Below are 57,671 nucleotides of genomic sequence, written 5' to 3' on the forward strand. Positions count from 1 at the left end.
AGGATGAGCGAAAAACGAGAGGGAAAAAATGTCCCTCTCGTTTTTCACTACAGACTGACCTTTTGAGACAGCCTCTTAATTAAAAGATACAGTAATTTTTCTCTTAACTCGGTTCCATTCTACAAGTACTTGGATTTTCCTCAACAACTGCTTGCAGGGTCGGCTGCCACAGAGTATGCCCGATAGGCCATTCAATATAATTCACCTTGACTGTCAGCAGCGGGCTTTAGCCAACAAAGGTCTTTCTTTTCCTGAAAATTAACAAAGGGGCTACTCTCGTCTCCCAAGCGAACAGCCCGTTCTGCAAAAAGCTGCCATTCTCTTGCAGTCAACTTTCCAGGTCCGCAGTGACCAATATAGATCAGTTGATCGTTCGTGTTATAAAGACCCAGCAGAATTGAATGGACGCTGCCCTCTCGATAAGAGAGACCCCCAACGACCGCAACAACATCTTTATAATTTTTTATCTTTCGCCAGTTCGCATTTTGATGCCCGATCCAATAGGAACTGTCGATTTTTTTCGCGACAATTCCCCCCATATCCAATTGTCGAATCTTGTTGAACAGTTCACGACCCTTGGCGTAATTAGGAGTCAGCTGTATATTCTCTGATGGAGTGAGAATGTCTCTAAGTATATCCAAACGACTTTTTAAAGGAAGGTCAGTCACCCAATTCCCGTTGTAGTAAAGAAGATCAAAGACCCTGTAGTAGACCGGTACGTTCTCCTTAGTTAAACTTATCCGATTCGCTTTGCGAATACTATCCCGTTTCATGATTTCATAAAATGAGGGCCGTCCTTTTTGAGCGCAATGGCCTCCCCGTCCAGAATGAATAATTGGGCCTATACAGATTTTCTACTCGTGACAATCTCTGGAAAAGAAGCTGTTCTTTCATTTTTCCGTTGATTGAACAGACGTACATCCTTCTCATTGTTATACCATTTCCCCTAATACACTCATTTCTCAAGAATAAGATTACGTATTCTCGAGTTTTGAATTCCGTCACAAATTTCGCTAGATAAAAAAGGATCGGATCCAATTCTGTCGAATTATAGATTTGTAGTTCTTTTTTATCAGCTGAATCGTTTCAAGGAGGTGGTCGTTCTTTTCTTCGATTTTCTTCCGTTTTCCTCTCGTTTGGCCCTCTTTTTCCGTTTCCATTGCTTCTCTCATGTCTCACTGCCGTTGTTTTTATCTGTTCACTTCCGCTTTTTCACCCGCTTTTTGACCCCACTTCAAAGGAGTTCTTCGCATGCTTAAAACTTTCCGTAAACTCGTTTATGCTTCAGAACGTGCCTTTACTCTGATTGAAATGATGATCGTGCTAATGATCATATCGATTCTTCTGCTGATCGCCGTGCCGAATATGATGAAATCTCATCAGGTTGTTAAGGACAAGAGCGGCGAAGCCACCGTCAAGCTGGTGCAGAGCCAGGTTGCGGCCTATCAGATGGAGAAGGGAACGCTGCCGGCGGATCTTCAGGTACTCGTCGACGAGGGCTATGTGGACAGCATTGAGACTCCGGACGGCGGAACTCTGACCATGGATGCGGAGGGAAAGGTCAGTGCGCCGTAACAGCCTTCTTCGTCCGGAATGCGGGTTCACTGTTCTCGAGCTGCTCATTGTTGTTTCGATCGCCTGCATCCTTGCACCTGTCTCATTTCTAACGTTCTCCCGTTTATCGGACGCACAGTCGATGAGGCAGTTTGTCGAGGATGTCAGGGACACGATCAGTGAAGCGCAAATGGAAGCGATCGCGGAGTCGACGCCGATCACTATCATCTTTAATACGGATCAGCACTTTTTTCTGGTGTCCAAACGGAATGAGACCCTTAAAAAGGCAATGGATCCAAGAATCCGGTTGTACAGCAATGTCAACAAAAGTTATATTCTGATCAGCCGGATCGGAAGTTTCTCACAGCCGGGTACTTATACTTTTACGATGAATACAATTCGGTACAATCTTGTTTTGCTTTTAGGACAGGGGCGATTTTACATTGACAAGGCGAAATGGTGAGCGGGGAATTTTCCTTTCTGAGGCCGTTATTTCCGTCTTTATCCTAACCACGGTTATGCTTCTCGCTTTCCCGGTGCTTATCCACACTTATTCCGAACGACGTATCCTGCAGCAGAAGCAGGAAGCCATCGATGTTCTGCGCGATCAGCTGACCGCGTGGGAAAGCGGAAATCCAGCCGCCGCGGACTCCGGCGGAACACGCACCGAATTCAGATTGCACTGGGACCGAAAAACGGAGCATGAGTCGAAGCTGCGTGTCTCCTGGTCATACGGGGGACGGACCCATGAGTTAAGCAGCGAGGCAAGAAAATGAAAAATCAGGATGGATTTACGCTGCTGTCGATGATGCTCGCACTCAGCGTTCTGGCTGTTGCTTTATTCCTTGCCGTCTCAGTCCTTTCCGGCATGGCGAAACGATTTGAAGATCAGGCCGGCAGTTTTCGTAAAGACGTCAGGCTTTTCTTCTCCCAGACTTCCAGGGAACTTCATTTATCGCAGACGGTCAGCTGCTCGCCAGATCACCGGCAGCTTATTTTGAATAAGAATTCTGAACAGGTTGTTTACCAGCCGGATGATCCTCAGAGGATCATCCGGCGCGTCGGCGGCCAGGGCTATGAGATTGTCCTGCAGCATGTGAAGAACGTTCAGTTTCAATGCAGCGGCACGCTCGTTTCGATTAAAGTGACCGACACTCTGGACAGGTCCTATTCCTGGAGTGACCGGCTTTATATCGAAAAAGGAGGCTGACATGTCTGAAAACAACCATCAGAAGGGATTCATGCTCCCGCTGGCGATGATTCTGGCGCTGATCCTGACTGCGTTTGTTCTGCACGCCGTGCTCCTTCTGGACAGCGACCGGAACTTCTTTCAGGCATCTTATTCCGCTTTTCAGCTGCAGCAGCTTCGTGAATGCGCCCTGGCCGATATCAACGAACAAATTCAGAAAAAAACATTGCCGGAAAAAGGGTCTTTCGTATATGATAAAGGGACAATAAACTTTAGAACGAATCAAGTCGGAGACAACCTTGAAATCCTGTTTACCATCATTTCAGATCAAGGCAAAGAAACCGATCAAATCGTTTACAGCCTGTCCAGCGGTCGCCCTGTTGGCTGGCTTGAAAGGACAGACCCATGATCTACATTACCGGATTTATGGGCGCGGGAAAAACAACCATCGGTGCCGCGCTTAGCAAAAAACTGAATGTTGCTGTTTATGATACGGATCTGATGGTGGAAAGAGAGCAGAACAAATCCGTTCAGGAGATATTCCGCGATGAAGGAGAAGCTTTCTTCAGAACATGCGAAACCCGCGTTCTGGAAAAACTGGCCGTGCAGCAAAAGAACGCTGCTGCCGTTGTGACGACCGGCGGCGGAATTGTGATGAATCCGGCCAACCGGGCACTCATGAAATCCAATGGTTCAATCATCTTTCTCTATTGCGACATCCATACCATCAGAAAGAGGCTCATTAATGACAAAACCCGGCCCCTCGTTCAAAAGTATCAGGGCCCGGAACTGGAAGTCCTTTACAAAAAAAGAATGGCTGCTTATTTAGATGCGACCCATGTCATCCATGTCACGGCCAAATCCGTAGAGGCGATTGCAGTTGAAATCCTTTCACTGATGTATCAAACAGCTCCCGAATGGGTATCCTGATTGATAATCAGATCAATCGAAGGGATTCCTGCATATGAAGTCGGATGAATATGTGAAGTTCCTGACAGAACAGTTTGTCCGCTACATGGAAACTCCGCGGGCAGAGCGGAAGCGGGCAAAAATGGAACAGAGGGCCCTGCGCCCGCCTCTGCGCAATCAGCTTTTCGGACAGATACCGAATGCCGTCGAGAACTATGTTTTACAGTTTAAAGACTTTTTCGGCAAAATAAATAGAAAGTCGCGCTAGAATCCCCTCCGGACGGCAGATACACTCACTTTATCTGCTTAAACCAAAGGGGATCCTTTTCTTTAAAGCGTCTCTTGTTTTTCAGCCTGATAAATACGATATGAAAGAATATCTTTATAGGTCAGCATGATCTGCAGGTGGGAAAGCCAGACATCGAGGGCTTCCTCGTCGATTTCTTCCGTCAGTCGGTAGGAAGGCAGTTCGACTGCGGCCGCTTTTTGTGAAAAGTCGCTGTCTTTCCATGCCTTTATATCGGAAAATCCCGCCTTTTCCCAGATTTTCTTCCAATCGTCTTCCGTCAGCAGTCCCGCAACACCGTACAGGGATTGAATCATTTTCCTTTCCGGGAGCGAGAGCCGCTCTTCAATGGTCATTTCGATAGCAATCAGCTTGCCGCCCGGCCTGAGAACGCGGAAATACTCCCGGGCCGATTGAGCCATCCGAGTAAAAGCAGTGACCGACTCCGAAAGCACCCAGTCGAACGTTTCATCGCCGAAGGGCAGCTGCTCCGCCGATCCCGCGACAACCTGAAAGGGCGTTGAAGCTGCAGCGGACCGTTTCTGGGCCAGTTCAACCATTTTCGGATGAATATCGAGGCCGGTCACTCCGGCTCCCGTTTTTTCCGCAAGAAAAGCCGATGTGGCGCCCGTCCCGCAACCGGCATCCAGAATCCTGTCTCCCGCTTTTATTGATGCCTCGCTTATAATCGCTTCCGTTAACTGCCGCCCGCCCGGATGTGCGCTGTCAATCGCCAGTTTCGCCAGAAAATCAATGTATCGATGGTTGTTCAAAGCAACCTCCCCTTTTGTCTTTCATCACGCCCATTGTATGAAAGAAGGAAGCATGCCGTGAATAACCGACCCGGATCAGATCAGAAAAGGATTCGTTTCGGCTTCTTTTCCGATGGTTGTCGAGAATCCGTGCCCCGGTAAGACGACGGTTTTCTCCGGAAGAGTCAGCAGTTTTTCTCTGATAGAGTTTAAGAGCTGTGGACCGTCGGCTCCGTATCCGTCAGACCGGCCGATGCTCCCGCTGAAAAGAGCGTCTCCGCAAAATACGGCCTGATCATGGGCAAAGTAAAAAGAAACGCCGCCCGGAGAGTGGCCCGGAGTTTCAAGCACGTCAAACGAAAAGGGGCCGATCGTCAATTCTGTTTCCCCATTAATCAGTTTTTCCGCCGGTCTTGTACGGACCTCCTTCGACATCGAAAAAAAGGCCGAGCCGTTCTTTCTCGGATCATCCGGCCAGTCCGACTCGTTTTTATGCAGATAGGCGGGGATATGCCAGCGATCGCGTGCCGAATCAAGCGCCCCGATATGATCAAAGTGAGCATGTGTCAGTAAGATAGCCAGCGGAGAAAGTTCCTTATTTTTCACAACGGCGAGTATCTTTTCAAGCTCGCTCCCCGGATCAATGATCAAAGCCTCTTTCGTCTTTTCGTCTTCAAGGATATAGCAATTGGCCTGAATCGGGCCTATCGGACATACTGTCCACTTCATCAAATCACCCCATTTGCATGAATTTATTCCGCCGGGCATCAAAGACCGTCACGGAAGGAACCCGGTCGTACGGCGAAACGCATCAATGACAGTCCGCCGCTCCGTTATAAGGCCCCGGTGCGCCTATTCAGACAGTCCGTATCCGGCCGATCTTTGTCTTGGCAAGCCAGGCGCCGCCGATCACACCGGCGTCGTTCCCAAGCCTGGCAACATCAATTGTACAGGATTCAAAGGCTCTGGGGAGTGAAAACTTTTTAAAATATTTCGTCAGCGGCAGGAGCAGCGTATTTCCCGCATGAGAAACACCGCCTCCAATAATGATTTTTTCAGGATTGACCACCATTGAGATCGCTCCAAGTGTGTAGCCGAGATAATAGGCCGCTTTTTCGGCAACAACCAAAGACAGCGGATCTTTCTTCTCCGCACAGTCGAATACATCTTCGGCGCTGATGTCTCCCTTATCTTCAAAGATATCCCGCAGGATGCTGTCCGAGTCGTTATAATCGAGGGCTTCAAGCGCGAGCCGGCGAATGCCCGTAGCCGATGAAACCGTTTCAAGACAGCCGCTTTTTCCGCAGTTGCAGGGTGCACCGTTTTTCGGAAGCACCGTGATATGGCCGATCTCCCCGGCCATGCCGCTGACCCCGTGCAGGATTTCTCCGTCGCAGATAATGCCGCCTCCCACTCCCGTACCGAGCGTAATACAGACAATGTTCCGGGCACCCTGTCCGGCACCGAGCCACATCTCGCCGAGCGCGGCCAGATTGGCATCATTTTCAATAATTGCAGGCATTCCGGTCAGCTTTTCCAGTTCGTCTTTCAGAGGATAGTTCTCCCAGCCGATGTTGACCGCTTTATACACGAAACCCGTGGCCATATCAATGAATCCGGGAGCCCCCATGCCGATGCCGCTGATTTCCGAGCGGTCGATCTGAAGCTGACCAAGTTTCCTGACAATACTTGCGCCGATATCCGAAGCTATATGGCTTCCGTTGTCTATCGTATTGGTAGCGATTGCCCACTTGTCAATCATCTTTCCCGATTCATCAATCAAGGCCATTTTCGTCGTCGTTCCGCCCAGATCCACACCGACATGCATCAATTCAGACATGACATACACCCACCTTATGGATTATCTCTGTTCTTTTATTCTCTCGTAAAAACCGTAAAATGCCAATGGACAATCGCTAACGTTTACATGAAAAGTGACCGCAGCAAACACGGAGGCCTTTTCGCGGATTTTACACCGCGGCCTCCCGTGCCTGAATCATGAATCGGCGTGTCGGTGAATAAGCTGTCTTAAGCAGCCTTGTCCCGGAGGTACGTCCGATGCGAAAAAAAAGAATGTTTATCATTTTGCTTGCAGCATGCACCGCTTGCGTTCTGTCTTTCGTTTATCCGTTCATTTTTTCAGTCCGCCCCAGCATTACCTTCTTTCCTGAGGGCGGAGGCGTTCATTATCAAACGGCAGCGACCGGGCTTGAACTCATTCCGGAAGCCGCCGCAATCAACTGGACCGTTGAGTCGGCAGTCGATCACCGGGCTTATCTCATGCAGGATTTTTCTTTATTATATAAAAACAACCGTCTGATCGCCATGATTAATCACTGGGCAAGAAATGAAACCGGGCTGCGGCAAGAGAAACGGCTTCAGGCATCGCCGGGCTTCTATCAGGGCCTTTCGATTCATGAAGCAGAAGTGCATTCCGGCAATCATATCTATGGAAAAGCCGAACTGTCGCAAGATCAATTATTTGTCGGCCGGAGCCGCACACATTTTGTATCTTTTAAAACAGCCGCCGCAAAAAAGGAAAAGGAGCTCAGTGCCCGCTACAAAAATCAGATCGCTCTTGCGCGCGCAGAACTGCTGCGCAGAGCCGCAGATAAATACGAATTCAATCCGGCAGTCTACCGGATTTTTCCGCTTTCCGAACTCACTCCCGCTTCAGTCGGGACACTTTTCCCGTTCAGTCCGGATAAAGCCCGGCGTATCACCGTCCAATTATGGGAAGGCATTTATAAGACTTTTCTTCAGGGTTTCGAAACATCGCCGGGCCGGTTCGAACCGGCTGCGGGCAGCAGCATGCCTCTCCTGCTGATTGCCGGAGACCATCTGCTCATTGTCATTGAGACTTCCCGCGGCGATATTGTTCTTCTGAAGCAGGTTTTTAACTGATGAGTTCTCTCAAAAAAAACGCCGCCGCCTGCGCACGCCTCGTGTCCGGGCCATTCCCCTCAGAAGATAGCTGCTGCCGAGAAACACGGCGGCCAGTTCAAGAATGCCCCAGCGCCTTCTGTAGAGGTAATAAATCACTGCCGTTAAAAGAAAAGCCTGTACTTTCCACGGTCTTCGCATGAAAAAACGCTCCTTGTCAAGAGATAATGCGTTTAGTCTGACTCATCATCCTTATTTTCATGCACCACCCGATCCTTCACACGGATACATTCATTTTCAGTGATCAGCATGTCCACCCTTTGATCATGGCCTTCTTCGGGCAGACGGTCAAACAGCTGGATTTCGAGCAAAAGCGAGACTGTCTCTCCGGAAAAATTTTGTAAGAAGCGATCATAGTAGCCGCCTCCGTAGCCGATGCGATATCCTCTCCGGTCAAAAACAACACCCGGAACAATCACCAAATCCAAACTTTTTTTGTCCATTTTTATCACTTTTCCCGGTTCCGGTTCCATCAGTCCGAAATAACCGATCTTTAGCTGATCGAATGATTCCAGTCTGTAAAAAGTCAGCTGTTTCGCGGACGGTTCACACTTGGGCACCGCCACACACTTCTTTTGCGACCAGGCCTTCAGGATGATCGCCTTTGTCTCGATCTCGCGGCCAACGGAAAGGGTCACTGCAACGGTCTTCGCCCGGTGCCACGGCCGGCAGGCAAACAGCCGTTCTCCGACTTCCAGACATTTTTCATGAAAAAGCCGCTCGTCGATCTTCTGCAAACTATGGAGTACCTGACGGCGCAGTTCTTTTTTTGTCACTTTCATTCGGTCCCTCCAAAAATGAAGCCGCAAAGAACCTTCTCAGGTTTTTGCGGCTTCATCCCCCGGAAAATACTTATTTTGTTTCACGGTGAAGCGTGTATCTTCTCAGTCTCGGGCTGTATTTTCTCAGTTCAAGACGCTCCGGATGCTTCTGCTTATTCTTCGTTGTGATATAGTTACGGTCGCCTGTTTCCGTACATTCAAGAATGACCTTAACGCGCAAGTTTTATCCCTCCATTACTCGCTGATTCTTTCGTTTTCACAAAACATACACTTAATAATAACAAAAAAAACTGTTTACTTCAACTGTGTTTCTTTCTTTGACAGCCGGATTCCCGGCGGCTTATTTTACATTTTTCTTTCTTTTTCAGCAATGTTCTTCCGTAGCGGATAGAGTTATGCTATAAATATCAATAGGATGTTTTAAAAATAGGTAGTGAATGATTCTGTTCCGTTTCCGCTTCGTGTATCCGCGGGAACCCGCAGCTGCCGGATAGCTTCCGATCCTGTCTGTTTCAGCAGCGATTCGCATTTTTGCCTGTTTTTTAACACGCACTTCAAAAAAGTGGCGGGGGGTAAATTATGGGTTTTATTATTCTGATCCTTGTGGTCATTGGACTGGCTGCGCTCGCCTTGTCTTATTATAAACAGGACAGCGTCAAACAAGTGGAAAGTCAGCTGGAAGAAAATTCAATCACAATGATGCAGGAACTTTACAAAGTCAAGAAAAAAATTCGGGTGCTCGAAGAAGAAGTGATGCTCGGGGACCGGAATAAATTTAAAGGGTGAAGTGTGTTGACAAGAAACGGAATACGCGGTTTTTCGGCAGGCGTCCTGATTACATGCGCTGTTTTTGCTTTTTTCTATTACGTTGTTTTTAATAATGGAAATCAGACGGCAGCAAAAAGTGTCGTCAGGCAGACGCCGCTGACCGATGCGACCGTCACCCAGTACTTAACGGACCATCATCGCAAGGCGATCGATGTCGACGTTTATAATCAGTGGATGGCCAGTGCCGGTGCGGCGGCAAAAAAGACTCAGGCAAAACCGGCGGCAAGCAGTAAGCCTCAGCAGAATCAGCCGGTATCTTACAATCTGCAAATCAAGAGCGGCATGACGCCAAGCGACATCTCGGCTCAGCTGGTTAATGCGAAAATTCTTCCGGCAAACCAGAAGGTTAGTTTTGATCAGTATCTGCACAACAGCAAGCTTGATCAATTTGTGCAGCTTGGCACGTTTAAGGTATCAAGCAACATGTCGATTCAAAAAATCGCACAAGTCATCACAAATCATTAATAACAATAACGGACCATTAAATGCCGGACGGGCGATCAAACCCGTCCGGCATTTTGATTTTCTCTGTTCCCCTTTTTATTCTTAGCCGCATGCCAAATACATGCGTATGTACCATGATTCCTCGTCTAAATTTTGGGGGAGAATTGGGATCAATGTGCCTGCTTTTTTCTTTCTTGAGAAATTATACAATTGTTTGAGAACGTTACCGAATAAATCGGTTTATATTTTCATGAGCATCCCCGATTTATAGCACACTGTGCCTTGAATCCATGTCGTGATCTATACACTATCATTTCCGGGACCGATAAATTTCCATAGACCGCCGATATTCTCCTTTAGCCGCCGCTTTCGCACGAACTGCAGTTTACCTTGAGCTAACGGGATAATCAGTTATATGTTTTTCTTGAATGATCTGCGTTCGGGCTAAATGCGTATTTCGGACAAACAAGTGAAAAATCGAGCGTCGCAAGAAAACCATCATCCACCGTCGTGCCGGAGACCACTCCTTTCGTCTGTAAATTAAAAGAGCCATTTTAACGGCTCTTTTACTATTCCAGTCAAAAGTTCTAGGCTGCTGAAATTATTAATTTGTTCTTTGAATGCAGGTCTTTCCTGCTCTTATTGAGTAATCTCTGCGATAGCGGGATGTGGATTCCAGGCTGGAGAACCGTGCAGATATGCCATTAGCCCAGCAGCAACAGTGCCTTAGAGACGACCCAAGAGGAACCAAACTTTGAAACACTTTCTCAGACTCCTGAAAAAGCCAGCCATTATTCCCCGTCACCAGTCAAAATGACCCCATACCACCTGAAATCGGCGAATCAATGGAAGCAGGAACGGAACAACACAAAAAACAAAATCATTAATAAAAGAACACCGGCCGACTGTGAGGAAACAGTATAAACCGGAAGTACGATAACTTTCAGCACTTTTTCTTCTCACTTACCGTCAAGAGAGAATGTCATGAATTCCTGTCAAAAGTTATCCTTTTATATTTTCACGGAGAATCTTTCGCGCTCCAGTCATTTGACAGGTATTATTCCGTTTGTATTTTATCGGCAGGTCGATTTATTTTCTTCAATTATTCAGCGGGTAATTCTTTTTGTATTCTGGCCAATCCTTCGGGCGCTAAATGATCCATCTTTTCCGGATATCCGAAATAAGAGATGCTGGCAATTGTATCTTCCTCTTCATTGAAATTCATCTTCCGTAATTGATCGAAGAGTGAGTCAAAGTCGACCTCACCTTCGCCAATACCCAAATGCTGATGAACCGTTGCATGATGAGTGGGCTGGATTGTCGGCGGGTTTAAAATATAACGACAGTCTTTCATTGGATTCATCGTATCCGCAACAATAATATGTTTTAGATCCCTTCCTGCATAGGCTAACATTTTGCGCACATCGCCCTTCCCCTCATCGTAGAAGAAAGTATGCGGTACAGCATACAAATAAGTGACGCGGTCACTTCTTAAAGATTTAACAAGGTCCGCGGCTTCATAACCATTTTCAATAAAATCATATGGGTGGGCCTGAATATCTACTCTAATGCCCTCCCGCTCAAAAATCGGCAATAGCTCTTCGATAGAACGGTACCACATGGCTTCACATTTCTCCGATTGATGCGGATCTCCCGATAATTCCGTGTTCATCACATTTACATCCATCTCTACGGCAAGCTGGATTGCCCGCTTCCAATTCACTACCGCGGCTTTCCTCGTTTCTTCATCGGGTCCGGACCACCTGTAGACGGGTAATAGCGATGAAAGTTTTAATCCGCTATTCTTCAATGCGCTCTTATATTCCGCCACAGTTTCACGGCTGGCTTTGGGATGTTTATAAAAAGGAAGGAGACGGTCATATGGAGATTGTTCAATGTACTTAAAGCCCCATTCAGCTATCTTATTTACGACCTGTGTAATGGATAATCCCTGTTTAAATAAGACATCCGGATCACATGCAATTTTCATTAGATATGTCCTCCCATTTTTAATTTTTCTTTGTAAACGATTCCATTTTTATTTAATCCTCACTGAAAAATCTGGATCAGGCCATATTATTGATCCATTTTCATTGACTGAGATAGACTCGCGTTATATTAATTGGCCGGATCATTTAAATATACAAAACAAGTTCATGACTGGATCTTCGATTACCAAAAACATAATTAGAATACCTTTTTATTTGATAAATCACTTATGGATGTCCACATAAATGACATCCGGTCTACGGATGATTCTTCAAATGCAGAAGCAAAAAACACTTTTCTTTCTCTGATGCTAAAGGTCTCTTTTTTTACGGAAACTTTTAGAATCGGAAATGACATTATATCCTTCTTCTAGTTCTTTAAATATTCAATTAATGCAAGGCATCCTATTGAAATTTAGCCTTGTATTTTTTCAAAGGGACTCCCCACTTTTTCCATGTATGCTTTAATCTCGTCAACGGTAGGAAGTGATTCGGAACTCGAATGACTGCCGATATTAATAGCCGCCGATGCACTGGCAAAATGAAGGGCCTTCTCAATACCGTAGTTCTCCAGCAAACAATAAATCATTGCAGAACCGTGAGCGTCACCGCCCCCAAAGGACTTAAGAACCTTGGCCGGATACGCCGGCACCTTTACTTTTTTGTGATTTTTCGTGAATGCGGAAGAGCCTTCCTTCCCATGTTTGATAACAACAATTTCATTCGGCCCTTCGTTCATCCAATAACTTGCAATTTCCTCATCGCTAAGTTCGGTGTGACCCAACAAACCGCCTGTAAGATCAAATTCTTCCCGCGAACCGATCATCAGCGAACTTTGACGGGCCACTAAGCTGTAATAAATAGCGGTTTCTTCATCATTGCGCCATGTATAGTTCCGATAATCAAGATCGAAAATAATTTTCACCTGATGTTTCTTTGCGAATTCAATGGCCTTGAATACAGCTTCCCGTGAAGGAGAGGCAGCCAGTGCAGTTCCTGACACAAGCAATATCTTTGCTTTTGAAATGTAAGCTTCATCTATCTCCGACACATTAAGTTTCAGATCGGAGGCTTCACTTCGATACATTAAAATGCTGCTTTCAGTGGGCGACTTCATTTCTGTAAAAGTGAGGCCTAAAGTATCATTTCCCGTCGAAGTAACGACATGGGAAGTATCGACCCCTTCGTGTTCAAATACCTTTTTGACATAACGGCCAAACTGATCATTTGAAACCTTGCCAATAAAGCCGGCTTTTTTCCCCAGACGTGACAAACCGATGACTACATTGGCCGGGGAACCGCCCAAATACTTACTGAAAGTACGGCTTTCATCCAATGGCCGGTTAATTTCATTGGGGTTAAAATCAATAGTTACACGGCCGATAGCAATAACATCGATTTTCCTGTCCTTGTTTATCGAGAATTCTGTCACTGATAGCCCCTCCTCTTTGTTTTCGAATTCTATTCCTTTTTACGTTTCATTACTAATTTTCTTATGAAAATATTCCAGATGTTTTCCAACATCCTCCCCCTATCAAGGATTATATGCCCCCTAACGCTTTTTCTAAGTCTGATTCAATAAAGGTTTTGTTAATGGCAGATCGTCACTCTCCTTCGATATCCTGGCATATAAAATATACCATGTATTGATTACTTAATCAATATGTAATGAGCATTTATCAACAAATATCAGCTTAATATTACCAATATATTATCAAAATAATAATCTTTTATCTTGCCCTTATCTGTTCGATTTATAGGAGAGTATATCGTCAAGGGGATTGCGTCTCCAGTCATGGATACTGAGACCTGCTGATACTATTTTGAGTTGCTTGTATTCCTTTAATTCATTGCTTTCAAACGTTTTTTGTGATTCCCGGCAGATTGATGGCGCCTTTCAATTGCAAGCGCCTTTCATTTATCCCGGAGGCTTTCTGCTTAGGGGGCGAATGACAAAAAAGCTATTCATGGTGATATGTTGTCGGAAAAAATTATATTTTTGTGAATAAACGGGTACAATTTGGTGAGCAAATTATGGTAAAGTCATTATTTCGTGTTATTCTAGTTATTGAAATTGAAATAAATATGGGGAGATGAAATGCAGTGCCTCTTGTACGTTTTGATTTGATTGAAGGGCGCAGTGAAAAAGAAATAAGGAAGTTGTTGGATGTTGCTCATCATGCGACAGTCGAAGCTCTCGGCATACCAGAAAATGATCGTTATCAGATTGTTTACCAGCATCCGGAAAATGAAATGATCATTGATGATACAGGCCTGGGGTTGAACCGGACAAAAAACAAGGTCGTGATCAGCTACACAAGCAAATCCAGAACAAATGAGCAAAAGCAAAAACTTTACAAATTGCTTATGAAAGAGCTTGGGGAAGAATGCGGCATTGCACCTGATGATATTATGATCTCTATTACCAGCAATGACGATGCAGATTGGAGTTTTGGCAGAGGAGAGGCGCAGTACCTGACTGGCGCGCTTTAATTTGCCGCCTGCCGATATTAAAAGACAGAATCAGTAAGTCTTGTCGTTTTCTATCCGACTTTTCTACCGCTTTTTTATTTGCAGCGTTCCCGGAACCGACTGACGCATTGGCGAACCGCAGTATTTGGATAGGAAATCCGCGCACGAAATGAAGCGGAGAACAAAGTTAAACACATCTCCGGATTAGGCGCCTGCCTTTTTATCCTCAGGAAACTGATTCGAAAACGATCTTTCTCTGTCATCTAACTTGCATCAAGGTGCACCGTGCTCCTTGGACCCTTTTTTCGATCCTCTCCGCTCCTGAATATCAAATGAAACCCTAATTGTTGAAGAGGCTGTCACAAAAGGTCAGACGGCAGCAAAAAACGAGAGCGGTATTTTTCTCCTTTCGTTTTTCGTTATTTCCTGAGAAATCGCAGAAAAAATCGCCGGTTTCTTTATCATAAAATTGCCTCGGATCTCATGAGAAGAAGGCAATTTTTTTGATTCTCTTTAAAATCAGCCCACCCTACCAAAGGATTGGAGTAACCGATCCCCCAAGAAAAAAAATATGAAAACAGCCGCTGTCCGCGGCGAGCGAAACAGCGGCTTCAGGACAGATCCGGACACGGCCTTCCAGTAATGAAAGAAGACCCCATGAAGAACGATCAAGTTCAAACCAGGATACAATGTACAGATGAAAACGGAGAAGGGATTACGCCGATTTCATTCGCAAGGACCGGCCAAGATCTTGATCGAATTTGGCCTGTTTTTGTTGGCCATTCCCAATGAAGAAGGCACGGAAGGATTTTATCCGGAAAAGAGATCTCCATTTTTACACAAAGAAGAACCGGTGGAAATTTTTTTAGAAATCTCTCACCGGTTCCAGTTTTCAGAGGCTTTGCGGAGCACCCCTTTCAACATTTTGCCATTACATTATTTGATCCGAATTCACGTATCTTTGTGCGTACAGCCTCTTTAATCGCCTGCCTGGAAGGTGACAACAGGGCCTTCGGATCAAAGATATCCGGATCTTCCTTCAGCGTACGCTTCAGAGAATCAGCAAAGGCCACATTTAATTCTGTATTAATATTGATCTTCGCATGCCCTTTGTGAATCGCTTTTTTCACAAGTTCATCGGGTATTCCGCTCGCGCCGTGAAGCACCAATGGTGCAGAAACCCTTTCGCTGATCTCTTCCATCTCTTTAAAACCTAATTTTGGTTTCCCTACATATTTGCCGTGAACGGATCCCAGCGCTGCTGCCAAGGCATCAATATGCGCTTCACGGACAATACGTTCACATTCACTTAGTTTTGCATACTGAATACCGCCAATAACCCCGTCCTCATTACCGCCGACGGTTCCTACTTCTCCCTCGACCGAAACACCATGGGCATGCGCGTAGTCAGCAATAATTTTAGTGTCAGCCACATTTTTTTCGATCGGATTATGACTCCCATCGAACATGACTGAACTGTATCCCGCATCGACCGCTTTCTTACAGCGTTCAATCGTTTGACCGTGATCTAGATGCAGAACGACAGGAACAGTTATTTTTAACTTATCCATAAGGTTTGTCACTATTGAATAAATCATTTCAAATCCACCCAAAAAGTCAACCATTCGATCAGAAGAAGCTACGATAACAGGCGATCGCTCTTCCTGAGCCGCTTCCAGAATCGCTTGAACCCACAGCAGGCCGTTTATATTGAAGTGACCCACTGCATATTTCCCCCTCTTTGCCTGGGGAAGTACGTCATTTAATGTCACAAAATTCATAGCGCCCACCAAGCACGGATATTTAATTCCATGCGATTCCTTTCTTTATTGATTTTAACGTGCCTTTACCAGGCCAATCCGGACAGGCAAAGGCAGCTTCATCGCAAATTGTTACGTCATGCTTTAAACCATACGACCATTCACCTCGTCTCCACCAACAATTTAACGCTGGTGAATGGTCACTTTGCACCAAAGAGATCAATGATTTAACGTAAGCCGAGCGTCCCTTTTTGATTTAAAATATCGGTAATCAGGACACAAGCAAACGAGCTGCTTTATAGATCCTTCTCCACTAACCGTGCAGTGGCACCCGCCCCTGTAATGAGATGGATCATGATGCACGTTTCATAATGCTATACACCCGGTAAATTCCATTAATATTTTTTAGCATCTTCCAATACAGCTTCACGGCTTTCGCTGGCCTTCAGCACACCTTGTTTCCCTGATACTTTAGATACGCCGACATTCCACCAGCTTCCGTCGTAGCCATCGGTCATCGTCTTCGGCAATACTTTTATATCAAATAACGTCGAAAGTTTTTGTTGTTTCGCATCTTTAATCGCTGATTTCAATTCTTGTAAAGTATGAACGTGGTAAGCTTTTGCCCCATATCCTTCAGCGACTTTAGCATAATCGATCGTCATAATCTGATTGTCATACGTACGCAATTCTGTACCCCGACTGGCACCGCCGTTATCCATCTGCAAATTGTTGATACATCCATAACCAGAATTATCGAACAGGATGATATTGATTTTCTTGCCATACTGAAGTGCTGTGACAAGTTCCGTATGAAGCATCAGAAAGCTGCCATCGCCCACGAGTGCATAAACTTCCTGGTCGGGAGCTGCCGCCAAACGGACACCCAGAGAACCGGCAATTTCATAGCCCATACATGAATAGCCATACTCCAGATGGTAGGTATTGGGGACAGTGGGATCCCACAGCCGCTGCATATCTCCCGGAAGAGATCCGGCTGACGATACAACAATAGCATTCTTATCCACCGCTTCATTCAGCGCAAGAAAGACTTCTGTTTGCGATAAATCTGTATTTAGGACTTCCGAATACTTGTTCATCGTCTCTTGTGAAAAATGCCCCTTGATTTCGGGATCAAAATTTTCATGGTTGAAATGAACGTGTGCCAGCCGATTCCGCTCTTGATGCCATTCTTTTTTGAGTGACGCAGGAATATCGCCGAATTCGCTCGTATAATTTTTCAAAAGCGGTTTGAGTCCCTGCAATGAGGCTTTCGCATCTCCAATAACCTGAAACGCATCAAACTTGTTCGCCTGCACACGGCTCACATTGATATTTAAGAAACAGGTTTCATCAAAACTAAATAAAGTTTTCGAAGCCGTTGTAAAATCCGTGTAACGCGTGCCGATCCCGATAATTAAATCAGACATCTGTACCGCTTTATTGGCGGAAGACGTGCCGAGAATACCGTTGCCGCCAAGATTATTGGGAAAAGTACATTCGACGGTCGATTTCCCTGCATGTGTTTCAACCAGCGGAATGTTATGTTCTTTCGAAATTTCGATCAACTCATCGCGGGCCCCTGAATATTTACAGCCGCCACCGACTAAAATAACGGGTTTTTTGCTGCCTTTTATAAGTTCGGCAGCGCCTTCCAGTTCCCGCTTCGTTGGTACGGTCCGGTTGACGTAATGAATTCGCTTATTAAAAAATTCCTTCGGATAGTCGTATGCTTCACCCTCAGTATCCTGTGGTAGACAAATGGTAACAGGGCCAGCCATCTCAGGATTCGTCAGTACTTCAAAAGCGCGTATCAACGCAGTCATAAGCTGTTCCGGACGCTGCACACGATCCCAATAACGGGAAACGGCCTTAAAAGCATCATTGGTCGTTGTCGCGTTGCTTGAATATTGCTCAACCTGCTGTAAAACAGGATCAGGCTGTCTTGTGGCAAATGTATCGGCAGGCAGCAACAGCACGGGAATATTGTTCGCAAGAGCCGTACCTGCTGCCGTAACCATGTTCGCTGCACCCGGACCAACCGAAGTCGATACTGCAAAAATTTTTCTGCGTAAAGATTGACGGGCAAAAGCCACAGCCGCATGGGCCATTCCCTGCTCATTTTTCCCACTGAATAATTTCAAATGGCCTGGATCTTCCTCCAAAGCTTCGCCTATTCCAAGTACGTTCCCATGTCCAAAAATATGGAAGATTCCTTCAACAAAGGGTGATTCTTCTCCGTCTACACTGATATATTGTTGATTCAGAAATTTAATTAACGCTTGTGCTGTCGTTAATCGAATGGTTTTTCTCATAGTTATTTCTCCTTCAAAATAGATGATATGGAGAGCGATTTTTTATTTCACTTACGATCCAGGATCCATTCATGATCCGGATCATTATGAAACTTCCAGATTCTTGTCGGCCCCGCCATCACATTCAAATAATATGAAGTATACCCGTCCGGAACACCTACAGGATGATAGCCTCTAGGCACTACAACGACATCGCCGTTCTCAACGCTCATCGTTTCATCAAGGCTGCGATCATCCGTATAAACTCTCTGAAAAACAAAGCCCTGTTTGGGATCAATCTCATGATAGTAACTTTCTTCCAGAAGCGATTCTTGGGGCAGATTGTCCTGATCATGTTTATGGGGCGGATAACTGGAAAAATTGCCGCCTTCCGTGTAAACCTCCACGACCAATAAACTGTTGGCCGATTTATCATTATCTGGCAAAATGTTATGAACGAGACGTTTGTTCTGATATTTGCCCCGATGCTCAATCGAATTATCCTCAGCTTTTATCAGTCTGGTTGGCAATTGTTGTTCCGATAATGAATAGCATAGGACGATACGGCTGTCCGTATCCGCAGATACAGTATAGCTTTTGTCATTTGAAATATAGACACTGTCTGTCGGTTTTTTTTCAAATACAGATTGACGCGTACCTATTTCAGAAAAAGTCTGCTCACCGTCGCTGACCGTCGCTTTTCCTGTCAGAACGACAACACACACTTCTTTTTTCCCCAATGTTTCTTTATAGGCTGCTCCTTTTTGTAAAGAAATAATTTTCAGAGACACATACCGAAGTTCAGAATTGCTTTCATTTATGTTCTGAACAAGCGTAACCCCGGGCGCCAGTTTTTCAGATATCGGTTTATACTGCAAGGAACCGCTCATATGAAACACTCCTCTTTTAATAACTTTTAACTTAAACATCCACGAAAAAAGTTCCTATTTTGCTCAGATCAATTTCTAAACAGTCAAAAGCTCTTTTTATTATTCCATTAATGGATGAAATGTGGATCATCGATGAGATCCATACCGATTAACCCTTTTTAAAAACAAGAAATAAGGGAAAACTTTACTCGGTTAATCAGCTTTGCGCCGCAGAGCTGGCACTCTTTTTCAGAAGCAGCTGCTTAATTTCTTCCTTGTTCAATTGAATAATGTTATTGATATAGTTATTAGCCTGAATCGTCCGTTCCGCAACCGTGTCAAGATCGGATAAAGGAACATTAATTTCTTCCAAAGTTGTCCGTAAACCAATGTTCTTTTTCACCTCATTTAAACGGACGGCCACCGCTTCGGCATCTTTAAAGCCGATCGTTTGCACCATCTGATTCAATTCGGGACGTGCCTTGGAATTAACTCTGAACCATTCATCTTCCGTAAATGCAGTCGCCTCACCATGAACGACGCGGTATTTAGAGGTTAGGTAATAGGAGCAGGCGTGAGAACCGGTTGTTCCTGTCTGAGAAAAAGCCAGACCTGCGATTAAACTGGCCAGCATCATATTGTCAAGAGCTTTTTTATCCTGATCATTGACTGCTTTTTCCAGATTGTCGAAGGCAATCTTCGCCCCATTCAATGCATGGCGATCGGATATTGGCGTATGTTTGACGCTGGTCAACGCATCAAGGCAGTGAGTAATCACGTCAACACCGGGTGTGGCTATAACCCGCTTAGGGGCCGAATAAACCAGTCGCGGATCATCAATGGCTATGGCCGCATAGAGCAGTGGGCTGGATAGCGGATATTTGATATCCTTTTCTTTCCAGCTGATGATCGCGACCGGTGTGACTTCGCTACCGGTCCCTGCTGTAGTCGGAATGCAGATCAATGGCATGGCCGCCGTGATTTTACTTCCTGTAACCAGCTTTTCAGCGGTTAATTGTGAAGCATACCCGGCGGATGCCGCTTTAGAACAGTCCAATACAGAACCGCCGCCGAAACCAATCACAGCATCGACTTTGAATTCCTGAATTTTTTTAATTGCTGCATCGACATTCTGAACCGTTGGATTGGGATCTACCTTATCGAAAACACCAACAATAATACCATCAGAATGATCGACCAGTCTCTGAGCCGCACCTGACTGCACCATAAAAGGATCAGCGATCAGCAGAACTTGCTTATAACCAGCCTCACTCAGATGCTTACCGATATTGTCTGTTTCTCCCGCTCCAAAAATAACTTTTGTTGGTTGATATTGTGTCCAAAAAGTCATCATCTTCAATCCTTTCTATATTTTATTCTTTCATTTCTTAGCAGACCTCTTTGTTTGTGCAATTACTCTTTTCAAAAGTTGACTCAAAAGTGTTGAAAATAAAAACATTTACCAATAGTATTGGCGTCCTTATATAAAAAGCAGCGAAAGATCAAGAGAAAGCGTCATTTCATCATCTCTTTTTTATCCAAAATTATTATTCAAAAATAATTCCATAGTAGAAAGAATACAAACGTTTCATTTCAGATCAAAAAGTAGATAAAAGATAGGCAAGATAGAATGGTAGATTATTGTACCTCCCCAAATCAATTATTATATTTTTATAATATATTGATTATATTTTGATCACATTTATATCGTATAATAAATTCCAAAAAAAATCAAGATGTTTATTTAGCTATCAGTACGTGATATACTACTTATTAAGTTATTGTGCTGTCGGAGGACAGCCGATGAAAAAGTTTACCTGAAAGGCATCAACAAGTGAGCAACATAAATCACTGGAACGAATCTGAAAATGCTTTTGTCTGGGCATAGCCGGTTTTTCCTGTTTATGTAGCTTCGGGAATTCTCGTGTCCGTCCGACGGAGCATGTCAGGACGATTCGTTTGTTCAAATGGATCATTGGAACTGCTTATTTAGGCACAAAAAAATAATCGACCACGATTTATTTTTTTTACACTTTCCATTTGAAATGGATCTTTTCTGTTGGAAATAATTATCGATTTATCAAATAGTCCATACTGAAAAGTGCAAAATCATTGGTCCCTTTTTGAACTATTTATACACACAGAACATATGTTGGATATGTTTTCTAACAGCATGCCGGTAAATGCAGAAATTTAATTCATATTATCATTTTGACTCATATTATATTTAGGTATCAGATGAATCTGACGCGCGATGGGGAGAGAAAATAAATGAAGACCAAACGTTTGCAGGATATTGAAAATTATATCATCAGTCATGAAATTGTCTCACTAGACGAATTATGCAAGAAATTTAATGTATCCAAAAATACAATCCGCAGAGATATAAACACAATATTGGGAACAGGAACGATTAAGAAAGTGTACGGGGGCGTTACCGTTGCAGATCCGGTACTGATCCCTTTTTCCAAGCGCGATACAAGCAATCAGGCGGAGAAAATAGCCATTTCAAAATGTGCGGCCCAATTTATTAAAGAAGATGATATCGTTTTTATCGATTCCGGAACAACGACGCGCTATATTGTGGATTTTATTCCGGCTACGCTTTCTGCAACCATTGTAACTAATAATCTGGATGTCATAAACAGTGCGGCATCGCTGCCCAATATTCGTATCGTCATTGTCGGCAATGTTTATAAAAGAGAGACAAATTCCTTCATCAGTTTGGATAATCAAAATACATTTGATAAATTCAATATAGATAAGGCGTTTATGGCGACGACCGGCTTATCTCTGACACATGGCCTGACAAATTCCGATTTTCTTGAATTTCCGATTAAGAAAGAAATTGTCGCTAAGTCGAATAAACTGTTTGTTTTGGTAGATCATTCAAAGTTTGATCATTATACGCTGCTCACCTACTTGAATCTTGATCGCATCGATGTTTTAATTACGGATGAAAAGCTCAAAAATGAATATGAAATTTATTGTAAGGAGCATGAGATTAAAGTTTATCAAACATCTGAGGAAAATTCACTCGATAACCATACGGAGAGCGGATATAAGCAATCTCATAAATGAACGAACAATTAGGCGGAATATGACGATTCTCTGGATCCCTTGTGCCTGGAACCATAATTCACACAAAGGAAGTTCAAAATCCAAGAGCAGATTAATTAATCGAAGTCCCGCTGATGACATCTAAGACACATAAGCTGAATTAACCGGAAGAGCAAGTAACTTCATTAAGAAAGGCGCTGATGAAACCAGCAGAATGATTCAAAAACAATCTGTACATGGAAATAACTGAAGCATTCCCCGTATCATTGCCATTACAGAGCTAAATTAAAATGAGGTTAGGGCCTCTTATATTAATTTTACTTACGAAACGATTTACCTGGGTTATGCCTCCGTTTTCAAAAACATGGTCCGAGTGCCTGTCTCCACTCTTCTCACTTCTTAAACTGCTGCGAACAGACATCATTGGATCCACCTTGGCGTTTAATAAGCGGACAAGTTTTTGTTGGCGAAAAAGGAGGACCACCGCGCTTCTTAATCTATTGACAAATTGCTGTTATCACATCCATCTGCTTAACTGTTCATCCTCCCATTATGAAAAAACATGGAAAAAAAGGACATGAAAGCCCCCACAGCCATCCTTCATACCCTATTCTCTGACTATTATCAGAAAAAGCGCACAATTAATGTTTTTCAATTGGACACGCCGAGCCACTTGACAAAAGCAGCAAAATGCAGATGTGACCTCTACTCACGGGAGCAGGAGGAAGCAGTTTCTGTGATCACTTTTTTGAAACCGTTTTCAGTATATTTTTATTTCTAACTACGCTTTCCTTAAGTTTATCCTTTATCCTGTTGCTATGCGCCCGTCCAAGCAATTACCAAAACATCGCTGCTGATCGCTCTGTACAGCTTTACAAAGCCTGTCCCTGTTCTTCTTCGATTTTTTTCAGAGATTTCCCTCCTGTGTTCGGCATAAAGACAAGACCAACCACCATGGAGATCAGCGTGAATATCGTCATCAGCAGGCCCAAAAGATGAAAACCGATTGTCGCCAGAATCGGAACAAACATGCTCCAAAAACCAAGTGAAATACGGATGACGGCCCACATAAAGCCCTGCGCTGTCGCACGAAATCGCGTAGGGAAAAGCTCGCTTGCCCAAATCTGATAAAATTGCTGCTCGCCGCAACCATTGCCATAGCCCCAAAAAAGGATGAAAAGGATCGCGATACCGGTATTCAATGGGAAAAAAGCGAACAGCGACATGGCCAGAACGCAGAGCCCCGACCCGGAGAGGAACAGCCATCTCCGTGCCTTGGGATTATCAGCAAAGTTCATAAAAATAAATGTGCAGGCAAGAAACGTCACCGCATATTCGGCCAGCTGAAAAACAAGGCTGGTTGCCTGTGTCTGATTGCCAAAATTCTTGAGCAGATATGGGAGAAAGAAACCGTTCGTACCTGCCGCAAAGTTCCAGATGCCAAATAATACAATCAGGAAAATGAGGGCTTTCAGGTTTTTGCCTTTAAAGAGACTGGACAGCTTAACCTTGTTTACATTGGTGACCAAGCCCTCTTTAATTCTTTGGCGTTCTTCAAACCACGTCTTGGATTCCGGCATGTCGACGCGCATCAACCACGTCGCAAAGGCGACGAGAGCCAGATGAAGGAATACGATTCGCACGCCCCACATCTGTAACGAAGCTGTAAAGAACGCTATCGCAAGCGTGACCATTACGCCCACCGCCCAAAGAGACTGCGCCACCCCGCCATGTCTGCTTCGATTTTTAGTCTGCGCATTCTCGGCGATGATTGTCCAGGAAGCCGGTATGTCGGCACCCACAGACAGCCCCATGATAATATATCCAAGAATAAGCACCCATGATGAGGGAGCGCTTACAAGAATGATGATGCCGACAATATAGCAAAGAAGATCATATTCATAAATCTTCTTTCTGCCGACTTTGTCGCAAAGCCACCCGCCGATCAGCGCGCCGATGCCGGCCGAAATCGCGTTCGAGCTGAAAGCGCTGAGCACACCCACGGCCAAGTCGCTTAAATTAAAGTGACCCTGCCATACAGCTAAAGCCGCACCGCCGGCCACAATCGATCCGGAATCAATATAATTAGCGAGGGAAGCGCCAAATGTCCAACGCCAATGTTTCCTTTCCAAGCTTTTCTGCTCTTGCATTTCCGTTTCCACCACTATAACCCCCCTTGTATACGTGAAAATTTCCTGAAAGCACCGGAAACCGGTTCATTTCCCTGCAAGCAAAAAAACATTCCCTTCGTTAAAATTAGCGGAAGACAGGAAGAATTTCTGCGTTTTTCCTTTTAAAAGCTTTAAAAGTAGTTTTTTAGCAAAATCTCCGTCGTTTTCCCATTTTCTTCAATCGAAAGTTTATAATATTCCGACCGAGAAATATCCATTATATAAACACGTTCACTCGTGGGAAACCCATCTTTTCGTGTGGATACAAGCCGCGTGTGTCAAATAGCCCTCCGGCTAAAGCCTGCGGTCATCTGTATAGGCGCATCGGCCGCCTAGCCTGCATCCAACTCTGAATAATTCCACTCCCCGAACACCCGTTACCATTGTTTGCTGTCTTACATACAGTTCAAGACTTACACTCTGCTAGGCTCAGCTAAAAAACGATTAGCCGAAGTAGGGCGAAAAAGTGTCAGAGACCCTGGGATAAATTATTTCTCTTTTTCAAATTTCATTCTTTCAGGTTTCATGGGCACGTAATCGTGAAAATCCTGTTCGAGTTCTTCAAGCGAACGCCCCCTTGTTTCCGGCACGAACTTTAAGACGAACAACAGCGCTACCAGTCCTAAAATAACGAAAGAGAAGAAGGTCAACGACATGCCGATCGCTCCCAGTACGACTGGGAAAAACAAGCCGATCAGGAAGTTTGAGAACCAGAGGAAGAATACGCTAAATCCCATGCCCATGCCGCGCAGCTTGAGCGGGAATATTTCAGAAAGTATCACCCACGAAACAGGAGAAACGGCTCCCTGCTGAAAGGCCAGGAAAGTGACGATTAAGGCCAGAATGATGAATGGCAATGCACTGGTGCCCCTCAATACTGCGGAAAATATACCAAATAACAAAAGTGCTGAAGTGGTTCCGATCACGCCAGTTAGAAACAACGGCCGGCGGTTGACCCTGTTGACCACCCACATGCCAAAAGCTGTCGCCACAACAGCAATCACACCATTCGCGATATTAGCAATGATCGCCACATTCGTCGAAAATCCGGCTGTCTGTAAAATGTGTGTCCCATAGTACATCATGACGTTGACACCGGTAATCTGCTGGATTATGGCGATGCCTATGCCAATCAGCATGATGTGCCGGATCCATGGCGTACTGAGATCTTTCAGTGAGGCCTTTTCTTTATTAATTTTTGCTTGACGGTCAATTGTTTTTTTAATTTCTCCCAATTCCCTTTGAGCGTGTTCAGACGTCGTGCGTATTTTATTTAGCACGCCCAATGCCGAGCCCATTTTCCCTTTTGAGGCATACCATCTTGGGCTTTCCGGAACGAGCCACATGCCGATCCAGAGAATAACCGCCGGCAACGTGCCCACGACGAACATGTAATGCCAGGAACTGTGCATTCCCCCGCTTAAACTATTAATCAGGGCATTGATGATGTAGGCCAATAATTGGCCGCTGACAATCATCATTTCGTTTTGCATGACAACTCGGCCCCTGATTCTGGCGGGAGACATCTCTGAGAGAAAAACAGGTACAGTGGCCGATGCTCCGCCGACGGCAAGGCCAAGTAAAAATTGAAAGAAAATCAGAACCCCTGCATTCGGGGAAAACGTATCTCCAAGTATCATCACGAAGAAAATGACCGCCAGCCATTTGATGGTTCTTCGGCGGCCTTTCAGGTCGGCTAACCATCCGGCGCACAAAGCACCAAATGCAGCCCCCAGGGGCACGGCACTGGTTACCATGCCCTGAGCGAAGTTATTAAGATTTAACTGGTCGGGCAGGCTCATATAAATCAATGAACCATTGATAACACCTGTGTCATAACCAAACAGAAGTCCACCAAATGTTGAAATGATTGTAATGAAACGAAAAAATCTTTTCACACTGTGCTTTGATTTATTCGATCGATTTATACTCACAGTTTCCGGACTTGAAAATTGTGTCATTGTGATTTCATCCCCTAATTTTTCAAAATCCCCGACTAGGCCGAAAGGGACTAATGACTCACGGTGGTATGCTTTAGAGCATCTAAAGCATCGACAGAGGCCTTCATTTCCCTGTTTTCAATAGAGAAAGCCCTTTCAACTATTGGGAACCTGACTTGCATTAAACCGTGACAACGTTCCACGTCCGATTGATCAGAAATAATTAAATGGGTCGCCTCTATGGTTGCTTCTGTATTCTGATCTTCAACACAGGACAGCCCTTTTATCTGGCAAATAAACAATTCAGGTACTCGGTCAATCTCAGCCTCGCCCATACCCAAATGCTGATGGGACCTTGCATAATGAGCAGGCTGAATCCGCCAGGTTCAGAATATAACGGCAGTCTTTCATTGGATTTATTGTATCTGCAACAATAATATATTTTAGATTCTTGTCCGTATAAATTAACGGCCCATAAACATTCTCTCCGCAAAAGTCAGCAGCAATTCCCCATGTAACCGCTTTCGAAGCATCCAGGATTTCGCCTCCTAAGCTTGTCATAATCCTGTTGATGTGCTCCTGTCTAACTGGTGTATCCAAGACGCCACTGCGGTTGGTTAGAAACTAAAAAGGTCACCCGTGATGTTTGTTTCTGTACGCTCATGTCCAACACCGGGTGGCCTTTTATCTGACAGATAATTTACACTTTCAGGGACTGGGCAGAACCTCAGACTAACGAATTCTGATTCTGCAGCGTCAATCCACATTTTCCCTGAAGATATTTTTGTGCTTTTAACGCGTATTCAAAGGGATTGGCTTTCGCAGGATCCTGCTCAGCTTCAACCACCAGCCAGCCATTATAATTTGATTCCCGAATCGCCTGGATAATCGGTACAAAATCAATCACGCCGTCACCGGGAACCGTAAAGGCTCCCTCTTTCACCGCATTTAAAAAGCTGATGTCATTCTGGATAACCCAGTCTCTCTTTCCCGGCCGGATGTCCTTTAAATGAATATGTTTAATACGATCCTTATAGCGATTAAAGATTTTTAGCGGGTCTTCTCCCGAAAAGACAAGATGCCCCGTATCAAATAGCAGATAAACTAAGTCCGGATCCGTTTCGGACATTAACCGGTCGATTTCTTCTGTGGTCTGAACACCAGTACCCATATGATGATGATAAACAACCTTCATATCCTTTTCCTTGGCCAGAGCTCCAAGCCGGTTCAAGCCTTCTTCTAAGCGTTTCCATTCCTCTTCGGTATAAATTGCCTTATTTTTGAAAAGAGGGGTGTCAATCTGGCCCTGCACACTGTGGCCCTGTTCCGCAACGACAATGACTTTGGCGCCCATCGCATTCAGAAAATCTCTATGTTTAATAAAAGCTTTCTCAGTCTCTTCATAGGGTTTTGTTGTCAGAAACGCACTAAACCAAGCACTTGCTACCTGCAAATGACGCAAATCAAGATAATGTTTCAGCACTTCCGGATCTTTAGGATATTTATTACCGATTTCGGTCCCACTAAAACCGGCCAATGCCATTTCACTGATGCACTGTTCAAATGTGTTCTCTCGACCCAATGCCGGCATATCATCATTCGTCCAGGCAATCGGAGCAATACCTAGCTTGAGATTATCAGTCATTCTGGTTTCTCTCCTTTGTAGCTTTTGTTGAATTATTTCGCTCCTGCTGCGGTGTTATGGCTGCGGTCCCGCCATCCCATGCTGTATTTATCGTAAAACTCCGGACGTTCCGGAATGGCAATGGACTCTTCTTTCCCTGAGGTCTGCGCCTTGACACAGGCGTCGGCTGTCACAGCAGCAATATACCCATCCCAAGCCGTCGGACCCTGGGGCGCCCCACCGGCCGCAATCGAATCAATAAAATTCTGCAGTTCCGCGTCGTAGGCCGTCGTAAACCGGTCCGCCCAACTGGTTAAAATCTCATAGCTCAGTTTAGCGTTAATTCGTTTTTGGATCGCTGGCACTTCCGGCAGTCCAATCACTCCTTTTTCACCCACAACGTTGCAACGGATATCATAACCATATTGGCAAGTTACAAATGTTCCTGCATCGATGACGATGCCCTTTTTGGTTGTAATCGTAACAAGTTGCGGATCCCGAAGATCTTTCCGTGCATAACTGCTTTGTTTCGGGAACGTAACACGAACGGACTTATAATCGTCATTGATAAGCCAGTGCAAAACATCTATTTCATGAATCAGTGTATCTGTGATTGCCATCGATGTGGTATAATGCTCATCAACGTCGGGATTGCGATGAGCACAGTGAACAATCAGCGGCTGACCAATTTCGCCTGAATCAATCGACTCCTTCAGCTGTCGATAGCCCGCATCAAACCGTCTCATAAATCCGACCTGAAGGAGATGCTTGCCTGCCTTCGTTTCAGCGTCAACGATTCGTTTACAGCCGGCCGCCGTGTCTGCGAGCGGCTTTTCACTGAATACATACTTGCCGGCCGCAATGCCGGCCAGATTATACTGTTCATGAACCGAGCCAAGATTGGTAATAATAATGGCATCGACATCGCTGCTGGCAATCAGATCCTCACCCGTTTTATAAACCTTGGGCGCAATGCCGATTTGCTTCCCCAATTCCAGGGTCTTATTAATCGCGCCCTCATATATATCTGTGACCGCGGTGACTTCTCCCCCTGATAGCCGTTCCGTAATGCGTTTTATATGTTCTCTGCCCATAGCACCTGTACCAATAACACCGAATTTTAACGTCATGATTTGCTTCCTCCCTCAATTTTTACATGCATCTATTGACTTGTTCATAAAGAACAAAATATTACTCATGAGTTATCAAACAGAAACTTCGTTATGATTCCGCTTTATTTTTGAGCTATTTCTTGTTATTTTTCAATAATTGGAACTCGTTTATTTAGTTGAAATACTGACTGACAACCTTTAGAGTCTTTTCTTTGCCATTTTTCACGACTTCTTCGGCCGGAAGCTTGTAATACTCCGGACGGAACAGTTCAAGGGTGGCCGCTCCTTTATAACCAATCCTTTTAAGCGTTTTCAGTATTCCCTCTAAATCAATGCATCCATCACCAGGCCAGAGACGGTCTTCATCCCGTAAAAAGCCAATCGGAATATCGTCTGTATCATTAATGTGATACAGGAATATTTTCTCCCCATCTGCTTTCGCCAGGGCTGCTAAACTAGATCCCATGCCGTGAAAATGAAAGGAGTCAAGGGTTAAACCGATATTGTCGCGATTCACAGTCTGAATGATATCATAAGCTTGCTCAAAGCGATTTACCGTCGCCTGGGGATGTCCCAGAAATTCCACTGGAATCTTCACGTTGTGCGGAGCAGCAATGTCCGACAGTTCTCTTAAGACGGAAACACAACTTTCCTTAATATCCTTGGTAAAAAACTTTTCCTGAGTCACTAGAGGAACTGCAACAACATAAGGACAATGGATCGCATCCGAAATATCCATCATGTGATTGAATTCCTTGATAATTTCTGCGTGGCCGGTCTCACTGCGATTGTTGAAATATACTAGAGCGTTGAGTGCCAGAGGTTTCAAATGATGGTGTTTAAAATACTGATTCAGATCTTCCAAAGAATGGTTCTGTAAATATTCCGGTAATTTGTCCATAGTTCGAATTTCAATGAAATCGTATCCATTTTCCTCACACAAATCCAATTCCTGTTCCAGAGTGGCATTTTCCAACGTCGTAGCATCATTAAGCGCAAGTTTCATTTGACAGACCTTCTTTTTTGGTTTATTGGCAAGCCAAGTTTATTTCCTGGGCGCTTCGATTTATTCAAACAAGTTCTTTCTGACCCGACCAATTCTTCGGAACGAATACTTACTCAAGTTGTAATTGTAAACTGTAACGATAATTTACCCCTATCCTTCTTTGAATACGGTTGCAGTTTGTGCCTCACTCCTTCTTGTATAGATTTTTTGCCCACATCTACTTATATCATATATTGATCATTAAATCAATACATGATGGTAAACTAATAATTATTTATTGCATATTATCGACGATAAATAATAAATTATCGAGTATGTTTTGATAATATTCTTACTAAATGTTTAGCGTACAGGGTTAATATGACAAGTATCCTCTTCTTCTATTTGCGGGATAATCACCGCCCATCCCAACTGACGCAATGCCTCCCTAAAATATCTTTTTTCACAACTGCAGTCTCATGTATTTCCCGGCTAAAAATTTAATAGACAGATAACAGATACATAACATTCTTATCATTTTGCCACCACAAAACAACACTCTTTGCCGCCAGCTGCCGAGGAGCAATAAAGCAGCTTGGTTCCCGGTAATTAAAAACGGCAAGGCCCATAGGTTCAGGTCTTGACCGTTTGTTCTGCTTGAATAACTGCTTTTAAATATTTTAGTTATCTCAGTTGCTATTGCTGCTTGTGTAATGGTAGAGGCTGTCGTATTTCTGATAAATTTCCAATGCAATCTGTTTATTTTGGGTTATTGCTTTTAAAAATAGTGAAAATGACAGTGGTTTCCCTCGTGATTGATCACTAAGAATTTGAAGTAAACTGACTGAGGCGGGCCGCTGTTAAGCGAGGAAAGAAAGTCAAAAAATCCTTCTCTGAAAGAAGGACTTTTTGACTTAACCAGTGAATCGTAGGCGACATGACCTTGATTTTGTCAACCTTAAATTTAACACACCGGATTCCGGCACTTTAGAATTACGATCAATGCGACATATTCATTAATTTTTCTGCCGGTTCTTTATTTTTCATTTTATCCCGTACAAAAACGAGTGCCGCAGCAGCAATTCCCATCAGTGTAATGATGATGTCCAGCCAGAAAGCATTAACAACACTCTCCGGTTTATTTGTTATTAAAATAGCGCACAAGGCAGGCCCGATCCAATAGCACAGAGCCGCACCACAGCTGTAATAACTGGTCACCCGGCCTTTTGCGTTGGGAAAGTAAGTGGTTAAAATGGACAGGCCAAGCTGCCATACACCGCCTGCCGCGAAAAAGCCGATGATAAGGCCGGTAATTTTGGCCAGCATGACGCTCGGGAACAATACTAAGATAAACAGGAAAATAACTGAAATCACCGTGTAGAGAAGCACAATAGTGATCGGCTTGACTTTAGTGACGATAAGCGAACTCACAAACACCGAAATCAACGATGCCGTCGCATACCAGGAGAGAAGAGTCCCCGCCGCGCTGCTTGACAGGTGCAGAATATTCGTCCCGAAAGCAGGGATATACTGCATAAATAAGTAAAAAGTGATACATGATGAAAAACCGATAAAAACAAGCGGGGCGCCATCCAGCCATATTGAACGTTTTACAATGGGTTCGGCGTTATCTTTGTTTGCTGCAGTTTTCGTCTCTACTTTTTTGTCTATTTTTTCGATCGTCTGCGGCGCATATTTGCATAGTGCAAAGAAGACAGCATTAAGAACCATGATCACAGCAAAAATAATTAATAGCGGTACTGCAGTCGGAAACGCCGCAATAAGAAAGGGCAATACAATTTGTGCGAGAGACATGGCTGCTTTAACCAGAGGCATCATTGACGGTGCTTTCTCCTGAAATGCTTCCGTCAGAATCGGATAACATGAAGTATCGGCAACAGATTGGGAGATGCCGAAAAACAAGGCCGTAATATCTGCAACAATGATATTCGGACTGATGATCAATCCTACAAAGAAAATCAAAGTTGAGATGCAGCTGGTAATCGCAATTGCTTTACGGCCAAATCTATCAGACGCCGGTCCCGCAAACAGAATGACAATGATTCGGGCTATTCCTACCATCGAGATCACTTGCGATATTCCTGCAAGATTGGTTGACCATGCTTTCTCAAAATAATTACTGTATTGTGATATGATAACAGTCGCAATTCCAAGCATGGCATAGTTTAGATATACCGCGCCCGCGACCGGAAAATACTTGCTCCGTTCCATCATTTTTGTTCACTCCCTTTAATCGTATCTCTCTCCTTATTCTTCAAAAATCCACAAAAAAAGAATTACTCAAGTACACTGGATTTCAATTTTCGTTTAATGTCTTCTCTCAACAAATACTTCTTGACTTTTAAGGATGCCGTATGGGGAAGGCTATCTACGATTTCCACGCGTTCGGGAATTTTATACATAGCGATTTGTTTATTTTTAAAAAATGTAATAACCTCATTTAATGACAAACCTTTTTTGACGTCATTCAAAACGACATACGCACAGGACCTTTCACCCAGTCTGCTATCCGGCATCGCGATTACGCTTGCTTCGCGGACGTTGGGATGCTGCATCAGAATGCCTTCGACTTCCGAACTGCTGATATTTTCTCCGCCCCGGATGATAATATCTTTAATTCTTCCTGTAATCCGGATATAACCGTCTTTGTCCATGACCCCTAAATCGCCGCTGTAATACCATCCGTCTTTATCCAAAGCTTTGTCTGTCAGAGCGGGTTCTTTCAGATAACCGGCAAAAACATTGGGACCGCGTGAAGCTTCTTCTCCTTCGACACCCGGCGGAACTTTACTGTGATTTTTATCGACTATTTTCACTTCAATCCCTGCAAGTGAGGCTCCATCGGTCATGAAGATCTTCTCAGCGGAATCTTCTAATTTAGCTGCTGTATGCGGGACGCTTTCCGTTGAACCGTACACGCCCATCAATCGGATTCCTCTGTTCCTCGCCGTTTTTAGCATTTCTCTTGGAATCGGAGAACCTCCGCATAGAAAGAAACGCAGGGAGGAAAGATTATAATTGTTTCTCTGCAGAGCGAGGAATAAATCGTGGACAACGGGTGTACTGCCCATTCCTGCCGTGCACGGTTCGCGCTCAATGAGCCGCAGCGCTTCCTCCGCGTTAAAAACATCCTGCAGCACACAGGTTGCGCCAATCATAAAAGAGGCTGTCAGCCCATGGTGAAAACCAATGGCATGGGCAACCGGTGCCGGCATAAATACAGTATCCAGATAATTCAGATGAAAGTTTGCACAAAATGCACGCTCACTGGCAATAATATTATTGTGAGTCAGCATGACGCCTTTCGGCACTCCTTCTGTACCTGAGGTAAAAAGGACAGCCGCCAAATCATTGGCCTTCAGAGGACTGTACTGAGAGAATGGCTCGCAGGATTTCAGAATGTTTGCCAGCGTACACTGAGTCCATGCTTTCGTTCCCTTTTCAACGACCACCACTTTTTGCAAAGATGAAACATTTTTCCTGATCTGTGCAATAATTGATGGATAATTTTGTTTTCTAAACTGCGAAGGAATAAACAGCACTTTTGATTCACATTTTTTAAGAATATAAGTCAGTTCGCTTCCCTTGAAGTTAGGCAAAAGCGGATTGATCACGGCTCCTGTTTTTAAGCAGGCTACATAAATCATCATGAACTCCGCCCATCCCGGCAATTGTACGGATACAGAATCTCCCGCTTGAATACCCGCCTCTATCAAAAAAGAGGCTATTCTGTCAGCCGCCCTGTCTGTCTCCTTATAGGTCAGCTGCAGTCCATGGTTGTCTTTAACTACCGTTTTCTCAGGAAAACTGAGGACAGATATTCTCCACAAGTCCGCTAATGTCGCATCGCCCCAATGCCCTTCGCGCCGATATTTGTCTATCTGAGAACGGTTCAGCTTCATTTCCAAATCCACATCAAACTCCTCCTCCCCGGGCTGATTTTAAAAGACAAAGAACCGATCAGCCTTCTCTGAAAACAACGCCCTTACCCTGCTCAGGATAATTCCATGAATAACCGGGGAGACTCTGATTCAGTCTTTCACAAACTAACCGGCAGTTTCCGCATTCCAGACAGCCTACATGATCGAAAGTCAATTTCTGATTTTCTTCATCCCACTGATACCGTTCCGCCGGACAGCATCTCGTGCATGCCTTGTGCCCGCACGTTAAACATTGCTCCGGGTCAATAACGATGTGTGGATGCTGATCATCACTATTAAACTTATTTTGAGCCAGGCAGTTATCCATTTTCATGCGTATCACAGAGATCGACTTCCTTTAAAAGCGTCTTTCACCATACCGAACAATGACACTTTTCCTTTTATGGACTGCCTGGCCGCAGTCATTACCGATTTCGCCGGCGTTCCGTCAACGGTATACAGATCTTTCATCAGCGCGATGGCAAGATCAGGATACGTATTAAAAAGGTGTTTCGAATGACCCATATAATCATGAGAATTCTTTAATGTCTTCAGATCTTTTATCACTGTCTGATCGAGTCTGTTTTGATAGGATTTCAATAAATTTTCAGAGAAATCATCCGCCTCAATAGCTTCAATGGCTGTATCCGCCGCGGCCATTCCTGAGAGTATTGCATAATCCATGCCACGGACTGTAAAACCGCGATTAATAACGAGCCCGGCGGCATCTCCGACAAGAAGGAATCCATCAGAGCACAGACGGGGCAATGAGCGGAAGCCCCCTTCCGGAATCAGATGGGCGCTGTACTCGATCAATTTGCCGCCTTCAAGATAGCGGGCAATTGAGGGATGATACAAATACCGTTCAACCATCTCCGTTACGGAAAAATCGGATTCCTTTAACGCAGACGCATCTACCACAATGCCTGCCGAAATACTTTCTTTATTCGTATAGAAAAAGGCACCGCCGCTTACTTTTCTTGTACAATCGCCGGCACACAGCATGGCGGCACCCTCCCCGGAGGAAAGATTGAAACGGGCATTGATCTCATCTTCCGATAATCCGTAAACACATTTAACACCCACCGCAATATCGGAAATCGCAAGTTTCCGTATCATGCCCGCTCGTTCCGCAAGCAAAGCATTCACTCCTTCCGCATCAATGACCAAATCCGCTTCCAGTTCCTCGCCGCCTGTCTCAATTCCGCAGACTCTTCCCTCACGAAGAACAAGACTGTTTACGGTTGTCCCTGAGATGACCATCGCCCCGGCCTCCTCCGCCTTTGAAGCCAGCCATGCATCGAACCGGGTCCTCAAAACGGAAAATGATTTCGATTGGGTGGATTGAAAAGACGTATCGACCGTCATGCTGTCCTTTTCAGTCATCATCATCAGCATTTCTCGTTTGATTTCCCGTTCCAGAGGAGCATTCTGCCACTTCCCGGGCATCAATTTTTCTAAGGCGTAGGTATACAGGCGGCCTCCGCTCACATTTTTTGCTCCGGGAGATTCTCCCCTGTCAACAAGCACGACTTCTTTTCCCGCCTTAGCCAGACGGTAAGCTGCGGCGATGCCTGCTAATCCGGCACCGATAACGATTACTTGAAACTTTTCATCAGCCATAGTAACTTACTCCTTAGAACAATTTATCCGTACATGCCGCTTACTCATTTACTGTTTTATGATCTTTGCTGATAATCACTTTGTCGTATTCCAGTTTCTGTAACTCGTCCGGAGAATAACCGTACTGCGACAGTATCTCTCTATTGTCATGACCGAGCGGTTTCGATAATCGCATCTCCGGATTTCCTACTGTTTTAAAGCGTACAGGCGAAGTAATCAGTACCCGTTCATTTCCGGTCGGATATTTTACTTTTCTGAGACAATCATTCGCCCATGCCTGCTCGTCTGCCAGAATTTCATCCGGCGTGTAGCCTTTTTCAAAAGCAATATCGTTTTCTTTAAATAATTGAATCCATTCATCAAGATTTTTCTTCACCATCTGCTCACTGATGATGTCAATTACTTCCGAATTAAGCTTCAGTTCGTTAACCCGCTCTATTGTCCGGTAGTTTTCATTGTCGGCGAGATCCGGACGATCCAGCATTTTCATCACTTTGTTATAATCGCGATTGTATTCAGGGGCACAAAAGACAAACCATCGGCCATCCTTCGACTTGTACGTATTGTTAAAAGGATTGGCTACCCGTCTTCTCGATTTCGGATACTTATTTCCGAATTCGGAAGCGACAATAGCGACATTCATCATAAACAGCGCTGTATGATGCAGGCTGACGGTTACCTTATCTCCCTTGCCCGTTTTCTGTCTTCCGACAAGAGCCGCACAAATGCCCCCGGCCAGGCACATACTCGCCTGAAAATCGCCGTAGGCATTGACTTCATTAAGCGGCGACTCACCGGGTTCAGTCATTGAGGTCAATATACCTCCCCGGCATACATAGGCCGTGGCATCGAATCCTGCGGCATCTTTCTGCGGACCCTTCTCCCCATAGCCAAGAATCCGGGCGAAAACCAGCTTTGGATACCTTTTGCTTAATTCTTCATAGGAAAAACCCATTCGTTCCAAAGCTTTTGTCCGGAAACTGGTGACTAAAACATCGGCTGTTTCCAGAAGTTTATATGCGATTTCTTTTCCTTCTTGGGTCTTTAAATTAATACAAACAAATTTTTTATTAACATTGGCAATGTCAAATGCCGGATTTTCTTCGTCTGAGTACGGCATATTAAAGACTCCCGCCTGAGTTCTGCAAGGATCGCCTTTCGGCGGTTCTATTTTAATAATGTCGGCTCCCCATTCGCCCAGCACTCGGGGCACGGTGGGCGCCGCCATAAATGCATCCATTTCTATGATTTTTACACCTTCAAGAGGTTTCATCATTCACCAATCTCCTTTAACAATTAAACTTAAGAGCTGAAGCATTCATTCTATGAGACTTTCAGATTTTCAGAATTAATTAAGAATGCAGGAAGCGGACTTCCTGCAATTATCCAAATAAAAAGAGCCATGATACTTTGCTATTATTCGATATTTCCGCCGTTTTCAATAAGCGGCCGCGCGGCTGTTAACCGCTGAACCGTGCGCGGTCCCTCTTCGAACCAAAGCGCCCGTGCATCACGATACATCCTTTCCACCGGTCCATACGGATTATCCTCAAAATATCCAATGCCTCCGAAGATTTCCAGGCATGAATCAGAAACCGTGCGTACCGTATCGATCCCGTGCAGTTTGCACATTGAGGATTTCATTTCAATATTTTCGCCCCGGTCAAACTGACGGGCCGTATCCCATAAAATACTGCGGAGTGCGTAAACCTGCGTTCCCATGTCCGCAATCATTTGTTGAATCGCCTGACGTTTGACCAGAGGTTTCCCAAAGGTGACTCTGTCCTTTGCTCTTGCAATTGCCAACTCCAGGAACCTTTGCGACAAGCCAAGGCAGCTGACACCAATTGAAGCACGCGACAGAGCCAAGGCGTCCATGAAAATATCCAATCCGTCTCCGACATTGCCCAGAACATGGTCCTCATCAACCTCGACATCCTTAAGATGTAAATAAGCATGTCCGGCCCCGCGGCATCCCATCATATGAGGCATTGGTTCTACATTGAATCCGGGGAGATCTGTTTCTACGAAGAATGCCGTCAGCCCGCCTTTTTTTCGCTTGTTTTCATCGGTCACAGCAATGACATAGGTGCCGTTTGCAATATCCGTATGAGAAATAAGCGTCTTTTCCCCATTAATAACCCACTTGCCGCCTTTCTTAACGGCAGTCGAGCGAATATCCGCTCCGGAACCGCAATCCGGTTCTGTCAAGGCAAAATTAATATATAAGTCGGCATTGGCAAGTTTCGGCATCCATTTATCTCTTAATTTCTTTGAACCGTGTTCATACATGATCCGCCAGTCCAGGCCGTTTGCATGGTGCAGATTCATTCTCATGCCGCCGGGACCCCGGCATATTTGTTCCAGTACCGGGAAGAATTGTTCGACATTTAGTCCCTTTCCGCCATATTCTTCCGGAACAGTGAGTCCAAAAAAGCCGTTTTTACGACAAATATCAAAGAACTCCTCCGGAAAAACATTTGTTTGTTCAATCTCCGGCTGAAGAGGCTCCAATTCCTCTTCAACCACTTTACGTGTGTGCATAATCAACTTATTTAGCTCTTCGTCGCTTAATTTCATACTTCTCTTCTCCTCCACATTTTTTTATTTTTAGCGCCAAGCCTAAAAACATCTGACAATAAACGATCACCTCCGCAAAAGCGTTTTCACAAATACTTTAGAAACGGGATGCAGCCGCGAAACCGTTCACATCCCGATTTCGCTTATATCTTATTTCTTTGAATAATCCAAAACAATTTGTTTCTATAAACAAGAGCAGGCATTGTTTGTCCTAACATGATTGATTAATTTCTATTGGTTGTTAACTGATTATTTTTTTTTAGTCGGCTTTACAGGGATTGATTTCAAGTTGATCCGGCACAAAAAACTGATAGGCGCGCTGTAACCGTCTGAGCGTGTTTATTTTTTTAATGAAAGTCCATTACATATAGACTGGTGACCGTCAGCAAGCAGTGCCGGCTGTTTGAACTTCCTATTTCCATGCCGACTGCTGACAGCATGGCATAAAAAAAGGAGCGCAGCCATCATGCCCTCTGCAGTCCAATTTTCCAAAAAGAAAACGGCAGTTTCGAAATCGAATTCAAAACCGCCGTTAAACATAAATTATTCCATGATAAGCATGGCATTTTCTCTTCAAGGCGACAGTCCGTTTGCCTCTCATTCAATCAAGAATTACTGGTGCTTAATAAAACATCTGTGACACAGCTTTCATAACAATTGCAGCCCCATTTTATCCTTTTGAACAATTCAAGACAAATTGTTCTTATTAAAAAGCATGCCATTATTTATTTTAATCTGATTGACAATAACTATTGGTTATAAACAATTAATAGCCGCTTCAAATCGGCGAATTATGTGAACAAATTCTCATTTTTGAATGATAAAATATTATGTGGCAAACGTGACGGGGCACAATGAAAAGGCTTACACAGCATCTGTAATTCATTTTTTTACCATTGGATCTATTTCAAGATTTTATAGTGTCGTATTTTTATAATTTCATTGATGAGAGGAGAAAGGGGAATGGAACTTTACCAAATAAAATATGTACTTGCCGTGGCCAAACATCAGAATTTTACAAATGCAGCAGCTGAACTTTGTATAACGCCTTCAACTCTTTCCCAACAGATTAAAAAATTCGAAGATGAGCTAGGTGTTGAATTATTTTCCCGCTCAACCCGCCACGTTCAATTAACCCCGGGCGGTCTGGAATTCGTAGAGCGTACAAAAAGAATCGTCGGTGATTTAGATGACAGCGAAAAAGCAATGAAAAAGTTCGCCTTGGGTCTAAAGGGCCAACTATCGGTCGGAAGTACGCCGGTGATGAAAGTGTTCGGTATCATCCACTTAATCAGCGCTTTTGGTAAACAGTATCCGAACATTTCCATACAGCTGCATGAGGCAGAGTGTTTTGATCTATACCCGCCTCTTGATGCTGGAAAAATTGATCTCGCCTTTCTGACCGCCTTTAAATCCGACTGTTCAAAACAAAAGCTGGATGCCTTTCCAATCGCGGAGGACGAGCTGGTCCTTGTCACAAGTCTGGATCATCCGTTTGCCAAAAGAAAAACCATAGATCTAAAAGAGGCGGCTGATGAATCATTTATCATTCTTTCGCCGACTTCCGGTTTGTATCAGGATACGCTTGAAGCCTGCCATTCAGTAGGCTTTAAACCTCATTTCACTTTTACTACAAAATATGTCGATACATGCATGGGGCTTGTTTCCGAGAACGCCGCCATCGCCTGTGTTTCATCAAAAACGGTCCTGAATACTTTATGGAAAAATGTCGCCATTGTTCATCTAAAGCAGCATTTTGTTCGGACGTTGTTTTTAGTCATCCCTCATAATAATAAATCACCTGTCGTCCGCAATTTCAAAAAATTTCTTTTTGACCATCTGGACCCCAGCCAATTACCAAAGAAAGTTGAATGATTCATGAAAGGGTCCCTCCCCTTCTTTTTTAGGTAATAGTAAAATAGTTTTCAAAACTTTCCCTGATTCAGTGCAAAATAGATGCGCCGATTTCACGTACCTGAACGCGTCCAGACTGTGCCTCTTGGCATGCTTAATACCGGATCAGAAAGCGGCTGTGACCGTCAGCATTTAATGACTAACCGACAGTCAGCTTTCTAAACCGGCTGAAGAAATTTTCCAAAGCAGCAGAAGATCTCCTTTTGGTTGAATTAAATTCTTCATCACAAACAGATGCCTCCATTTCATCAACAGATGAACGAAAAAATCGGAATAAATGCCGATTTCTCCAGTGATCGTAAAACCGGATCACAAATGATGAGCGTGAAACAAATTCAATTCCACGGATGTCTTATTGTTTATCTCCAGTAATCGATCCGCTTTTCATTAGACACGGCCTGTATAATCCAAAAAGGATGTACAGTATCAAATTGTTTAAGATTATTTGGAGCGGTACCATTGTAGGCGAAAAGGAAGCGTGTTCTTTTTAATCTGGCGAGCTGAAGTTTTCACGCTTTGAAAAGAAGGATTGATTTTGGGGAGGCAAATAGAATGGAGCTAACATTAACCGAAGAGCAGCAGGAGCTAAGAGATCTGGTCAGAGAATTTGCCCAGAAAAAGGTTAAACCTCATGTTAAAAGTTTGGATGAAAAAGGAGAATTCCCGGGTGCACTTTTAAAAGAGGCTTTCGATATGGGCCTGCATGTGCTGGAGATTCCTAAAAGTTATGGAGGGATGGGGCTGGATTTTAAGACGACGGCTATTATTTTTGAGGAACTGGCCAAAGTAGATGCCGGTTTTGCAATTTCACTCGTCTCTACTTTCGTCGCTTTAAGAGGCGTTATTTTGGCAGGAAATGATCACCAAAAGAAATTATTCTCCGATATCATCGTCCCCGGTGCATTTGCTGCTTTTTCAATAACCGAACCCAATGCCGGTTCAGATGCGGGAGCGATCAGGGCGACGGCTGTTAAAGACGGGGATGAATACATCCTGAACGGACGCAAGTGTTTTGTGACAAACGGCGGCGTAGCGGATGTGTACGTTGTTTTCTTTTCGACAGATCGTGAAAAGGGCACTCACGGCATTTCCGGCTTCATTGTGGAAAGGAACCGTCCGGGTATTACCGTTGGCAAAGAAGAAAATAAAATGGGACTTCGGCTTTCAAATACCACTGATGTCGTATTCGACAACGTACGTGTTCCGGCCGATCATTTAATCGGTAAGGAAGACGAAGGATTCAAAATCGCAATGAAAGCGCTTAATGTATCAAGAGCATTTGTCGGGACGTTAGCAGTCGGCATTTGCCAGGCAGCTATTGACCAAAGTATAAAATTTGCCCAAGAGCGTGAACAATTCGGCCAGCCGATCGCCCATTTTCAGGCTATTCAAATGATGCTTGCCGATATGGAAATTCAAACTGAAGCAGCCAGACAGCTTGTTCAACATTCAATGGATCTTATCGATCAAAATGAAGGACAGCAGGCTATCATTGAGGCCGGTGCCATTACAAAAACATTTTGCGGGGATACGGTTGTCAAAGTCACAACGGATGCCGTTCAGATATTCGGAGGCTATGGCGTCAGCAAAGAATATCCTGTAGAAAAATTGATGAGAGATTCAAAGGTTTTTCAGATTTTCGAAGGAACTAACCAGATTCAGCGAATAGTGATTGCCCGCCAAATGTTGCGTTGATTTTCTTATTTTTTATTTTTTAATTACCGTTTTGAAAGGAAGGAACTATGATCATGAATTATTTAGTTTGCATCAAGCAGGTCATTGATAGTTCACAATTACAAATTAATGCCGACAGCGGAAATTTTGATGCTTCGAAAGCAGCAAAGATGATCAGTTCATACGATAAGAACGCCCTCGAGGCTGCCGTTCAGTTAAAAGAATCCTCCGGCGGTAAAGTAACTGCGCTGTCCCTGGGCAGCGACGACGCATTAAAAGCACTGAAAGAGTGCATTTCTGTCGGTGCAGACGAAGCCGTGCTGATCAGTGAGAATTCAGCAGATTCATTTGATGCATACACGAAAGCGGCTCTTCTTTCGGCGGCTATTAAACAATTGGGTGACTTTGATATGATCTTCTGCGGTAAACAGGCGACCGATGATGCAGAGGGCCAGGTGGGGCCGCAGATAGCGGAAAAGCTGGCTATTCCTCATGTCTCGTTTGCTGCAAAGATCGAACAGTCCGATCATAATGCGGTGATTACAAGAGAAGCGGATGACGGATTGCAGGTTATCCATGTATCGCTCCCCGTACTAGTGACGGCCAGTGATGTTATCAATGAACCGCGCTTTGCAACGATAAAAAGCAAAATGGCTGCTAACCGGGCAAAAATCAAAATTCTGCATGTTTCAGATTTAGAAAGCGAAACAAAAATCGACGGTATCCCGTTAAAAATTATTAAAACAATTGTTCCTCCGAAAAGAGACGCAGGCATAAGAATTAAGAGTCAGTCAGATACGGAAACTGCACATGAATTATTTCAAAAAATGCTTGATGCAAAGCTTGTATAACAGGAGGAACAAAAAATGAATAATGAAAATATATGGGTATTTATTGAAAAGAATAAAAACCAAATAAAGAATATCAGTCTTGAACTCTTAAATAAAGGGAGGGAACTGGCAAGAATCAGATCTGAAAAGATAGTCGCCGTTTTTATTGGCAATGACTTAAAAAGCAGCGTGCAGACGATTGCTAATTTCGGGGCGGACGGACTGATTCTTGTAGAAGGAGAAGAATATGCAGCATACAGCAACGACGGATTTACCAATGCACTCTACCTGTTAATTGAAAAATACAAACCTTCAACCATTCTGTTCGGGGCAACAAACGCGGGAAATGATTTAGCCGCCGGACTGGCTGCCAGGCTTCATACAAGTGCGGCCATAAATTGTACAGATTTAGCGATTGACAGTCCGTCCGGAACCATTGAATGGCAGCGCGCCATTCACGGGGGAAGCCTTATACAGACGGTGTCCAGTCCAGAGACCAGACCGCAGATCGGATCGGTTCGTTCCGGCATCTCGAAAAAAGAAAAAATCGGGGACAACCAAAGAATATACGTCATCGAGGAAAAAATTAAAACTCCTTCCGACAAAATCAGGACAAGAATAAAAGAAGTACTTTCAAGCGCACAGGAATCCGGTATAAAACTCGAAGACGCAAAAGTAGTCGTCTCCGGAGGATTGGGAATGGGATCCCCTGAGAATTTCCAGAGAATCGCTGAACTTGCCGATTTATTAGACGGAGCTGTGGGCGCCACGCGAGCCGTTATTGATGCAGGCTGGATTCCTTCCCAGCATCAAGTCGGACAATCAGGCAAAACGGTCAATCCCGATCTATACATTGCCTGCGGAATCTCCGGAGCGATTCAGCATGTTTCGGGAATGAAGACATCGAAAGTCATTATTGCCATTAATAAGGATCCCGAGGCTCCGATTTTCGATATAGCGGACTATGCAGTTATCGGTGATGTAAATAAAATATTACCCGTTCTTATTGAAGAAATTAAAAAAACTCATATTCCGGTTGAATGAACAAGGGCAATCCAATTCTCTTCCCGCCCTCTTTGGAAATCCCTTATCCAAAGAGGGTCAATTTTTTATTAAGGCAGAACAAACGATATACAGGGGATGAAAAATAATATGAATGACAGACAGCAAAGAATAAAAACGGGGCGGCAAAGGATTATCAGTAAACGCCCGCCGATAATCAGTGATGAACCCAGATTTTTCATCTGCACAGTTTGCGGCAATCTGATTATTCAGGAAAAAGATAGCAAATCTCAATTTTCCTTTTGTTGCTGCGGCAAGAAAATGAAGGAGCTTATTCCTCAGACATCCGGGGAAAAAAGTGAAGACCATCTGCCGATTCTAAAGTTCACGGGCGGTATATCCGCCAGCCACGCAGCAGTCGTAGAAATAGGGAACAAGCCTCATCCAATGACCGAAGACCATCATATTGAATGGGTCTATTTAAGAACCGCTCAAGGAGGGCAGCTTAAATATCTAAAACTAAACCGGTTCTCTCAAGTCACTTTCGCTCTCGCGGAGGAAGATGCGTATGCTTATTGCAGCCGTCCGGTATGCAAGGACTGCGTTTTTCATTGTAAAAAAGGATTTGCCGCCTATGCTTTTTGCAATAAAGACGGATTATGGAAAGTGCAATATTAGACAGACAGGGGGAGGAATTTAGACGATGAATAAAAAATATTATTTTTCGGCATCCCTATGTTATTTAAACTATTTCATTTACGGCATGGCCTATATCATGCTGGCCCAAAATATCTCTTTCCTGGCGGGAAAATTTCATACCGATGCGACAGGAATCAGTTTCCTTATCTCAATGTATGGCGTAGGGCGTTTGTTTACAATTTACGCGGCAGGATTTATAGGGGATAAAATAGGAAGAAAACCGATGATTATTTTGGGAGCTCTCTTAATGGCCGGTTTTCTTTTGGGTATTCCTCTTGCCCCCAATTATCCGGCAGCAATGATCGCAGCCATTTTGGGCGGTTTATCTAATGCCTGTCTGGATACGGCGACCTATCCCTGTATGATGGAGTTTTTCCCCAAATATGCAGGGTCGGCAACTGTTCTCATAAAAGCATTCGTTTCTTTTGGGTCGACCCTTTTGCCATTCATCATCGCGGCCTTCATCAATAGCCATATCTATTGGGGCTGGGCATTTTTTCTGCCCGCTTTCGCATACATTTTAATCAGTCTGTGTTTAATCAAGCTTCCATTTCCGCCAATGCAGGTTACCGAAGGACCGGTTTCATCCAATAAAGAGAGTCGTTTTGTCTCAAAGCCTCATTTTAAGATTGAGGGATTTTCACTTATTTTGATTGGATTTACAGCCCCTGCCCTGCTTTATATCATGCAAACATGGCTGCCCACATTTGGACAGCAAGCTATTGGCATGAGCCTGGAAAGTTCTCTTAAGCTTATAAGCTGGTACGGTATCGGATCGGTGATTTCCGTTCTTGCACTGACAATCGTTCTTAAAAGAGTGAAACCGGTTACAGTAGTGCTTGTTTTTCCAATTGCCTCTTTTTTTGCAACATTGTTCTTTTTACTCGCCAAATCTTTTATCGTTGCAGAATTAATGGCCTTTCTTATTGGTGTGACAATAGCCGGTGTTCTGCAATTAGGTTTGACCGTATTCTGCGAATTCTTCCCTGAAAAAAAAGGGACAATCACAGGCATTATGTATACCTCTACAGGGATTGCACAAACCGTCATTCCTTTTTTAACCGGTCTGATTTTAAAATTCCACAATGTTCGGGGCATCTTTATCTTTTCCTTGATGATTAACTTGCTGGCGATTGTATTCGGTTATATCGTGAATTTCAGATACAGAAAGCTGCTGAAACTCCCTTTGAAAAAAGATGGGGAAAAAGCAATATAAGCGGTATTAAGGCTATAAAGCCTACCTTGGAGAGGGAATGAAAAAATATGCCACGAATTGCTGTTTATCCGGGGAGTTTTGATCCAGTGACCCTTGGCCATCTTGATATTATTGAACGGGGAAGCCGGATGTTTGATCACCTCGTTGTAGCCGTCCTGAACAATACAGCGAAACATCCATTATTCTCGGTGCCGGAGCGCAAATTTTTACTGCACGAATCAACAAAACACTTGGCCAATGTCAGCATTGACAGTTTTGACGGCCTTTTAGCGGATTATCTCAAGGAAAAGAATTATTCCATCATTTTACGGGGCCTGAGAGCTATTTCAGATTTTGAATATGAGTTACAGATTTCTTCATTAAATAAGCAATTGAATCCATCAGCTGAAACCTGTTTCATTATGTCAAGCAACAAGTATTCTTTTTTAAGTTCAAGCATTGTAAAAGAAGTGGCAAGCATGGGAGCCGCAGATTGCCCTCTGTCCTCTTTTGTCCCCGCCGTCTCAGCACAGGCACTTAGGAGGAAATTCAACACTTTCGATGGTCTCGCGATGAGGTTTTGAAATGCATTATTTTGTAAAAAGCTTTTGATCGATGATTAAATTTATTATTTAATGCTAAAAATGAACGCGCTCTTTATCGATTGGCAACAAAAGAGGCGTTCATTTTTTGTGCCTCAAGCATTTTTCCCTTGTGAGGCATTTGAGATTCAAAATTGCTGATAACAATCAGACGGCCGAATTCAATCGCCGCAATCATGATTGGACATGATTGCTGAACGAGTCCAGATAGCCAAGAAATTCCTGATGTTGGTACAACTGATCGGCTCCATGTGCAAGAACTTTATCCGGAATTGTCTGAAACTCCTGGAGATCTAATAAAACAGCTCAGAAATTCTGCTCATAACCCCTTTAGTCAGATAGATCCAGCAGACTTAATAAAGAAAAACGATCGCGGCAGATCGTTTGCTTCTAAAGCAATTTTTCAGTTACTTGCTGCTCGTGTAATGGTAGAGGCTGTCGTATTTTTGGTAAATTTCCAATGCGATCTGTTTGTTCTGGATCCCTGTCCGGACACTCGGTACGACCACCGCCACGGCGATCTGCGGATTGTCGTATGGCGCATATGAAACAAGCGTTTCATTGTACAGGCTCAGGTCATTGGCGTCGATCTGTGCGGTGCCCGTCTTTGCCGCGATCTTATATTTGACGTTGGCTCCCGTTCCAAGCATAATTCCGGTCGCATTCTGGGCCGGGCCGTGCGTCACCAGATAGAGTCCGTGCTGCACGGTTTGAAGCTGCTGCGGCGTATCGTTGATTGTATTTAAAACCTTCGTTTTATACGTATAGATTGTTGAACCGAGCCGGGTCGGATCGCTGCTCGGCGCGTGGACCGATTGCAGCAGATGCGGCTGAACCCGGTAGCCGCCGTTGGCTATTGTCGAAATATACTGGACCATTTCAAGCGGTGTGTACGTATCGAACTGGCCGATTGCAAACTGCTGGATCAGACCTGGATTATCCGGCATCCCGCCGTTATAACCGGTTCCCTCGGTCGGCAGATCAATGCCTGTCTTTACGCCGAGTCCGAACTGGCTGTAGCCATTGCGCAGATTTTCGACCGCCCGGGTGAACCGCGGGCTGCTCGCCGAAGGCAGCGTCGCCTGATAGTGCCCTCCTGACGGTGTCAGAATGATCCCGGCCATGTTCGAGGCAACCTTGGCCATAAAGACGTTCGAGGAGAACTCGAGAGCCTGCTCCGGCGTCAGGGTGCCTAACCCGCTGACTTCCCATGACTTAAAACTGTTATTGGCATTCTGGCCCGGATACTGGATCGGCATATCGGTGAAATAGGACGGAACCGCGTTGTACTGGAATCCGGTCAGCTCGGTTGCGCCCTTGACCGCGGATCCCATGGCGAATTGGCCGTTGACCGCTTCATTCGATGCATCGACAAATTTGCCGTTGACTACTTTTTCACCGCCGATGGCCAGGATTGCCCCGGTTTTCGGATTCATCACGACCGCATAGGCACTGTTGTTCTGGCCGTTTCCGGCCTGCGCCCGCGCCGATTGAATGTTCGAAATCAGAATCTGCTGCACCGCACTCTGCAGCCGGCTGTCAATGGTCAGCTGCAGATCGTCGCCGCGCTGGCCTGCTTTGACCGTCGGATTGCCGACCGGCAGCCCGTTTTTCGTATGATAAGTCATGGTTGTCGGAACGCCGCGAAGATAAGACTCATACTCCTCCTCCAGATTGCTCGTGCCGACCATATCGTTCCGGCTGTAGTCTTCCGCCAGATAGTTAGTGATCTTCTCGGCAGGAATCTGTCCGACCGTCCCGACATAAAAAGGCACATTCGAAGCATAAACCCGCGAAGAAACGTCGGCAGTCTGTATCGTCCCGTTAAATTCACTGAGGTGGTCCACGACATTGACATATTCTTTGTCATTTACATTCAGGCCTCTTTTAATAATATACGGATTCAGGTTAGAGGCCTGATTAAACGCATGCTGAATCGCCATCACCTGCATGTCTTTGGCTGTGAAACCGTTCAGGACGCGTTTCGGGATGCGGCTGAGCAGGACGTTGTACTCATTGGTCGGATTGGAAGTGAGCGCATTCTGTTCTTTCTGCGACAGATAAGTATTGTAAGCCTGCTGCAGATTCTTAAAATGAGTCAGCGCATAATACTCCTGTTTGTCCCGTGTCGTCACCAGCTGCAGCGCCTGATTATCCATCGTGATCAGCTGGGACAGTTTCCGGGCAATGGACAGGCTTTTCTGAGCGTCAATGCCGGCGTTGCGTATGTATACGATTGCCAGTTCCGCCTTATTGCTTGCAAGAGGCACCCCATTGACGTCGACAATTTTCCCGCGGGCCGATGCAATGCTGGCCGTCTGATTATGGTTGCCGTTGACAATGCTCTTATAGTGCGCGCCGTTCACAATTTGAACAAAGCCCAGGCGAACGATCAAAGCGGCAAACGCCAGAAAAACGATCAAAAATAAAATATTGAGCCTTAACGGCAGATTGCTTTTCGTTCCTTTTTTATTCACTGTTTCCTTCGCCAAACTCATTTCCCCCTATGAGTGCAAACCGCTTCTTCAGCCGATCGGCTTAACTACAGAACTATTCGTCGGCCGCACTCATTTTCTTCCTGTTCCGCTGAAAATCCGCCCGTTGTTTTTAGTCATAGACAAGGACACCTTCTCCGGTGCCCTGTTCCGTCAGCCGCTATCAATAAATTTATTTTACTTTGCCTGTCTCCTTCTGTCAAAGGAATCCGAATGAAGCCATGATAAAGCGGCGAAGCGATCACGGACGGGGAGATCGGCGGCGGCCTTCAGTTCCTGCACATCTGAATCCGGGCCGCTGCATGCCGGCGCAGAAATTTTTTTGCGCTGCGCCGGAATACTTGCCCCGTTATTTTGAGCCCTCTTTAATCAGAGATAAAAAGCGGAACAGTTCTAAAGAGAAAATCATCCCGCTCAGCCAGACCGCGCCGAAGACGTAGCCGGCCATTAAATCACTGGGATTGACATGGTAAACATAGACTCCGGAAATGGAATAAACCAGCAAAAAGAATAAATATAAGAAAAACAGGATCGTCCCGAACAGATAACTCCGCTGATGACGGATCAGCATCATCAGGAAAAAGCCGTAAAAGACGATTAAAATCATAGCCCGCCAGTCTGGAAAATTTGAACTGATATATTTCCCGCTTAACATAAAGCGAAACAGCCAGCGGATTCCTCCCGAAAAAAGAAAGCTTCCGACTGCCGTTATCGCAAAGAAAAGCAGCTCAAGCCATTTATTGGTGCGATTGATAAAAATAGTCACCGCAGTGATCAGAAAAACGACGATCAGGGCAGTCTGCGAAGACAGAGCATAGAAGTCATTCATTATCGTCTGCCAGCGGGCACTGAAAAGCGAGAAAATGATGGCTCTGGAGACCGTGTTGAACGGCTCAAATTCATTGCTGACAAAATCCTGAATCATTCCCAACATTAATGTGAAAAGGGAAACAAACAGAATCAGGATCAAAAAAATGAACAATTTTATTTTCAAAAAGCTTCTGTATCGTTTAAAAACAGACTGAAAGAGCAGCCGGCCGGATTCTTTGATAAACCGCCGGTTCGCTCTGATAACAAAATAACAAAGAACTAAGATGCCGATCAAGATGCTGGCCAATACCAGCCACTTTTTGATTTCGCCCTGATACTTGTCCCATTCCGGGCCGAGTACATACCCCAGCGAAATAAAAGTGCCTGTCCAAAGAAAGACACCGATATAGGAAAAGATCCAGAATGATCGGAACGGAAGACGGATCACGCCGGACGTAATGCTCGCTATATGGCGAATGCCGGGGACAAAGTAAGAAAAAATCAGCAGCACTTTCCCATATTTATCATACCATTTTGAAACCTTTTCCAGTTTTTCAGGACCCATATGTATATAGCGGCCAAATTTGCGGAAGAACGGGAGTCCCAGTTTATATCCGATCCAGTATGAGATCGTCACCCCGAAAATGCCCCCGATCCCGGCGGAAAGATAGGATAAAACAATGTTCATCCTGCCTTGGAAAGACAAAATGCCGACATAACTCATAAGTGCCTCGTTTGGAATGGGTATGAGAATGAGCTCAAACATTAACGACAGAAAAAGGGTAAGATATCCATATTCATTTAATAAATGAATCAATCCGCTCATAATCATTCTTCCTCCGTGTAGAACAGTATTGTTATATATTCAGGCACTCTGCCGGCAAGTATGACCGTTTAAATGCAACAAACTGATTATACCCTCGGCCCTATTTAAATTCCAGTTAATGTCGACGAATCCGGGAAAGAGAGATTCCTGAAAATGTTTTTCCGCCTGCGGATGACGGAAATAATAAAAAAGCGCATCTGAACGGCGGCAAGGTTTCGATCGATTGGCAACCAAATCTGCCGATCATGATGACAGCTTATTTCGGACTGCCTGCCGGGGCGCATTCCCTGAGCATCATTAGACAAACTTTCATTTAAAAGATGGACATAGAATTATATTCTATAATATATTTAAAAACTTCTATTTCATTCTTCGGCTTTTATCTTTTTCGATGTGTCATAAGATAAAGGGGCTGTTCGAAGTAAACCTGTCGGACCGTTACTGCTGCTTGAGCAGACGATCGTCTATTGCCGCGCAATGGCGGTCCGGGCGGAATAGATAAATAGATGAAACAGAAATCCTAACTGACTGCAGGAGGAATTATGTAATGTTTAAGACCCGTATAACGGTTCGTATGAGCGATTGCGATGGCATGCGCCATGTAAACAATGCTGTCTATTATACTTACTTTGAAGAAGGAATGCGCGAGATTGCCCGGTTGTTCACACCTGATCTTGATTTAAATGATTTTCATGTCATCATGGCCTCCTCACATTGCGATTTTCTTCGTCAGACTACTTACCGCGACCAGATTACGGTATATTCGTGGATCGGCGCCATCGCTCATTCAAGTTTCAATGTCGAACACGCGGTTGCCGATGAAAAACGGCGCTGGCATGCACGGGGCCGCATAACATTAGTGCAGTTCGACTACCGGCAGGAAAAAGCTGTGCCGCTTTCCGAAAACATGAAACGAATTCTGCTTCAGCATCGGCAGGGGCCGGAGGGAGTCCCGGAATTACGCGGGTGTCAGCATTCCCTGTCATAAAATCAAAAAAAGATGCTCATGAACCTTTTCTCCCCGGCTCTCAGGGGGAGCGTACATAAAAACAACTCATTTTAAATACATTTGCCCGTATCGCCGATAAACCGAAACAACCGGGATTGTTGCCGATTCGGATGCAGGCTTTCAGCGATACCTTAATTCATGCCTTTTACAGAACGCTTCTGTCCCTGCCGCTTTCCGCATCGTATCTCGTTGAAAACTTGATCCATATCATATTCTTCTAAGCGGCTTCCCTGTAATATAAGCGATAGGGCGCTTACATTATTCAGGCATGAAAAAGCGCTTTTATCTTTCTACATATCTTAGGCAGTGATAGAAAAGAGGCTTTCAGTCATGGTAAGAAGAGCATTAAATAACGGACCCGTTATTCAAAAAGAAAAAGAAACAGTTGCCAAAATGATCGAGATTTACTGCAGAAGAAAGCACCACCGGAAAGAGCTGTGCGATGAATGCCTGGATCTGAAAAATTACGCATTGAAAAGGCTGTCCTACTGCCGCTTCGGCGAGGAAAAAACGGCCTGCTCCAACTGCAAGGTCCACTGTTACAAGCCGATCTATCGGGAAAAAATCAAAGCAGTGATGCGCTATGCCGGCGTATGGATGCTTCTGGAGCATCCCGTGTTTTCCATCAGACATCTTTTGAAAAAATGATTGACGTTTGTTTCCGGCCCGGCCGCTCTGATTTGTTCTTGAACAGCCATGAGACGGGATACCTCCCATGTATACACTACTTCCGAAATCTTTTCAGCGGTCGTCAGGCAAGTTCTTCCACTCATCGGAAACCAGCGGGATAACGGCGGCTACTTTTTATCGAAATGCACGGCCGTGCCCGGATTCTCCTTGCGTTTCCACGTGGTCACGTTCTCCTCTTTTATATGAGCGCTTTGATTTAGGTAACGGGACAGCATAAAGAAATAGTCCGACAGACGATTGATAAAGATATAGCTGTGCGGCGGGGTATCCGTTCTGTTAAGATCGCTCAGCAGCATGACATAGTCTCTCTCGCAGCGGCGGACAGTCGCCCGTGTCACCTGGGCGTAGGCGGCCGGGACAGAACCGCTGTATAAAATAAATTCAGTCAGCGGCGCGACACTCCGGTCCAGCCGATCGATTTTAGATTCAAGAGCGGAAAGATAACCCGCATCGATGTAAATCTGTGAAAAGCTTGAGCTGACCTCAACGCCGATATGATAAAGTACGTTCTGAACCCAGGTCAGATTTTGCAGCTCTTTGTCCGCGTCTTCCCGATTCTGCTTTCTCTGCAAGGATGTGCCCATTAGAGAAGACAGATAGCCGATCGACGCGGAAACCTCGTCGAGACTGCCGTTCAGTTGAATGAGCGCACTGTTTTTCATGAGACGCGCTCCGCTTAATGTATCGGTTTTGCCGAAATCTCCGCGCCCTGTATAAATTTTCATATCACGTTTTCTGCTCCTTTCCATATCTCAGACGGCGTTTCGCACCTTGTCTCTGTTATTGGCGGGACACGGCTCGGCCGTTGTAAACGATGAAAACTTACCAAACGAAGAACTCTTTCCGTCTGCCGTCATGTCTGCAGACGGACCAGCAGCTTCTTTCTCGCGAGTTTTTCAACTTTTCCTTCTTCACAGAGCCTGTTCAATACCCGGCTGACTGTTTCGGGAGTTACGCCGATATACTCGGCAATATTCTGCTCCGTCAGGCCGAGATCAATCAAATAGCGGCCATCGCTCTCCCGGATGCCTGAGTTGCAGGCTAACTTCTTAAGAAAAGACAGGACACGATCGGCTGCCGTACCGAGCACCGAATCCGAAAAACGAGCGATCAGATCCTGGCTCTTTTCAGTCAGAAACAGAGTCAGATACAGCCGGATCTGCGGATTGGACGCAAAAATCATTCTCATTTCATTCCGGGGTATGACTAAAAGTGTGCACTCCGATAAGGTTTCAGAATTTGCAGGGTACTCGTGCTTATCATCAAGCAGACCGACATGCGGGAAAAGATCTCCTTTTGAAAATAAACCGGCAGTCCATCTCTTTCCGTCTTCATTTTGACGATAGGCATTAGCAAGCCCGCTAACGACAATATAATAATGGGTCAGCTCGCTCTTTTGCAGGAAAACCGTTTCTTTAGACGGATAATGACGAAAGACCCCTTTTATTTCTATATGATGAAGGGCTTCTTCAGACAGTCCTTTCAGCCATCCGGCTGCGGGCAATTGCTGCATGATAAACCTCCTCTTTAGTCCGATCTGAACGCTCTCTGACGAATAGTCGTTCTTTGCATTTTTTGGAATTAATTTTGACCTGGATCAATGTATCCTCCCCGTCCTGCTTTTATTATAAATGGTAAAGGTTATCAATTAAAGCTGTTGATGCCCTGTCAATAATTGATAGAAGAGAGGAATAAAGAATGGATGTTTTTTCATTTCAATCTCAATCGGCAAAGGAAAGGCTCTACCATGATCCGTCACAAACGATTATCCATGTGCCATTGAAAGCCGGCCGGGAAGTCCCAGAGCACAGTGGGGAAAAAGCTGTCGTCACGGTTATTCCGATTAAAGGGAAAGTGATTTTCTCAGTAAAAGAACAGCCGGAAGTCCTGATTCCCGGAAAGATTGCCCGCTTCGACTCAAGTGAAAAGCATGCGATCAAGGCCCTGGAAGACAGCGATCTAGTGATCGTAAAATGGCGGCTGCCGGACAGTCAGAACAAGAACTAAATAAAGAGATGAAATTGAAACACTCAATCCGCTTTTTTCCGCGGAATCGAACGTTCTATTCTGTCGTTCCGCCACCCGGCATCGGCAGATTTTTTATTGATTTGAATCATCGACTAAAAAACAATCGGGCCGTCTTTTAGCGGATTTCAGGCCCGATTCTGCAAACGTTTAGAACAGCTGCTGCCGGCGCCCTCGTTGTGATTCATACACGCAGACATTTTAGCCCGCCTTTGCTACAGGCAAGCGGGAACTGCGGCCCCACGACTTTCCGTTCCGGCAGAGAATGTATGTAAAAACAGGACACCGTTATCCGGCATCCTGAAACGCAAATGAACTTTAATTCAGCTCAATTTCTTTTCCACAGCGTGAATAAACTCATCCGTAAAGATATGAAAAGCGCCGGTTGTCAGATCCGGGTCTGCATTCACCCGGATCATCTCGGGTCTGGCACAATCACCGTTAAGCCGATACGACTTCGCCACGCAGGTCTTGCCGTCTATGGTCCGGATGGTCATATAAACGGGTTTATTTCCCCGCATCATTTGAAGGTAATGTTCAGCAGCCTCATTAATGTCGGTTGTCACAAAGTAAGTATGCTCCGAGCGCTCCATGTTTGTATTCTTACTTAACTCAACAAAGTCAAACCGTGGAATGTCAATCGCTTGCAAGTCACAGCACCTCCCATTTATTTTATTTCTGCAGGGAAATGCGTATTCCTGTATGAAAGTTTTTTTGTTCATTTTGCCTCTATTAATTTCCATTTTTCCATTCTTTTAAGATCATTGTCCAGACGCTTTTCAATATATTCGCAGTGTCTGACCAGGCTTCCGAATCCCATTCGGCTGATTTCAAGCATCGTGAGCGTTGACTCCAGCTGATCAAACTGATTATTTTTTTGGAAGCGCCAGACAATATCCGTCCGGCTCCTTGCCAAGTATGTAACCGGCTTCCATCCGTGGTCGGACAGGTATTTCAATTTCTTTTCCTCTGTGTTCATTGTATCGCCTCACAATCAGATTTTGAATCACATTCAATCATCCTATGTGTGAGACAGGCTAATTAGAACACCTAAAAACGCTGCCCGGCCTCTTTTTGCGGCGCTCATTTTTGCCGCGCATTCTGCCCGATGCCTTTCAGGTTTCCAAATCACATGATCGGACAGTCCGCTTGATACAAATGGGTACGCACCCCTGCGGAGGGATTCCGCAACGATGCTTCCTCCCCTTTCCCCGTCTCTGCGCGCCGGACGGGCAGCAGCCCCTGATTGTCATAGACGTTCATTTTGAATAATACCAATTAATCGTTTCATTCGTCTGAACGTGATAAGCTCCGGCACTGATGTTGGGCGTTTTCCCGTTTACGGAATACATCCATCCGCTGGCGGAAGATAGCTGGCCGGCCTTCTGATGATTAATACTGCTGACGTAGATCGAGCTGCCAAAGCCGTAATAGCTGAGCTCAATATGTTTCGCCCTGGCAAAGCGCTGCAAGACAGAAAAGGCGCTGTCATTCGCCTGATAGGCGACCGATCCCCGTGAATTAAAACCCTTCAGACCTTCTATCGCAACGGAAACCGTTCCCTGATTTTCCGAAGAGCCGGGCGAAGCATGAGAAGAGGCGGGCGGCTGGACGGCGGCCGACTGATCCGTTTTCCGGGCATCATGCCCCGCGGCGGTGCCTGCACTAGTTGCGGGAACGGCCGCTGCCTTTTCTGCTGCACCGCCGCTGCCTGAAACCGCCCCTGATACTGTACTGTTTCGGGTCTGATTCTGCCCGGGTTCCGATCCGGCGGCAGACGGTTCTTGTCCCGGCTGATTCTTTTTGGGCGCCGTTTTGGACGGCGATGGTCCGCCGTCACTCCCGTGATCGGCAGACGATCCCGATGAATCCAGCGAAACAGCGGGAGATGAATGGACGGCGGCCGTTCCGGTCTGCCCATGAAAGCTGCCGATAATCAATCCGATTCCGACAATAATAATGAGTATGGGAAGAATAAAATGGAGTATGATTTTTTTCATGTTCTTCGTCTCCAAATGGCCTTTCTGAAAATCAGCAATGCTGCGCCGAGAAAAACAACAAGGATTCCGATGATCAATAAAACTGGATTGACGGCCGTACTTTGTGCCGCCTGAGTCTGTGCCGTATTCTCTTTATTGCCGGCCGCCGCTGCCAGTGGGGATTTTTCAGCTATTTTATTCTCAGGCCGGGTGTTTACGGATTCTGCTTTTGAAAGCAGGCCGCTGCCGGTTTTTTCCGCTGCAAAATGGGAGGCGATTTCGGAGAACGGAACAGTCGGAATCGTATCCCGGGTTGAAGATACTTTCCCGGCGGTCACCGCTTTCCGGGCTGAAGAAGAAGCGATTGCGGACGGAACCGCGGCGGCGGATTTTCCTGAGGCCGTCTCTTGACCGAGTCCGGAAGCCGGTTTCATTTCCACGGGCGCCGCTGCCTTCGCTGTGGGGAAAGCAAACAATTTCCCGCCGCCGGGAAACACTTTATAAGCGACAAAAGCCTTAAGAACCTCGTCGTTTGTCATCGGATCTTCCGAAAATCCCGGCTGCCATCTATAACCCTTCCCGGATTGGTAAGTATAAAGGATATTCAGCGGATTCCTGCCTTGTTTGTCAAATTTTCCGGCTGTCGGATCGACGCCGACGGACGTCAGGCCGATAACCGCTTCGGCTGTTGAATCGGAATTTTCACCGTAGTTGGAGAATCCGCCGTCCGGCAATTCGACGCGGGCAAGATATTGGACTGCCTTATTAACTGCATTCCTTACATCAGGGCGGTTCTGATAGGGGGCGAGAGCGGCCAGCGCGGCACCGGTCGTATCGACGTCGGCCTCTATATGGGCCGGCGGATCCATGTACCCCCATCCCCCGTTCGGATCGGCCCTGGATACTATTTTCTGAATCAGATTGGCAGGAGTGTTCACTGCATTGGCGGGAAGCTTGTCCTCATAGGCATTGAGAGCAACCAATGCATAAATATCGGCCGAAAAAGAATTTGCAGAATTTAACGAAGTGTCTCTGCCCAGTTCGCCGATTAGATTCCGGCCGTAGAAATTCGTCGGATCCTGTTTCAAAGCCTTAAGCGCGATAATGGCTTTCTCCAAAGCGGTACCCGACAGATCCTTTCTTGATTGAAGCCGGCTCAAATAGGCGGCCTGATCGGCCCGGCTCAGCGCCCCGTCCCGGGCAAGTGCCATGACGGCCCAGTCGTCAGGCTGATCCGATTGCAATGATTGAGCGAGCTGTGTCGACCGGATATGGCTTTCCAGGCCGGCCAGACGTGCAGCAAACCCGTCAGATGGCGCTGCCAGAGCCGTGACGGGCAGCAGAAGAATGACGATCAGGCAAGCGGATATAAGCGCCGTTAAGCGTTTCATTTTCACGGACTCCCTTATTGAATGATAGATAATAAAGCCTCCGCTCAAAATAGAATGGAGGCTCCTTATTAACCTAACCTGTCTACCGCAAGCGGTTTAACGATTGAAAGGAAAGATCGGACTCTGACCGTGACGGGATCGTTCAGGAATTTCACCTGATTCCATCCTTTCAATGGACGTTTATATTTTATTTGCTCATCGAGCATATATCATCAATTGCGATTTTACAAGCCGTATGAAGGGAAGCCTGCCTGCGAAAAAAATTCACTGATTCTCAATTCGACCGGAAGAATGGCTTTCCCTCCCGTTTTTTTAATAATTCCTTGATCCATATATAGTATATCGTCCTTGCATTCAGCCCCATATGTAGTTAATATGAGAATATACAAGTCGAAAGTGGTGAACAGCGATGAGAATTGAGCTA

56 protein-coding genes and 1 riboswitch (1 of these 57 running past the window's edge) are annotated in these 57,671 nt (G+C 45.0%); of the genes, 23 read left to right on the forward strand and 33 right to left on the reverse strand.

Annotated features, from left to right (window positions below):
- Positions 1 to 191: 191 nt before the first annotated feature.
- Positions 192 to 773 (reverse strand): ATP-dependent DNA ligase, encoded by a 582-nt coding sequence (locus Q6A92_RS08400; protein WP_332237697.1) that lies wholly within the window; start codon positions 771 to 773, stop codon positions 192 to 194.
- A gap of 478 nt (positions 774 to 1,251) precedes the next feature.
- Between Q6A92_RS08400 and comGC the strand changes: the two genes are divergently transcribed.
- From comGC to Q6A92_RS08435, 7 genes are read left to right on the forward strand one after another with little or no spacing between them, the layout of a single operon-like run.
- Positions 1,252 to 1,575 carry a competence type IV pilus major pilin ComGC gene (gene comGC, locus Q6A92_RS08405; protein WP_332237698.1) on the forward strand — a complete coding sequence of 108 codons (324 nt, stop codon included), beginning with the start codon at positions 1,252 to 1,254 and terminating at the stop codon, positions 1,573 to 1,575.
- Positions 1,565 to 2,017 (forward strand): prepilin-type N-terminal cleavage/methylation domain-containing protein, encoded by a 453-nt coding sequence (locus Q6A92_RS08410; protein WP_274402107.1) that lies wholly within the window; start codon positions 1,565 to 1,567, stop codon positions 2,015 to 2,017. Before comGC ends, Q6A92_RS08410 begins: the two co-directional genes overlap by 11 nt.
- Positions 1,998 to 2,330, forward strand: a complete 333-nt coding sequence (locus tag Q6A92_RS08415) for a type II secretion system protein (protein ID WP_274402106.1) — start codon at positions 1,998 to 2,000, stop codon at positions 2,328 to 2,330. The genes Q6A92_RS08410 and Q6A92_RS08415 overlap by 20 nt, the downstream gene beginning before the upstream one ends.
- Entirely contained in the window at positions 2,327 to 2,764 is a 438-nt protein-coding gene (gene comGF / locus Q6A92_RS08420; RefSeq protein WP_332237701.1) for a competence type IV pilus minor pilin ComGF, read from the forward strand. Before Q6A92_RS08415 ends, comGF begins: the two co-directional genes overlap by 4 nt.
- 1 nt (position 2,765) lies before the next feature.
- Positions 2,766 to 3,152, forward strand: coding sequence for a competence type IV pilus minor pilin ComGG (gene comGG / locus Q6A92_RS08425; protein WP_332237702.1), 387 nt, complete (start codon positions 2,766 to 2,768; stop codon positions 3,150 to 3,152).
- The gene (locus Q6A92_RS08430; RefSeq protein ID WP_332237704.1) at positions 3,149 to 3,673 is read left to right on the forward strand and encodes a shikimate kinase; all 525 of its coding nucleotides are present in this window, start codon (positions 3,149 to 3,151) and stop codon (positions 3,671 to 3,673) included. The genes comGG and Q6A92_RS08430 overlap by 4 nt, the downstream gene beginning before the upstream one ends.
- Positions 3,674 to 3,707: 34 nt before the next feature.
- The gene (locus tag Q6A92_RS08435; protein ID WP_332237706.1) at positions 3,708 to 3,920 is read left to right on the forward strand and encodes a YqzE family protein; all 213 of its coding nucleotides are present in this window, start codon (positions 3,708 to 3,710) and stop codon (positions 3,918 to 3,920) included.
- 62 nt (positions 3,921 to 3,982) lie between these two features.
- On the opposite strand, the gene Q6A92_RS08440 is transcribed toward Q6A92_RS08435, so the two are convergent.
- The 3 genes from Q6A92_RS08440 to Q6A92_RS08450 all read right to left on the reverse strand — a co-directional run bounded on the left by Q6A92_RS08440 (position 3,983) and on the right by Q6A92_RS08450 (position 6,530).
- A complete protein-coding gene (locus Q6A92_RS08440) occupies positions 3,983 to 4,711 on the reverse strand; it encodes a class I SAM-dependent methyltransferase (RefSeq protein WP_332237707.1) in 729 nt (242 codons plus the stop codon).
- Positions 4,712 to 4,786: 75 nt separating this feature from the next.
- A complete protein-coding gene (locus Q6A92_RS08445; RefSeq protein ID WP_332237709.1) occupies positions 4,787 to 5,419 on the reverse strand; it encodes an MBL fold metallo-hydrolase in 633 nt (210 codons plus the stop codon).
- A gap of 127 nt (positions 5,420 to 5,546) precedes the next feature.
- Positions 5,547 to 6,530: an ROK family glucokinase gene (locus Q6A92_RS08450; protein ID WP_274402099.1), complete on the reverse strand. Its 984-nt coding sequence runs from the start codon at positions 6,528 to 6,530 to the stop codon at positions 5,547 to 5,549.
- Positions 6,531 to 6,748: 218 nt separating this feature from the next.
- Here Q6A92_RS08450 and Q6A92_RS08455 point away from each other — a divergent pair, with 218 nt between their 5' ends.
- On the forward strand, positions 6,749 to 7,594 hold the full coding sequence (locus Q6A92_RS08455) for a hypothetical protein (protein ID WP_332237711.1): 846 nt from the start codon (positions 6,749 to 6,751) through the stop codon (positions 7,592 to 7,594).
- A gap of 9 nt (positions 7,595 to 7,603) precedes the next feature.
- Here the strand turns inward: Q6A92_RS08455 and Q6A92_RS08460 are convergent, their stop codons facing one another.
- The 3 genes from Q6A92_RS08460 to rpmG all read right to left on the reverse strand — a co-directional run bounded on the left by Q6A92_RS08460 (position 7,604) and on the right by rpmG (position 8,635).
- Positions 7,604 to 7,774, reverse strand: a complete 171-nt coding sequence (locus tag Q6A92_RS08460) for a hypothetical protein (protein WP_274402097.1) — start codon at positions 7,772 to 7,774, stop codon at positions 7,604 to 7,606.
- Between the two features lie 32 nt (positions 7,775 to 7,806).
- Positions 7,807 to 8,415 carry a 5-formyltetrahydrofolate cyclo-ligase gene (locus tag Q6A92_RS08465; RefSeq protein WP_332237713.1) on the reverse strand — a complete coding sequence of 203 codons (609 nt, stop codon included), beginning with the start codon at positions 8,413 to 8,415 and terminating at the stop codon, positions 7,807 to 7,809.
- A gap of 70 nt (positions 8,416 to 8,485) precedes the next feature.
- Positions 8,486 to 8,635, reverse strand: a complete 150-nt coding sequence (gene rpmG, locus Q6A92_RS08470) for a 50S ribosomal protein L33 (RefSeq protein ID WP_274402095.1) — start codon at positions 8,633 to 8,635, stop codon at positions 8,486 to 8,488.
- Positions 8,636 to 8,994: 359 nt separating this feature from the next.
- Here rpmG and Q6A92_RS08475 point away from each other — a divergent pair, with 359 nt between their 5' ends.
- Complete coding sequence (locus Q6A92_RS08475) at positions 8,995 to 9,201, forward strand: hypothetical protein (RefSeq protein WP_274402094.1); 207 nt, start codon at positions 8,995 to 8,997, stop codon at positions 9,199 to 9,201.
- Between the two features lie 6 nt (positions 9,202 to 9,207).
- On the forward strand, positions 9,208 to 9,708 hold the full coding sequence (locus tag Q6A92_RS08480; protein ID WP_274402093.1) for a hypothetical protein: 501 nt from the start codon (positions 9,208 to 9,210) through the stop codon (positions 9,706 to 9,708).
- A 1,081-nt stretch (positions 9,709 to 10,789) separates the two neighbouring features.
- Here Q6A92_RS08480 and Q6A92_RS08485 read toward each other — a convergent pair.
- Both Q6A92_RS08485 and iolC read right to left on the reverse strand, forming a co-directional pair.
- On the reverse strand, positions 10,790 to 11,677 hold the full coding sequence (locus Q6A92_RS08485; protein WP_332237715.1) for a sugar phosphate isomerase/epimerase family protein: 888 nt from the start codon (positions 11,675 to 11,677) through the stop codon (positions 10,790 to 10,792).
- A 413-nt stretch (positions 11,678 to 12,090) separates the two neighbouring features.
- Positions 12,091 to 13,107 (reverse strand): 5-dehydro-2-deoxygluconokinase, encoded by a 1,017-nt coding sequence (iolC, locus tag Q6A92_RS08490; protein WP_332237716.1) that lies wholly within the window; start codon positions 13,105 to 13,107, stop codon positions 12,091 to 12,093.
- A 671-nt stretch (positions 13,108 to 13,778) separates the two neighbouring features.
- On the opposite strand from iolC, the gene Q6A92_RS08495 reads away from it, so the two are divergent.
- The gene (locus tag Q6A92_RS08495) at positions 13,779 to 14,168 is read left to right on the forward strand and encodes a tautomerase family protein (protein ID WP_332237717.1); all 390 of its coding nucleotides are present in this window, start codon (positions 13,779 to 13,781) and stop codon (positions 14,166 to 14,168) included.
- A gap of 896 nt (positions 14,169 to 15,064) precedes the next feature.
- On the opposite strand, the gene fba is transcribed toward Q6A92_RS08495, so the two are convergent.
- The 4 genes from fba to Q6A92_RS08515 all read right to left on the reverse strand — a co-directional run bounded on the left by fba (position 15,065) and on the right by Q6A92_RS08515 (position 20,424).
- Positions 15,065 to 15,928, reverse strand: coding sequence for a class II fructose-1,6-bisphosphate aldolase (fba, locus tag Q6A92_RS08500; protein WP_332237719.1), 864 nt, complete (start codon positions 15,926 to 15,928; stop codon positions 15,065 to 15,067).
- A gap of 374 nt (positions 15,929 to 16,302) precedes the next feature.
- On the reverse strand, positions 16,303 to 18,222 hold the full coding sequence (gene iolD, locus Q6A92_RS08505) for a 3D-(3,5/4)-trihydroxycyclohexane-1,2-dione acylhydrolase (decyclizing) (RefSeq protein WP_332237720.1): 1,920 nt from the start codon (positions 18,220 to 18,222) through the stop codon (positions 16,303 to 16,305).
- Positions 18,223 to 18,269: 47 nt separating this feature from the next.
- Positions 18,270 to 19,091 (reverse strand): 5-deoxy-glucuronate isomerase, encoded by an 822-nt coding sequence (gene iolB, locus Q6A92_RS08510; RefSeq protein ID WP_332237721.1) that lies wholly within the window; start codon positions 19,089 to 19,091, stop codon positions 18,270 to 18,272.
- A 196-nt stretch (positions 19,092 to 19,287) separates the two neighbouring features.
- On the reverse strand, positions 19,288 to 20,424 hold the full coding sequence (locus tag Q6A92_RS08515) for an iron-containing alcohol dehydrogenase (protein ID WP_332237722.1): 1,137 nt from the start codon (positions 20,422 to 20,424) through the stop codon (positions 19,288 to 19,290).
- A 917-nt stretch (positions 20,425 to 21,341) separates the two neighbouring features.
- Here Q6A92_RS08515 and Q6A92_RS08520 point away from each other — a divergent pair.
- Positions 21,342 to 22,151: a DeoR/GlpR family DNA-binding transcription regulator gene (locus tag Q6A92_RS08520; protein ID WP_332237724.1), complete on the forward strand. Its 810-nt coding sequence runs from the start codon at positions 21,342 to 21,344 to the stop codon at positions 22,149 to 22,151.
- 851 nt (positions 22,152 to 23,002) lie between these two features.
- On the opposite strand, the gene Q6A92_RS08525 is transcribed toward Q6A92_RS08520, so the two are convergent.
- The 12 genes from Q6A92_RS08525 to Q6A92_RS08575 form a co-directional block, all read right to left on the reverse strand.
- A complete protein-coding gene (locus Q6A92_RS08525) occupies positions 23,003 to 24,292 on the reverse strand; it encodes an MFS transporter (RefSeq protein WP_332237725.1) in 1,290 nt (429 codons plus the stop codon).
- Positions 24,293 to 24,789: 497 nt separating this feature from the next.
- Complete coding sequence (locus Q6A92_RS08530) at positions 24,790 to 26,262, reverse strand: sugar porter family MFS transporter (protein WP_332237727.1); 1,473 nt, start codon at positions 26,260 to 26,262, stop codon at positions 24,790 to 24,792.
- A gap of 300 nt (positions 26,263 to 26,562) precedes the next feature.
- Positions 26,563 to 26,802, reverse strand: coding sequence for a hypothetical protein (locus Q6A92_RS08535; RefSeq protein ID WP_332237729.1), 240 nt, complete (start codon positions 26,800 to 26,802; stop codon positions 26,563 to 26,565).
- Between the two features lie 166 nt (positions 26,803 to 26,968).
- On the reverse strand, positions 26,969 to 27,886 hold the full coding sequence (gene iolE, locus Q6A92_RS08540; protein WP_332237731.1) for a myo-inosose-2 dehydratase: 918 nt from the start codon (positions 27,884 to 27,886) through the stop codon (positions 26,969 to 26,971).
- A gap of 32 nt (positions 27,887 to 27,918) precedes the next feature.
- On the reverse strand, positions 27,919 to 28,995 hold the full coding sequence (locus Q6A92_RS08545; RefSeq protein ID WP_332237732.1) for a Gfo/Idh/MocA family protein: 1,077 nt from the start codon (positions 28,993 to 28,995) through the stop codon (positions 27,919 to 27,921).
- A gap of 154 nt (positions 28,996 to 29,149) precedes the next feature.
- A complete protein-coding gene (locus Q6A92_RS08550; protein WP_332237734.1) occupies positions 29,150 to 29,983 on the reverse strand; it encodes a sugar phosphate isomerase/epimerase family protein in 834 nt (277 codons plus the stop codon).
- A gap of 978 nt (positions 29,984 to 30,961) precedes the next feature.
- A complete protein-coding gene (locus Q6A92_RS08555; protein WP_332237736.1) occupies positions 30,962 to 32,197 on the reverse strand; it encodes an MFS transporter in 1,236 nt (411 codons plus the stop codon).
- A gap of 62 nt (positions 32,198 to 32,259) precedes the next feature.
- Complete coding sequence (fadK, locus tag Q6A92_RS08560; RefSeq protein ID WP_332237737.1) at positions 32,260 to 33,897, reverse strand: medium-chain fatty-acid--CoA ligase; 1,638 nt, start codon at positions 33,895 to 33,897, stop codon at positions 32,260 to 32,262.
- Positions 33,898 to 33,943: 46 nt separating this feature from the next.
- Entirely contained in the window at positions 33,944 to 34,237 is a 294-nt protein-coding gene (locus Q6A92_RS20280; RefSeq protein WP_443029708.1) for a ferredoxin family protein, read from the reverse strand.
- A 5-nt stretch (positions 34,238 to 34,242) separates the two neighbouring features.
- The gene (locus tag Q6A92_RS08565; protein WP_332237738.1) at positions 34,243 to 35,526 is read right to left on the reverse strand and encodes an FAD-dependent oxidoreductase; all 1,284 of its coding nucleotides are present in this window, start codon (positions 35,524 to 35,526) and stop codon (positions 34,243 to 34,245) included.
- A gap of 40 nt (positions 35,527 to 35,566) precedes the next feature.
- The gene (locus Q6A92_RS08570) at positions 35,567 to 36,802 is read right to left on the reverse strand and encodes a CaiB/BaiF CoA transferase family protein (RefSeq protein ID WP_332237740.1); all 1,236 of its coding nucleotides are present in this window, start codon (positions 36,800 to 36,802) and stop codon (positions 35,567 to 35,569) included.
- 140 nt (positions 36,803 to 36,942) lie between these two features.
- On the reverse strand, positions 36,943 to 38,106 hold the full coding sequence (locus Q6A92_RS08575) for an acyl-CoA dehydrogenase family protein (protein ID WP_332237741.1): 1,164 nt from the start codon (positions 38,104 to 38,106) through the stop codon (positions 36,943 to 36,945).
- 963 nt (positions 38,107 to 39,069) lie between these two features.
- Between Q6A92_RS08575 and Q6A92_RS08580 the strand changes: the two genes are divergently transcribed.
- The 7 genes from Q6A92_RS08580 to coaD all read left to right on the forward strand — a co-directional run bounded on the left by Q6A92_RS08580 (position 39,070) and on the right by coaD (position 46,004).
- Complete coding sequence (locus Q6A92_RS08580) at positions 39,070 to 39,981, forward strand: LysR family transcriptional regulator (RefSeq protein WP_332237742.1); 912 nt, start codon at positions 39,070 to 39,072, stop codon at positions 39,979 to 39,981.
- Between the two features lie 591 nt (positions 39,982 to 40,572).
- Positions 40,573 to 41,715 carry an acyl-CoA dehydrogenase family protein gene (locus Q6A92_RS08585; protein WP_274397904.1) on the forward strand — a complete coding sequence of 381 codons (1,143 nt, stop codon included), beginning with the start codon at positions 40,573 to 40,575 and terminating at the stop codon, positions 41,713 to 41,715.
- 53 nt (positions 41,716 to 41,768) lie between these two features.
- On the forward strand, positions 41,769 to 42,545 hold the full coding sequence (locus Q6A92_RS08590) for an electron transfer flavoprotein subunit beta/FixA family protein (protein ID WP_332237744.1): 777 nt from the start codon (positions 41,769 to 41,771) through the stop codon (positions 42,543 to 42,545).
- A 15-nt stretch (positions 42,546 to 42,560) separates the two neighbouring features.
- On the forward strand, positions 42,561 to 43,568 hold the full coding sequence (locus tag Q6A92_RS08595; RefSeq protein WP_274397906.1) for an electron transfer flavoprotein subunit alpha/FixB family protein: 1,008 nt from the start codon (positions 42,561 to 42,563) through the stop codon (positions 43,566 to 43,568).
- Positions 43,569 to 43,676: 108 nt separating this feature from the next.
- A complete protein-coding gene (locus Q6A92_RS08600; protein WP_274397907.1) occupies positions 43,677 to 44,204 on the forward strand; it encodes a desulfoferrodoxin family protein in 528 nt (175 codons plus the stop codon).
- Positions 44,205 to 44,229: 25 nt separating this feature from the next.
- Complete coding sequence (locus tag Q6A92_RS08605; protein ID WP_332237745.1) at positions 44,230 to 45,441, forward strand: MFS transporter; 1,212 nt, start codon at positions 44,230 to 44,232, stop codon at positions 45,439 to 45,441.
- Positions 45,442 to 45,488: 47 nt separating this feature from the next.
- Entirely contained in the window at positions 45,489 to 46,004 is a 516-nt protein-coding gene (gene coaD / locus Q6A92_RS08610) for a pantetheine-phosphate adenylyltransferase (RefSeq protein ID WP_274397910.1), read from the forward strand.
- A gap of 425 nt (positions 46,005 to 46,429) precedes the next feature.
- Here coaD and Q6A92_RS08615 read toward each other — a convergent pair whose 3' ends face one another.
- Entirely contained in the window at positions 46,430 to 48,514 is a 2,085-nt protein-coding gene (locus tag Q6A92_RS08615) for a peptidoglycan D,D-transpeptidase FtsI family protein (protein ID WP_332237746.1), read from the reverse strand.
- 352 nt (positions 48,515 to 48,866) lie between these two features.
- On the reverse strand, positions 48,867 to 50,153 hold the full coding sequence (locus Q6A92_RS08620) for a VTT domain-containing protein (RefSeq protein WP_332237748.1): 1,287 nt from the start codon (positions 50,151 to 50,153) through the stop codon (positions 48,867 to 48,869).
- A 547-nt stretch (positions 50,154 to 50,700) separates the two neighbouring features.
- On the opposite strand from Q6A92_RS08620, the gene Q6A92_RS08625 reads away from it, so the two are divergent.
- Together Q6A92_RS08625 and Q6A92_RS08630 are read left to right on the forward strand one after the other, a co-directional pair.
- The gene (locus tag Q6A92_RS08625) at positions 50,701 to 51,141 is read left to right on the forward strand and encodes an acyl-CoA thioesterase (protein WP_332237749.1); all 441 of its coding nucleotides are present in this window, start codon (positions 50,701 to 50,703) and stop codon (positions 51,139 to 51,141) included.
- Positions 51,142 to 51,492: 351 nt separating this feature from the next.
- Entirely contained in the window at positions 51,493 to 51,810 is a 318-nt protein-coding gene (locus Q6A92_RS08630; RefSeq protein WP_332237750.1) for a nitrous oxide-stimulated promoter family protein, read from the forward strand.
- Positions 51,811 to 51,959: 149 nt separating this feature from the next.
- On the opposite strand, the gene Q6A92_RS08635 is transcribed toward Q6A92_RS08630, so the two are convergent.
- Positions 51,960 to 52,577, reverse strand: coding sequence for a cob(I)yrinic acid a,c-diamide adenosyltransferase (locus tag Q6A92_RS08635; RefSeq protein WP_274397917.1), 618 nt, complete (start codon positions 52,575 to 52,577; stop codon positions 51,960 to 51,962).
- A gap of 128 nt (positions 52,578 to 52,705) precedes the next feature.
- Positions 52,706 to 53,365 carry a Crp/Fnr family transcriptional regulator gene (locus Q6A92_RS08640; protein WP_274397918.1) on the reverse strand — a complete coding sequence of 220 codons (660 nt, stop codon included), beginning with the start codon at positions 53,363 to 53,365 and terminating at the stop codon, positions 52,706 to 52,708.
- 185 nt (positions 53,366 to 53,550) lie between these two features.
- On the opposite strand from Q6A92_RS08640, the gene Q6A92_RS08645 reads away from it, so the two are divergent.
- Complete coding sequence (locus tag Q6A92_RS08645) at positions 53,551 to 53,859, forward strand: hypothetical protein (RefSeq protein ID WP_274397919.1); 309 nt, start codon at positions 53,551 to 53,553, stop codon at positions 53,857 to 53,859.
- Positions 53,860 to 54,200: 341 nt separating this feature from the next.
- Here Q6A92_RS08645 and Q6A92_RS08650 read toward each other — a convergent pair whose 3' ends face one another.
- The 4 genes from Q6A92_RS08650 to Q6A92_RS08665 form a co-directional block, all read right to left on the reverse strand.
- Complete coding sequence (locus Q6A92_RS08650; RefSeq protein ID WP_274397920.1) at positions 54,201 to 54,527, reverse strand: hypothetical protein; 327 nt, start codon at positions 54,525 to 54,527, stop codon at positions 54,201 to 54,203.
- 68 nt (positions 54,528 to 54,595) lie between these two features.
- Positions 54,596 to 54,856 (reverse strand): hypothetical protein, encoded by a 261-nt coding sequence (locus Q6A92_RS08655; RefSeq protein ID WP_274397921.1) that lies wholly within the window; start codon positions 54,854 to 54,856, stop codon positions 54,596 to 54,598.
- Between the two features lie 280 nt (positions 54,857 to 55,136).
- Positions 55,137 to 55,877, reverse strand: coding sequence for a DUF4430 domain-containing protein (locus Q6A92_RS08660; RefSeq protein WP_332237751.1), 741 nt, complete (start codon positions 55,875 to 55,877; stop codon positions 55,137 to 55,139).
- Complete coding sequence (locus Q6A92_RS08665) at positions 55,874 to 57,247, reverse strand: hypothetical protein (protein WP_332237752.1); 1,374 nt, start codon at positions 57,245 to 57,247, stop codon at positions 55,874 to 55,876. The genes Q6A92_RS08660 and Q6A92_RS08665 overlap by 4 nt, the downstream gene beginning before the upstream one ends.
- A gap of 67 nt (positions 57,248 to 57,314) precedes the next feature.
- A riboswitch (adenosylcobalamin (AdoCbl) riboswitch) is annotated at positions 57,315 to 57,439 on the reverse strand.
- Between the two features lie 217 nt (positions 57,440 to 57,656).
- Between Q6A92_RS08665 and nrdJ the strand changes: the two genes are divergently transcribed.
- Positions 57,657 to 57,671: the 5' end (the start) of a ribonucleoside-triphosphate reductase, adenosylcobalamin-dependent gene (gene nrdJ, locus Q6A92_RS08670; protein ID WP_332237753.1), read on the forward strand. 2,220 nt of this gene lie beyond the right edge of the window; the window shows 15 of its 2,235 coding nt (coding positions 1-15); it begins with the start codon at positions 57,657 to 57,659; the stop codon falls past the right edge of the window.

It is taken from the genome of Sporolactobacillus sp. KGMB 08714, from assembly GCF_036598985.1.
GTDB lineage: Bacteria > Bacillota > Bacilli > Bacillales > Sporolactobacillaceae > Sporolactobacillus.

Coding starts and splice junctions, on each gene's coding strand:
- Q6A92_RS08625 (WP_332237749.1), top strand. CDS start 50,701: ATGTTTAAGACCCGTATAACGGTTCGTATGAGCGATTGCGATGGCATG.
- iolD (WP_332237720.1), bottom strand. CDS start 18,222: ATGAGAAAAACCATTCGATTAACGACAGCACAAGCGTTAATTAAATTT.
- coaD (WP_274397910.1), top strand. CDS start 45,489: ATGCCACGAATTGCTGTTTATCCGGGGAGTTTTGATCCAGTGACCCTT.
- Q6A92_RS08635 (WP_274397917.1), bottom strand. CDS start 52,577: ATGAAAATTTATACAGGGCGCGGAGATTTCGGCAAAACCGATACATTA.
- Q6A92_RS08530 (WP_332237727.1), bottom strand. CDS start 26,262: ATGACACAATTTTCAAGTCCGGAAACTGTGAGTATAAATCGATCGAAT.
- Q6A92_RS08660 (WP_332237751.1), bottom strand. CDS start 55,877: ATGAAAAAAATCATACTCCATTTTATTCTTCCCATACTCATTATTATT.
- Q6A92_RS08455 (WP_332237711.1), top strand. CDS start 6,749: ATGCGAAAAAAAAGAATGTTTATCATTTTGCTTGCAGCATGCACCGCT.
- Q6A92_RS08450 (WP_274402099.1), bottom strand. CDS start 6,530: ATGTCTGAATTGATGCATGTCGGTGTGGATCTGGGCGGAACGACGACG.
- Q6A92_RS08535 (WP_332237729.1), bottom strand. CDS start 26,802: ATGACAAGCTTAGGAGGCGAAATCCTGGATGCTTCGAAAGCGGTTACA.
- Q6A92_RS08595 (WP_274397906.1), top strand. CDS start 42,561: ATGAATAATGAAAATATATGGGTATTTATTGAAAAGAATAAAAACCAA.
- Q6A92_RS08630 (WP_332237750.1), top strand. CDS start 51,493: ATGGTAAGAAGAGCATTAAATAACGGACCCGTTATTCAAAAAGAAAAA.
- Q6A92_RS08545 (WP_332237732.1), bottom strand. CDS start 28,995: ATGACGTTAAAATTCGGTGTTATTGGTACAGGTGCTATGGGCAGAGAA.
- comGC (WP_332237698.1), top strand. CDS start 1,252: ATGCTTAAAACTTTCCGTAAACTCGTTTATGCTTCAGAACGTGCCTTT.
- iolE (WP_332237731.1), bottom strand. CDS start 27,886: ATGACTGATAATCTCAAGCTAGGTATTGCTCCGATTGCCTGGACGAAT.
- Q6A92_RS08555 (WP_332237736.1), bottom strand. CDS start 32,197: ATGATGGAACGGAGCAAGTATTTTCCGGTCGCGGGCGCGGTATATCTA.
- comGG (WP_332237702.1), top strand. CDS start 2,766: ATGTCTGAAAACAACCATCAGAAGGGATTCATGCTCCCGCTGGCGATG.
- iolB (WP_332237721.1), bottom strand. CDS start 19,091: ATGAGCGGTTCCTTGCAGTATAAACCGATATCTGAAAAACTGGCGCCC.
- Q6A92_RS08550 (WP_332237734.1), bottom strand. CDS start 29,983: ATGAAACTTGCGCTTAATGATGCTACGACGTTGGAAAATGCCACTCTG.
- Q6A92_RS08570 (WP_332237740.1), bottom strand. CDS start 36,802: ATGATGAAACCTCTTGAAGGTGTAAAAATCATAGAAATGGATGCATTT.
- Q6A92_RS08460 (WP_274402097.1), bottom strand. CDS start 7,774: ATGCGAAGACCGTGGAAAGTACAGGCTTTTCTTTTAACGGCAGTGATT.
- Q6A92_RS08575 (WP_332237741.1), bottom strand. CDS start 38,106: ATGAAATTAAGCGACGAAGAGCTAAATAAGTTGATTATGCACACACGT.
- Q6A92_RS20280 (WP_443029708.1), bottom strand. CDS start 34,237: ATGAAAATGGATAACTGCCTGGCTCAAAATAAGTTTAATAGTGATGAT.
- fba (WP_332237719.1), bottom strand. CDS start 15,928: ATGAATTTTGTGACATTAAATGACGTACTTCCCCAGGCAAAGAGGGGG.
- Q6A92_RS08485 (WP_332237715.1), bottom strand. CDS start 11,677: ATGAAAATTGCATGTGATCCGGATGTCTTATTTAAACAGGGATTATCC.
- Q6A92_RS08580 (WP_332237742.1), top strand. CDS start 39,070: ATGGAACTTTACCAAATAAAATATGTACTTGCCGTGGCCAAACATCAG.
- Q6A92_RS08605 (WP_332237745.1), top strand. CDS start 44,230: ATGAATAAAAAATATTATTTTTCGGCATCCCTATGTTATTTAAACTAT.
- Q6A92_RS08445 (WP_332237709.1), bottom strand. CDS start 5,419: ATGAAGTGGACAGTATGTCCGATAGGCCCGATTCAGGCCAATTGCTAT.
- Q6A92_RS08565 (WP_332237738.1), bottom strand. CDS start 35,526: ATGGCTGATGAAAAGTTTCAAGTAATCGTTATCGGTGCCGGATTAGCA.
- Q6A92_RS08520 (WP_332237724.1), top strand. CDS start 21,342: ATGAAGACCAAACGTTTGCAGGATATTGAAAATTATATCATCAGTCAT.
- Q6A92_RS08585 (WP_274397904.1), top strand. CDS start 40,573: ATGGAGCTAACATTAACCGAAGAGCAGCAGGAGCTAAGAGATCTGGTC.
- Q6A92_RS08620 (WP_332237748.1), bottom strand. CDS start 50,153: ATGAGCGGATTGATTCATTTATTAAATGAATATGGATATCTTACCCTT.
- Q6A92_RS08430 (WP_332237704.1), top strand. CDS start 3,149: ATGATCTACATTACCGGATTTATGGGCGCGGGAAAAACAACCATCGGT.
- Q6A92_RS08600 (WP_274397907.1), top strand. CDS start 43,677: ATGAATGACAGACAGCAAAGAATAAAAACGGGGCGGCAAAGGATTATC.
- Q6A92_RS08400 (WP_332237697.1), bottom strand. CDS start 773: ATGAAACGGGATAGTATTCGCAAAGCGAATCGGATAAGTTTAACTAAG.
- comGF (WP_332237701.1), top strand. CDS start 2,327: ATGAAAAATCAGGATGGATTTACGCTGCTGTCGATGATGCTCGCACTC.
- Q6A92_RS08645 (WP_274397919.1), top strand. CDS start 53,551: ATGGATGTTTTTTCATTTCAATCTCAATCGGCAAAGGAAAGGCTCTAC.
- Q6A92_RS08655 (WP_274397921.1), bottom strand. CDS start 54,856: ATGAACACAGAGGAAAAGAAATTGAAATACCTGTCCGACCACGGATGG.
- Q6A92_RS08640 (WP_274397918.1), bottom strand. CDS start 53,365: ATGCAGCAATTGCCCGCAGCCGGATGGCTGAAAGGACTGTCTGAAGAA.
- Q6A92_RS08465 (WP_332237713.1), bottom strand. CDS start 8,415: ATGAAAGTGACAAAAAAAGAACTGCGCCGTCAGGTACTCCATAGTTTG.
- Q6A92_RS08475 (WP_274402094.1), top strand. CDS start 8,995: ATGGGTTTTATTATTCTGATCCTTGTGGTCATTGGACTGGCTGCGCTC.
- Q6A92_RS08515 (WP_332237722.1), bottom strand. CDS start 20,424: ATGATGACTTTTTGGACACAATATCAACCAACAAAAGTTATTTTTGGA.
- Q6A92_RS08435 (WP_332237706.1), top strand. CDS start 3,708: ATGAAGTCGGATGAATATGTGAAGTTCCTGACAGAACAGTTTGTCCGC.
- Q6A92_RS08590 (WP_332237744.1), top strand. CDS start 41,769: ATGAATTATTTAGTTTGCATCAAGCAGGTCATTGATAGTTCACAATTA.
- Q6A92_RS08665 (WP_332237752.1), bottom strand. CDS start 57,247: ATGAAACGCTTAACGGCGCTTATATCCGCTTGCCTGATCGTCATTCTT.